The organism is Microcystis aeruginosa NIES-2549, from assembly GCF_000981785.2.
Taxonomy (GTDB): domain Bacteria; phylum Cyanobacteriota; class Cyanobacteriia; order Cyanobacteriales; family Microcystaceae; genus Microcystis; species Microcystis aeruginosa_C.
In genome coordinates, this window is sequence record NZ_CP011304.1 from 3167710 (window position 1) to 3225380 (window position 57671).

Consider the following 57671-nt stretch of genomic DNA (forward strand, 5'->3'; position numbering starts at 1 on the left):
AACCAATCCAAGCATTCCCCGGAGTTAGGGAAAGACTGGCACTAATCATCAACCAAAGAGTGACGATACCGAGACCTTGATTGAGACGTGACTGGATAATTGCCCGAAAATTGCCAGTAAAAACCCTAATTAACACGATAATAATGCCGATACCCGCTAACTCTGGCAGGATCATGGCGATAAAAACTGAAAAAAGTATTAAATTCCACTCCCACCCTTGACAAAAAATCTTTTTCATGTTAAGCGGGTTGCCAACAATCGTCACGAGTCAGACGAATTTGGGCAAGGGCAAAAATAGTCGGGATAATCCGGCCGTAGTCAGTGGCGATCGCCTTCCAACCGAGATCAGCAATAAACCAACCCCATAAAGCCGGTCCGACTAAACTTAACACGGTTCTGACCGCTCCGTAGCGGGCCGCCGCCCGAGTCATGCCCTGTTTAGCCGTTTGTAGGGCGATTTGATTAGCAATTGCCCCACCCTGGACTAGGGCAGTCTTTGCCCCTTGATAGCGGGCAAAATGGAGAGCGAACTGCCCGGCGATATGTTTAAGCAGAATCGGTTTCAGGATAGAATTAATGGCGATGACGCTGCCGCCTTTGAAGACTATATCGAGGGGATTATGTTGTAGGTGAACGGGTAAGGGTTGGAGAGTGTGGGAATCCGCGAGCGCCTTTTGAATTTGAATCGAGAGGGATTTTTGTTCCGATGGGGGGAGACGTTTCCAAGCTTTGTTAACGAGGTGAAGATAGATTTCCGCTTCAATTTCCGTTGTCGGCATTTTTTGGGAGTAGGGAACCTTGAGGAAATGACAGACACGGACGAGAATTTGACGATAACTAACTTTTTCGGTTTGACCTTTTAATACTGTCACACCATCGGCAGCCAAATAACGAAAACGATCCTCGACGCTATCTAACCAACTATCCCAATCTTGACTTTGAACGGCGATTGCGTCCGGCGCTCGTAGATAATCGAGAGGGTTAAAACGACGGCAAAAGAGGATGTTAGTGATTTGCTGCAGTTCCTCCTCGGTGGCTAACTCCAAAGCTGTGCGTAGTTCGTCCAATGTGGTTTCTCCTCCTCAGCCCCAATAATTAAATCAGTTTCGCTAGTGCTGATTACTACTAATAGTGAACTACTCTCAAGGTCATTGAGAGCTTCCTGCTTCAATGAGATGCGCTTTCTACCTCGAAAGATAGCAAGTCTTACCTTCCCTCAACAGGCAGGAGTCCTAGTTCCTAAGACCCATACTTTTTCTTGCAACACGACCCGCCGAAGCTCGCTTATCGCAGAAGGAATAGCGCTCAAGATGTATTCATTTATAGCACAGTTTTTGAGAATTGCCTATATACTGGTCAGCATTCATGAGGGGAACCCTGGGACGAATTACTTCGCCCCTTTAAAAGCCCCTTACCACCGCACTAAGCGCGAGGGACGAATGCTGACACTAAATTAACTCAAGGGTTCACAGGATTAGGAAGGCTAGTGACAAATTTTTCGATTAATGTTGGGATCATTGGCGCGGGTTTAGCCGGGTTAACCTGCGCTCGTCAGTTGTGCGATCGAGGTTATACTGTTAAGCTATTTGATAAGTCTAGAGGCATTGGTGGTCGTTTAGCCACGCGACGGGTTAATCGAGCTAATCAAGAGATGGCTGTGGATCATGGCTTGCCTTTTTTGACTATTCAGGGCGAAAAAACGGCGGCTTTAATTGATAATCTCCTGAGAGAGAATATAGTTACTTCTTGGTTTGATTCTAGCTATGTTGCTCCTTCTGGCATCAATAGCGTGGCGAAATTTTTAGCTAAAGGTTTAGAAATTGAACGAGATTTTCTGGTTACTCGTCTGGAAAATCATCAAGAAAAATGGTTTTTAAACAATAACGGTCAAATTCGGGGAGAGTTTTCGGTGATTGTCCTGGCTATTCCCGCCCCGCAAGCGGCGTTATTGTTAGAAAACTCTCCCATAACTACTATGCCAGAATTGCGATCGATCGTTTACGATCCCTGTTTAACGGTAATGGCGGGTTATGGCGATTCTTTACCCGCAGTTGCTCCCTCCACCGATATCGCTTGGTTAGGACTTGATAGCAGTAAACGGCAATCATCCCCTGATTATGTCTTTGTTGTGCATAGTAGTGCCGATTTTGCGGTTAAATATCTCGATAGCGAGGATTTGGAAGCAGTTAAGCTAGATTTGCTCTCTCGAGCTTCTTTGCCTCTCCCGGATTGGTCACAGATTCACCGTTGGCGTTATGCTTTAGTCCGTCAGGGTTTAGCTGTACCCTGTTTAAGTGTTAATAGTCCTTTACCTCTAGTTGCCTGTGGTGATTGGTGTCAAGGAGGAGATTTATCGAGAAATTCTTCCCTAGAAACGGCCTTAACTTCTGGGATAGCGGCGGCTAATCAAGTTGAGCAGCTACTCTCTTAAGAATCTAGAGACAGGTTTAAATTCTTAGGTTAAGCTTGGGTTAACAAAAGGTTAAATATATAATAATGTAGATATCCTATACTGGGGGGTTGGTCACAATGGAAAAATTCAATTCTAAAGATAACTTTCTCTACCCTAAAACCAGCTACAGGGGTTTATTCACGCCACAAAATCTGGTTTTTAACGCTAACTTGCAGGAATTCGCCCTGAGAGTCTCTTTTATCGCCGGTTTACACAGTGGAGGAAAACTTACCTCTACGGAAGCTTACGAGAAAATTAACCAGCTTTGGCAAGAGTTGAATACCAGTCGAAAATTCCTACTAGCTAATCATTTTGAGGATCACGGAGATTGAGAGATGGGGGTTTTTCAGTGACCAGTAATCAGTATCTAAAGTGGCACAGTAACAAAAGTGGGTCAAGTAGTTATTAGTTATCTCAGAGCTTTCTCGCCATAGTTGGCAGTATTCTGAGAGACTGGGACTGGGTAAGTAGCGACTAATTCCGGTTTAGTCGTCAGAATCGAATATTCACAAGACTGCGGATTGTCCATCCGCTCCTGAGCATTTCGGCACATGACTTAAGGTGATTTTGAGAGCATCAACGACCGGATCATCGGTCACTTTCGTCTTCGAGATAAAAATGTTACCAAAAGACAAAAACGGGTAATTCTCCCGCTACAATGTAGTATTGAGTTGTCAAGAGAACAGTAAAAGAACTGCCAATTGCATCTAGATGCCCCAAGATACTACTAAACAAGCAACGGAAAACCCTGTTGTGTCCGACCAGTCCTCCAAGAATCCCTTTTCACTATTTGGTCAATTTTGGGAAAGCCTAAAAATTGTGGCTCAACCCTATTGGTATCCAACGGAGTTAAATGGACGTGCCTTTGGAGATGTACTCATTTCTTGGGGGATGTCAGCTTTGGTTTTTTTAAGTATCTTGGCAACGGTGGGGGTAGAAGCTTTTAGTAGTTACTGGAATCGTTATGTACTCGATATTATTATTGAAGATAGAGACCTTTCTAAATATCTAAATACGTTGTGGTTATCCAGTTTTTTGATTATCGTGGCAACGGGTTTATTTGCTTTTTCTCAATTTATTCGTCGCAAAGTAGCCTTAGATTGGTATCAATGGTTAACGAAACAAACCGTTAAAAAGTATCTCAATTATCGCGCTTATTATAATATTGATTTTACCTCGGACTTAAAAAATCCCGATCAAAGACTATCTCAAGAAATTGAACCAATTACGACCATGACCCTAAGGTTGTTAATTACCTTCGTGGAAAAAGGGTTACAAATGATTACTTTTGCGATTATTCTTTGGACAATTTCTCGGCAAATTGCGGTTTATCTGATCATTTATACGATCACAGGAAATTTAATAGCAATTTATCTAACTCAAGAATTAAACAAAATTAATCAATCTGAACTTAATAATAAAGCTGATTATAATTATGCTTTAACCCATGTGCGTAACCACGCCGAATCCATTGCTTTTTTTCAGGGAGAAGAGCAGGAAGAAAAAATCATTGAAGGCCGTTTTGAACGGGTTATTCAAAGCTCGGAAAAACTGATCAATTGGGAACGGTTTAATAATCTTTTTAATCGAGGTTATCAGTCAGCGATTAGTGTATTTTCAATGTTTATTTTGACCCCGATGTTTATTAAAAACGAAATCGATTATGGGGAAATTAGTCAAGCGAGTTTATGCTGTTTCCTTTTTTCTAATGCCTTGGGACAATTAATTACTGAATGGGGAACATCGGGTAAAGTTTCAAGTTATATTGAACGGTTAGCTACCTTGACAGATGCCTTAAAAGTTGCCAGTGAAGAGCCGAAAAACTTAAGTCGTATTATCACCCTGGAAGATAATCGTCTAGCTTTTGAAAATTTTACCCTACAAACTCCCGATTATGAAAAGGTAATTGTGGAGAATTTATCGGTTTCTGTTCCTTTGGGAGAAAGCCTACTGATTATTGGCCCCAGTGGTCGAGGAAAAAGTTCCTTGTTACGAGCAATCGCCGGTTTATGGAAAGCAGGTAGCGGCCGTTTAGTGCGTCCTCCTTTAGCTAAAATGTTATTTTTACCCCAACGTCCTTATATTATCCTTGGCACTTTACGCCAGCAATTACTTTATCCCCATACCAATGAGCAGGTGAGCGATGAAGAATTAGAAAACATCTTAAAAAAAGTCAACCTGCAACATTTATTAACTGACAAAAATACCTTAGATAAACAAGTCAATTGGGAACAAATTTTATCTCTGGGAGAACAGCAAAGACTAGCTTTTGCTCGACTATTAATCACTAAACCCACTTTTACTATCTTAGATGAAGCAACCAGCGCTTTAGATTTGGCCAATGAAGCCAGCTTATATCAGCAATTACAGGAAAGTGAAACCACTTTTATTAGTGTTGGTCATCGGGAAAGTTTATTTAATTATCATCGATGGGTCTTAGAGTTAACAGAAAATTCCCATTGGCAGCTGTCAACTGTAGAAGATTATCAGCGCAAAAAAGTTAATAACCTAGTGATGACATCAAAAAAATCAGAAAATTTCTCGGCGGTAAAAATAGAGACTTTGTCTGAGGTTAAAACTGAGCATGATGCGGAAATTGCCGGAGTTTCTGAAATAGCCGAAGGTTTGTCCCATCAACAAATGCAGTCTCTAACTGATTATTCTTTAAGTAACGTCCGGAGTCGTGCCAGTTTAGGTAAAATTATTACTGCCAAAGATGGTTTTAATTATCGTTACGATAAAGACCCAAAAACCTTAAAATGGGTGAGAATATAGCTAATGGGGTGACAAACAGATTGAAAGTGAGACAGAGTATTCAGACTTCCCCCTCTCAGGAGAACTAGAGAATGAGGTTTTTGCTGGGTAAGTTGATTAACAAGCTACTAACTGATAACTGATAACTGATAACTGGTATAGGAGTTTTATCAAATGAAAGCACTGGAAAAACTGGTGACGGAACGATTATATTTAGTCCCCTTCAAGCTTGAACTTCTCAAGGCCGCAATTATAGGTATCGATGAATTAGCAACAATTTTGGGGGTAAAAGTTGCAGCTGACTGGGCCGAACAAGAGTTGATTCAAGCTTTCCCTGATATTGCCAATATTTTGCTGCAATTCCCCTTACAAAATGAGTGGGGGTGGGGGAGTTTAATTATTCATCAAGCAGAAAATACCCTTATTGGTCATGTGATGATCAAAATTATTCCTGATGTCACAGGTTTACCCACAGATGCTGTAGAAATTGGCTATCAAGTAGCGCCGTTATATCGACGACAAGGCTACGCATCCGAGGCGACAAAAGCAATGATGGACTGGACACTTTCTCAACCTGGTATGCAAACAGTGACCGCCGGCTGCGCTCCCGATAATATAGCTTCAAAGCGAGTTTTAGAAAAAATAGGCATGGATCTGATAGAAGCACGAGAGAAAGTCTTGGTCTGGAAATTAAGTAGGGTTTGCTGAAAAAGTTTGTTGGTGGGGTTAGGAGTCAGTTATCAGTTATCAGTTATCAGTTATCAGTTCACTGAGAAAACTCCCCACTTCCCCACTTCCCACACCCTACACCCTCTTTCAAGTCAGGAGTCGGGGGGAATCGGGAGTCAGAGCCTCGTCGATGCGATAAAATACTCTGGCTCTGTCTTTGCCAGTTTATGAGTTGACAAGGATTTCAGCGATTGCCTGGGAGATAGGAAAATAAGGAGGATAAAGTTCTAGCCAGAAAAACTCGCCAACGGGATTAATTTCTAAAAAGATATAACGTTCATCTGGTGTGACAATCATATCAATTGCACCATAATTAAGACCGAAATATTTCATTAATTCTAGTAGTTGCTTTTCAATAGTTTTCGGTAAATCGTAGGGTTGCCATTGTTGATGGAGCGCTCTTCCCTCTTTTCGCCAATCGTAGATAGCGCCGTCTAATTGTTGGGAATTAATCGCCGCCGTAAATATTTGTTCACCGACGATAGTGATGCGTAATTCCAAAGCTTTAGGAATGTTTTCCTGAAAAGTCATGGGACAAAATTGCAAACCTTCCAAATTATCTAGGTCTTCCTTAGTAACAGGACTTGTAAAAACAACCATTTCCTCTTGCTTGTCTCCATAAATAGCAAATTGAGAAAGCATTTTAGTCACAATTCCTGTCGCTTCAAACTCCTGAGCAAATTGCTTGACAGCTTCAGGATTATTAGAAGTTAAAGTCCCAGGAATTAATAAACCTAATTGTTGCGCTACTTGTAACTGCAATTGTTTATGATTGGCATGATCTACCTTAGCAATTGGGTCAAGATGAAAACCAGATAAACTAGCAATCATTCCTCGAATACTTAACCGACATTCCTTAAGAGAAGCTTCGCGAAATTGACTATCCATCCCATCGGGTAATTTTAGTCCGTATCTCATGCGTCGATACCAGACAGAAGAAACTTCTTTTAGCTCTAATTTTTGTTCTCCATCGGTAATAATTCCGCCTTTTTTATCGTCTGAGTAAAGATCAACTTTCACCTCTGTAGGGAAGCGATCAGTATCAAAACGGAAGGCTTTTTTCCCCATCGTTTCTATGGCTTTGATTACCAGAGGAATACTTTCATTATCGTGGCTAAAAGTAACAATTAAAACGGTCATAGATTTCCTTGAAAACTTAGGATTAACAATTTTTTGAGCGCCAGCTTTGCCGATCAACCGAAGACTAAAAAATCAGCGATTGCATTAGAAATAGGTAAATCTAAATCCCGTTCTAACATTCCCCACTCACCACCCGGATTAACTTCTAAAAAAACGTATTCTCCCCCAGGAGTTAAGATAAAATCAAACGCCCCAAAATTCAACCCTAAATTAGCCATAAAAATCTGAAGTTGCTGCAATAGTGAATCGGGTAAAGTATGATGTTGCCAAGCACCAGGATCAATACCAGGTCTTCGCCAATCTACGGCAGAATTATTATACTGAGAAGATTCTAAAGCTCCCACAAATGTCTGTCCATTAACCACGACAACTCTCAATTCTAATTGTTTGGGAATTTCCGCTTGAAAAACCATGGGACAATAGCGTAAAGATTCCGCTTCCTCAAGGTCTTCTGCTTTCACCCTACTGGTATAAAGAAAAAATTCCGGCGATTCCATGCTGTGGGCGATCGCAGTTAACAATTTACTCACCATTCTTCCCTGAACCTGGGAAAAAAACTCCCGGGCAGCATCAGGATTATTGGTAACTAAGGTAGGGGGAATAATTAAGCCAACTTCTGAGGCCAAACGAAGTTGTAATAACTTATTTTTAGCCTTCTCAATTTGCGCTAAATTATCTAACCAACGCGCTGACCTTAAACTATCCCAAAAACCAGCCAAAGTCGTCTGGGATTCTCGCACACAAACCTCCCGAAACTGAGGATCTAAATCTCCTGTTAGTTCAGGTTGCCAAATACGTCTTGTCCAAACAGATTGCACCTGTTGACTATCAATAGATTGATGGTTATAGGTTAATTGATAAAAACTTTTTTTACCATTAAATTGGGCTGCTAATTGAACCTCTAAGGGAAATTTATCGGTATCTAAGCGAAAAGGTGTGACTCCTTTTTTTTCTATCGCCTCAGCCACGCGGTCAATCGTGAAAAAATCGCCGCTATGGGTCAACAATAAAACAACTTTAGGCGATTCTTTCATATCAGTTGCAAGTCCTTACATTTTAACCCATCTTAAGGCTTTTGGGTCGGTCTTTATTGATCCTAATCTCAAGAAAATGCTGCAAAAAGTCTTGCTTTTGCTTGACTTATTGCAGTATTGGTTTTTTCTTGAGTAATTACTAAAGTTACTTTACAGCACTTCTCAGGATCTCAACGTGCAGTTTTTTTGGCTGCGAGCCTTGTTAGTGGAGCCTTTAGCTTTTTGTCTGTACGGTGTAATCAAGAAAAGTGCTGTAATTACTCAAGTGATCTGAGTTTAATACTCTTCCCAGTCAGAAGGGTATTTCAAGGTGGTCCCGAAGGTAGGCTCAGGGGAAGGAGACTTGATGGAAGATTCCTCTTTGCTTACGGACAAGAAACGAGCAAAGAAAGGAAGTGCTTTACCTTGTTGATCGTTGGGATATGCCATAGTTATTCCTCTGGTAATTTCGAGTGAATAGGTTTAATCACTCAGACAAAACTAACAACCTGTACTAACCCTTGAAAGCTTTGCTGTGCATGGCTTTCAGAATTGGGATTGTGCAAATAATTTGCCTTTGTTTGGGTGATGGGAAACATAATAAGCACTAATCTGGCCAATGTCAAGCACTTAAGAACAATTTCTGCTAAATCCGACATTCAGCATATCTTCATATACTTGTATATGTTTTTACATTCCCCAAGATGTTTTAACGAAAAACCTTGATTATAGAAACTACTATTGAGAACATTGTCAATAATTGATTTTTTCTGAGAAAAAAATTTACAATTCTTCACCTTGATCAAAATCCATGATTGTAGCTATAATCCTTACTGGACAAGGATTGTAAGCAATATATTGGTAAAAATTATTAATTGAATGTTAAGAAGTGCGGAAAGTGGGATTTAATACTCCACACTTAAAACTCAAATCTGATAACTGATCACTGATAACTGATCACTGATAACTGATAGCTGTACAACTACTTAGTACAAACGCTTACGGGGGCGATAATTAGCCACGGATTCCACTAAACCCAAGGCGATAAAATTGGTTAATAAAGATGAACGTCCATAACTTAACCAGGGTAAAGGAATCCCTGTAATCGGGGCTAATCCCACGGTCATGCTAATATTAAGAATTGCCTGAAAAGCGATCATCGAGAGAACACCGATCGCTATTAAAGAACCGAAGTTTTCTTTAGCAGTATTAGCAATAACTAACAAACGCCAACAGATTAACCAGAAAGCTATTAAAACTAGAATACTGCCGACAAAACCGAGTTCTTCCCCGACTACAGAGAAGATAAAATCGGTGTGTTGTTCGGGAATAAAATTTAATTGGGTTTGGGTGCCTTGGTGTAATCCCCTTCCCAATAATTCTCCCGATCCGATGGCAATGCGGGATTGAATTAATTGATAACCTCCCCCCAAAGGATTCTTTTCTGGGTCAAGAAATAGGGTTAAACGATCTTTTTGATATTCTTTTAATAAACCCCAAAAAACCTCGCCTAATTTACCCACTGCCAAATTAGTTGCCACCACGAGGAAAGTAGATAAAAAACGGTAGGGAAGGGTAAACCAAGCAAGCACAGCGATGATAATTGCTAAAACAATCCAAGCAGGAAAAAGTAAATTAAACAGAAAAACCGATGCGAGGGGAGATAAGAGGATAATCATCCAAGGTAGTTTCGCATTAGCCCAGTAAATCATGCCTAGGGTAATTGCACCAAAGACTAATCCTGTCCCCAAGTCCGGCTGCGCCATAATTAACACCCAGGGGATGGCAGTGACGGCAAAAACACGAGCGATCGCAAAAAGATTATCGGCGGGACGATGATGTAGGAGGGCTGCTAGGGTGATAATTAAACCTACCTTGGCAAATTCCGACGGTTGCACGTTAAAACTGCCGATATTAATCCAACTTTGCGCCCCATTCGCCGTCACCCCTAGGACAATTACCGCAATTAGGGAGAGATTGGTAAGAAGATAGGTTAACCAGTGCCATTTGAGCAGACTTTCGTAACGACAACGGGCCAGAAATAAAGCGATCGCCACTCCCACGGATCCGAATAACCAGTGTTGCCACCAGTCGAGAGCGGTGGTGTTCCTTTCGGCACTACGAATCATTAAACCACCGAAAACGGTTAAACCCGTCACCAAAACGAACAAAAGCCAATCAATTTGGGCTAGATCCCGGAAAATAAAGCTAAACTGCTCACCAAAACCGCTTAGTTTCCTACTAATAAGGGACTGTCTTCTCACCATTTCTCTCCCCAAATTTACTAACTAACTAGGGTTTGCTCAATAAATCTAAAAACATTGTTCGATAAGACTTTTAGACCTTTTTGAAATCCAAAAGCACCGGACATTGGAGTGATTGGGGGGAAAATTTAGGGACTTTTTCCCTGAAAATGGGTAAAATCCTACACCCTACACCCTACACCCTACACCCTGCCCCCACCGAAAAACTTTTTGCCGCAAACCCTAACTATAGGCTGCTACGGATACTTTCGCCGCCACCTGACGAGCGATCGCTATCAGGGCTTTAGCTGAGGCCGATTCTGGTTGCCCCAAGACCACTGGTACACCAGTATCACCGCCCTCCCGGAGGGATATCTCCAGAGGTACACATCCCAGTAAAGGAATGCCCAATTCTTGCGAGGTTTTTTCCCCACCACCGGACCCAAATAGATCATAGGAGCGATCGGGCTGATCTGGAGGGATAAAATAACTCATATTTTCCACGATACCCAAAACCCGCGCCCCTAGCTGTTGGAACATTTTTAAACCCCGACGCGCATCAATTAAAGAAACCGTCTGGGGAGTGGTGACAATCACCGCACCGGCTAGGGGGACCGATTGAATTAAAGTTAATTGTGCATCCCCGGTACCGGGAGGCATATCGACGATTAAATAGTCTAAATCGCCCCAATTGACTTGATAGAGAAACTGACGGATAATGCCGTTTAACATCGGACCGCGCCAGATTACCGGTTGATCGGGGTTGATCAAAAAGCCCATGGAAACCATTTTGATGCCATGGTTAAAAGCGGGTTCCAATATCTCGCCATTTGCGCCCTGTACGGTCACTTGTGCGTCATTTAAGCCCAACATTGTCGGGGCGTTGGGGCCGTAGATGTCCGCGTCTAATAGCCCCACTTTTGCCCCTAAATGAGCTAAGGCGACGGCGATATTGACAGCCACGGTACTTTTCCCGACACCGCCCTTACCACTGGAAACGGCGATAATATTTTTAACCCCCTCCACGCCTTGGCGATCGGGTAAAGCTTTTTGTTGCGGGGTTTCGGCAGTTACCTCCACGGCGACACTTTCCACCCCGGGCAGCTGTTTAACGGCTTTTTGGCAGTCTTCCACGATAAATTCGCGCAAAGGACAGGCAGGAGTGGTCAAAACTAGGGTAAAGCTAACTTTTCCGCCATCGATCGCCACATTGCGGATCATGTTCAATTCCACTAGGCTTTTTTGCAGTTCTGGATCTTGAACGGGACGTAATACTTCTAAAATCGATGCGGTATCAAGGGGCATGGTTTCAGTGTCTCTAATCAAGTATTGTTCTTATGGTTATTTATCTTAACCTTGATGCCCGCACAGTTATCAGTGGGGAGTGGGGAGTTTTTTGCTGTGAACAGTGAACAGTAAGTAGTCGTGCAAAATTAATTTCCTAGTGAAGATAGGCAAGAGGCACTCATGCAATAGGCAAGAGCGGGGTTAGATATGTGTAATTAATTTTGCTTAGGTACTTAATCAGTGAACTGAAAACTCACATCTGATAACTGATAACCTCTATCCCCCTAGATCTCTAGATCTCTAGATTACGGTAATAGGATCGCCGACTCTAATTGTACCTGTCTTTTCGGGGATGACATTTTCTCCGAACATGATGCCTCCGGGGAAACTGCGAAAAGTGCTTAAGGTTTTTAAAGGTTCTTGCTGGGGATTTCTTCTACCTGTTTCTTGATCGGTGGTGGTGATAATACAGCGACTACAGGGTTTAACTAGAGCATAGGTGATCTCGGCAATTTTGATCTTTTGCCAACTACTTTCGCTAAAAGCTCGATCGCTACTAATAACAATATTAGGACGAAAACGATTCATCGGCACCGGTGTGACTAAACGCCGATTTAAGTCCTCTAAAGAAGCAGTATTAGTCAATAAAATTGGATAACCATCGGCAAAGCTGACGGGAGTATGATCGTTCCCTGCATAGCGATGATTCGCGGGACGTGGATAATCGGGAGATTGTCGCACTAAACGACAGGAAATGTCGAGAATTTTCTGGAACCATTCGGCGATTTCATCCCCTTGATCCATGGCTATGGTTTGAGATTCCCAGATTTGAACCGCTCTTTTTTCTCCTGTGAAATTAGGACAAAAAGTTAGGGAATCTTGAGATGTTTTCAGAGAAAAGTTATCTCCTGTCATCCTGATAGAAACCCTGGCTAATTGCGGATATTCTCTTTGAGTGATAAATTTACCCTTAGCATCCACCAACATCATTTCCCGATCCCAGAGTAAACCTTTAGGAGTCACTTCAGCTTGGGATAATTGAATACCTCGACAGGATTTAATCGGGTAGATATAGAGATCAGTAACCTGCATTTTCTTTCAGTATTTCTACATATTTTTTTGCCACATCTTCCCAAGTCCAGAGATTAACTCTATTGGGGATATCTTCGGGTAACAAGCGAGGAATTGGATTGAGGATAAATTGTTCTAAACAATTGGCTAAACTGTCCGCATCTCCCCTAGGATAGAATTGCACTCTTTCGGGACAATTATATAATTCTACCTGTTCTTGAAACACTTCTAAATCGGAAGCGATAACGGGAATACCTTGTAAAATTGCTTCTGCTATTGCTAATCCAAAACCTTCGTATTTTGAGGGAAATACCACACAGGAACAGGTTTGATAATAAAATTGCAAGGTTTCATAGTCTTGATAACCTAATCCCTTGATATGACTCTCGAAAATTTCTTGATTTTCCCGATAAAGTCGGGTACATTCTTTGAGATAATCTTGATATTCTTGAGTTTGGGACTGTTGAGACAATTGCAGATTTCCACTAACTAGATTATCGGTTTCTTTGCCGATAAAAACTATTTGAAATTTTAAACCTTTTTTAGCTAGTGTCATGGCTGCTTTGAGTAAAGTCAGATGATCTTTGTAGATACCAAAAGAGGAGGGAAAATAAAAAGTAACTAGCTCACTTTTGACTAGATCACTCTTGGGATGAGACTGCTCGATAAATCCTGCTAAGGGTACAGCTTTTAATTTACTGGCATAGGTAGCATTGGGAAAAACTTTTAAAACATCGTCTTTAGTTTTTTGGGAAATTGTGAAGAGTAGATCGGCCTTATCTAACCATTCTTTTAACGCTTCATTGTAGGGTTCTTGATAGGATTCTGAGTAAGTTAAGGGAGCAAATTGCCAAAACACATCATAAATAATGCCACTTAAAGTAACCTTGACATTGGGGGGAGAAATCCGATTAGTCATCCCATACAAACAGTGATCAGCTTGGTAACGATTGATAATCTGATTGATTCTTGCTTCGCTGCGTAAAAGCTCAATTCTACGAGAGAAAAGACGATGAATATAATTCAGTCTTAGGGTTTTGTAAAAATTGGCTATAAGACCATAAAAATAGATTAATTTTGTCTCAAAACTCTGGGGATAAAAATCAAAATTTTCGTAGATAAGTTTATCGGAATCGGGCATTAAAGACTTAAAATATTCAATGTCATGACGAGGGAGGACGATAATAATTTGTTCGACGTATTCTAATAAGCTAGGTATTAAAGAGATAATGACTCTTTCTACTCCTCCTTTGCGATAAAACACGATCGGGATGACAATTTTCATAGATTTACTTACAGATAGATGGCAATAAAAAGATTGATTTTTGACTTGAACCTATTATATGATAGGCTCGAATTGTTCTACTGAGTCGAGAAATCGAGTTAAATTCAAGGAACTAAGACTCTATCACCCATCGCCCCTATTTTCCCTCGATCTTGGAGAAAAAGAGTGTCACAAGCTACTCCATCCCTACAATCTAATCTCAAACAATGGCTACGAGCCAGCGCACCTTCTCTATTTCAAATTAAACAACGTTTGAGCGCCCGTCGTTGGCCGAAAAAATCGATCGTTATTTACACAGAAAAATATCGTCCCATGCTTCCGGCGGAAATTTGGCAACGGGGGGCCAGTGGTACACAGGCATCGGTGGCTTTTTTAGCGCAAGAATGGACGAAACGCGGCTATAAAGTGACGATTTTTGGCAATTGTGAGGGTATGGAAGGGGAACAGGACGGGATTCGCTATGTTAATTATTACCAGATGAATTGGCAGGATCGCTTTGAGACATTGGTGATCTCTCGTCATCCCACCTATTGCCGTCCTGGTACCAAGGCAGAACGAATTTTTTTTGATTGGCAAGATATTAAAGTGCCAGCAGCCTCCTATACCCCCGAAATTTTGGCTAGATATGACAAAATTTTCTGTAAAAGCCAATATCAACGGGATTTACTGGATTTCTGTCCCGATAATCAATGTCCGATTGTTCCTAATGGTATTGATGCTTCCCTTTTGGCTGTAAGTGAGACGGTGCCGGAAAGTGAGTATCTTCCCTATCGTCTAGTCTATGCCTCTCGTTATTATCGCGGCTTAGAGTCAATGTTAAAGCATGGCTGGCCGATGATCAAGGCGGCAATTCCCGCAGCCGAGTTACATCTCTACTATGGTTTTACTAAACGGGATGACTATGGCGATCGCAAGGAATGGCGGGATAATTTAATGGCTTTGATTAAAGCTAGTCCGGGGGTAGTTGATCGCGGAATGATCGGTTATCGTCAACTCATCGAGGAAAAAGCTCGCTCTGCTATTCATTACTACGGTTGCACCTATCGTGAGATCGATTGTATTTCCGTGCGCGAGTCAGCAGTGGTAGGCTGTCTGCCAGTGGTGACGGATTTTGCCGTTTTTCGAGAAAAGGACTACTGTGTGAAAGTGCCGGGGGAAGTAACCGATCCGGCTACTCAGGAAGCTATAGCCCGGAAAATCGTCGAATTACTGAAAAATCCCCAGCTTTTAGCCCAAGAGCGCGAAAGATGTCGTCAAATTGCCCTAACTGACACTTGGGAGCGATCGGCCGCCGCTTGGTTAGATGTGATTGAAAAGGAGTCTCCCAGTCAGTAGATTGTTTACTTAGACTGGAAAAATGACCTTTTCGTTTAATAAGTGCCTAAATTAGGGATTTTAAGGGGAAGTAAGCCCTTGAAATCTCACTGGTGCGGGATATCTATCAGCATTTCCTCTAAAACCATGGCTACGCTTAGGATTAAGTCTTCGCGATCAGGAGCGGCGATGATTTGTAAACCTAAAGGTAGCTGGGATGAACGTTTAATCGGCAAAGAAAGGGCAGGTAAACCGATAAAAGAAAAAGGTTGGGTGAATCTGCCTAAATTAGGTCTAATTAATAGCTCTTGCCCGTCAATAATCATTTTTTCTACTCCTAACGGCGGCGCAATACAGGGAATCGTCGGGGTGAGGATAATATCGACTTCGGTGAAAATCTCTCGCAGACGATCGCGATACCAACGGCGAAAACGTTGAGCCTGTAAATACCAGCTAGAGGGAATTAATGCCCCTGCCAAGAAGCGATCCCGGGTTGCGGGGTCAAAATCCTCTAATCTGGTCTGTAAACGCGGTAAATGCCAATTTGCCCCCTCAGAAGCGGTAATTATATAGGCGGCTGCTCTGGCGCGGGTGGTTTCGGGAATGGTGATTTTTTGGCTCACTCCCAAACGTTCGGCGATCGCTGTCACCGCCTCGATTACTTCCAGTTCGGCTCCCTGCTGAAAATAATCGTCGGCAAGGGCTATTTTTACCCCCTCTAAGCCATTTAAAGGAGCTTTAAGGTTATTTTTGGCAAAAAGACTCCAAATAGCCGTCATATCCGCCACATTGGCGGTAAAAAATCCCGGATGATCCAAACTACTAACGAACAAAAATAGACCCTGACGGGATACGCGCCCAAAGGTGGGTTTTAGCCCCACCACGCCACAGCAAGCGGCGGGAACCCTCACCGAACCATTAGTATCGGAACCGAGGGCGAGAGGCACTAAATTAGCGGCAACGGCAGCGGCGGAACCGCCGGAGGATCCCCCCGAGACGCGACTGGGATCGAGGGGGTTGGCAGTGGCCCCATAATGGGCATTTTCGGTGACAAAACCGTAGGCGTACTCATCCATATTGGTCGCCCCCACCAAAACTGCCCCAGCCGCTTCTAGGGTTTGAATAGCGATCGCATCTTGTCCGGCGGCAGGGTGATCTCGATTGATTTTGGAACCAGCAAGGGTGACAATACCCTCGATATCAAAGAGATTTTTGACGGCGAAGGGGACTCCTGCTAAGACACCGACGGGTTCCCCATTGGCGATCGCTTGATCGATTTTTTGGGCTTGAGCGAGCGCCCTAGGGTGTAAAATGTCGGTAAAGCAATTTAAATGGGTATTTTTTGCCTCTATCTCCGCCAAAGTCTGGCTAATAACTTCTAAGGCGCTAGTTTGACGATTTTGGATCGATCGAGCTAAATTGCTCACAGAAATAGTCATGGTTCAAAGCTGAGGGCGCTTTCCCCGTCATCCTCTAAGGGAAATTCTGTCACTAAACTGGCGATTTCTTGCAAGCGTTGCCAGTTTTCAACCACAGAATTTAAATAGCGATCGGGAATGGTTAAATCTAGGATTTTCGCCATGATTATAACGTATTCTTCTGGGTTATTCATAGATTTCATTCTGGCTGGGGTGAAGGGGATCAATCGACACCTAGTTAAGCTGTGAAAATTGCTAGGATATAAGAGAAAATATCCTGTAAATACAATAGCTATGCCTAGGCAGGAAGTATAACTTAAATTTGTTCTTGACCACCGAATCCCTAGGATCATAACCTGAGATAGTATCCTAGAACTGTATATTGAGATATTTTCCCCTCCTTCACCCCCCGATTAAATTAAACTTATATATGACCAAAAACAAGAGGTAACAAGTCTCCCCTTTCAAGAGAATGAAAATTAAAAGCTACTGAAGACTACTGGTAGTCACTGATAACTGATAACTGATAACTGAAATGACCATCTTACAAGACGAAAAACTACTCTTTACTCCCGCAATACCCCACAGTGATGCCCTTAGAACTATTTTTGCCTTTCCTAATCAGTATTCTGTGGGTATAACCAGTTTAGGTTATCAAATTGTTTGGGCAACTTTAGCCCTGCGATCGGATATACAAGTTAGTCGTTTATTTACGGATTTTCAAGAATGTTTACCCCGTTATCCCGAATTAGTCGGCTTTTCCTTTTCCTGGGAATTGGACTATGTTAATATCCTCTCGCTGTTAGAATCTTTAGACATTCCTTGCCACAGTCATCAACGGCAAGATCAGCAAGCGATAATTTTTGGAGGTGGACCGGTTTTAACCGCTAATCCCGAACCTTTTGCCGCTTTTTTTGATGTAATTTTATTGGGAGATGGTGAAAATTTAATTGCTGATTTTATTAATGCCTATCAAGAGGTTAGAAACGCCGATCGCCCGACAAAACTCCGTCATTTAGCCCAGGTTCCGGGGGTGTATGTTCCTAGTTTATACACCGTTAATTATGATAGTCCTGATGGCGAAATTACGGCAATTCTACCCATAGATAATAATATTCCCGCCTTTGTTAGTAAACAAACCTATCGCAGTAATACCCTTTCAGCTTCTACGGTGGTGACAAAACAAGCGGCATGGGAGAATATTTATATGGTAGAGGTGGTGCGAAGTTGTCCAGAAATGTGCCGTTTTTGTTTAGCTAGTTATCTAACTTTACCCTTTCGTACTGCTAGTTTAGAATCTTTAATTCCCGCCATTGAAAAAGGTTTAAAAGTGACCGATCGCCTGGGTTTATTAGGTGCTTCCGTCAGCCAACATCCTGAATTTGAAACCTTACTTGATTATCTTTTTCAACCAAAATTTGAGGGAGTTAGACTCTCGATCGCTTCAGTTAGAACTAATACTGTCACGGAAAAATTAGCTAGAATTTTATCCCTAAGAGACAGCAAATCAATTACTATTGCCGTAGAAAGTGGTTCTGATCGCTTGCGGGAAATTATCAACAAAAAGTTAGCCAATGATGAAATTATTCAGGCTGCCATTAATGCTAAAGCGGGCGGTTTAAAAGGTATAAAACTCTATGGTATGGTGGGAATACCGGGAGAAGAAACCGAAGATATTGGCGCAACTGTGGAAATGTTAATAGCCTTAAAAAAAGCCGCCTCTGGACTGCGAATTTCTTTCGGTTGCAGCACCTTTGTGCCTAAATCTCATACTCCTTTTCAGTGGTTTGGAGTTAATAAAATGGCCGAAAAAAGATTAAAATATCTAGAGAAACAATTAGGTAAACAGGGCATAGAATTTCGTCCAGAAAGTTATAATTGGTCGGTGATTCAAGCCCTATTGTCTAGAGGAGATCGCCGCTTAAATTCCCTGTTAGAATTAACCCGTGGCTACGGAGATTCTTTAGGCAGTTATAAACGGGCTTTTAAGGAACTAAAAGGACAAATTCCCCCTCTAGATTATTATGTTCATCAACAATGGCGTTTAGAACAGGTTTTACCCTGGAGTCATTTACACGGTCCTTTATCCTCCAATGTTTTAATAAAACATTTAGAAGATTCCCAAACAAAAAGGTAAAGTATCGCTAATAAGCTAAGACGCATTTAAACAATGTCTTGACTATCAAACCCCAAATGAGGTATTCTATCAAGGTAGGCTGGGTATTGGTGCCATTCAGACTTGAATTAGCCCTATTAAAAAACCAAAAATGTTACTTTTATTAACATAAATCTCGATTAAACCATTAATTTAATCTTAGTTGATCAGCCCATGAGCCAGAAAAATGAGACCGTTACCCTGCTTTTAGCCCTGCTGATTACCCTAATATTTTTTGGGGCTGGTAGTTGGTGGTTATACATTCTTTTTCAAGAAAGAAAGAACCCAAACAATCTTTCTAACATCGAGAAAATATCACCCGGGCAAAAATCGATATCGGCACAAGCAAGATTTAGTCAAGGGGAAAACTTATTAGTAGTTGAAGGGGCTTCTTCTGACAAACAAGCCGCCATACAGGCACTCGGAAAAGGAGACTTTCAGCAAGCAGTTTACCTCCTAGAAAGATCCCTGCAAACTAATCGAAATGATCCCGAAGCTCTCATCTACTTAAATAACGCCCGTATTGGTGAAGCTAAGTCCTATAGTATCGCCGTTTCCGTGCCAATTGGGGGCAGTGTCAACACCTCCCTAGAAATTTTACGAGGAGTTGCCCAATCTCAAAATCAAATCAATCAAGCCGGGGGAATTAATGGCACTCCTTTAAAAGTTCTCATTGCTGATGATGCTTATAATCCCGAAATTGCCGTTCAAATTGCCCAAAAATTAGCGGCTGACAACAGTATTTTAGGAGTAGTAGGACACACTAGCAGTGACACCTCTTTAGCGGCGGCGGCTATCTATCAAAAAGCAGGATTAGTAATGATTTCCCCCGTCAGTACCTCAGTTAAACTCTCCAATTTTGGTGACTATATCTTTCGTTCTGTTCCCAGTGATTTTGTGGCGGCACGGGCATTAGCCGAATCTAGCTTGCAAAAAAATCCTAACGTCAAGGCAGTGGTATTTTTTAACTCCCAAAGTAATTATAGTCAATCCCTAAAATCTGAATTTATCACCGCTTTAGGATTAGGAGGAGGTCAAGTGGTGAGTGAATTTGATCTATCTTCCCTGACTTTTTCCCCGTCTAAAAGCCTCCAACAAGCTCAACAGGAGGGAGCAAATCTAATCGCCCTTCTTGGGGATAGTGGTACCCTAGATAAGGCTTTGCAGGTGGTTCACATCAATGGTCAAAAATTACCGATTGTGGCGGGTGATGTCGTTTATAGCCCCAAAACTCTGGATGTAGGCGGAAAAAATGCCCTGGACATGGTTGTGGCTGTCGCTTGGCATTTGGCGGCTAATCCGAACAGTCCTTTTGTGAATAATTCCCGCCAATTGTGGCAAGGAGACGTAAATTGGCGCACTGCCACCGCCTATGACGCTACCCAGGCTTTAATCGCTGGCATTAAGGCAGAATCTAGCCGAGAGGGAGTTAAACAGGCGTTAAGAAGCAGTGATTTTTCTGTGCCTGGGGCGACTAATCCAGTGCGATTTTTACCGTCTGGCGATCGCAATCAATCCGTGCAATTAGTGGTAGTTAAACCCGGTTCTCGTTCTAGTTTTGGGGTGGATTTTGTGCCAATTTCTCGATAAAATAAAAACTAAATCAAGATGAATTATATGTTAGAAACTCCCCCCAAATATTCTGTTCTTGGTTTACCGGTTCATCTCCTCGATAACTACAGTCGTTGGTTAATCGATCGCCTCTATCAAGGTTTTGGTTCCCACGTTGTCACTCTCAATGCAGAAATGGCAATGTTAGGAGAAAATGATGCTAAAGTAGCCCAAGTTATTCGGGAAGCAGATTTAGTTATTCCCGACGGCGCGGGGATTGTTATTTACTTAAAATTAAGGGGCAGAAAACAAACCCGCTGCCCCGGTATTGAATTATCAGAATCCTTAATTACTGAGTTAGGAATGCAGGGAGAAAGTTCTCCTATTGCTTTTTTTGGTGGTAAACCGGGGATTACGGAAAAAGCGGCAAGTAATTGGCAGAAAAAGATACCTAATATCCGTATTCTGGCTAACCACGGTTATCTATCTTCCGAGGAAATGTCCGATTGGATCGAGGTGTTAAAAGATCAACAACCTCGGTTAATTTTAGTTGGTTTGGGAGTACCCCGACAAGAATATTGGATTAGGGAACATCGCCATCTCTGTCCCCAAGCTATCTGGGTAGGTGTGGGGGGCAGTTTTGATATCTGGTCCGGGATAAAAATCCGCGCCCCTCGCTTTTTCTGTGACAATAATTTAGAGTGGTTGTATCGACTATATCAGGAACCTTGGCGCTGGAAAAGAATGTTAGCTTTACCTAAATTTTTCTGGCGCTCTCTTTTTTATTCCTAGCAATAGTTATTATAAATTCTTTTCGATAAAGGCAATCACTCGCTCTAATCCTTCCCGTGTTTTCAAGTTGGTGAAGATAAAGGGTTTATCCCCGCGCATCTTTTTGGCATCTCTATCCATGACCCCTAAATCTGCCCCCACCATCGGGGCTAAATCTATTTTATTGATTACCAATAAATCTGATTTGGTGATACCAGGTCCTCCCTTGCGAGGGATTTTATCTCCGGCTGCCACGTCAATCACATAGATGGTTAAATCTACTAATTCGGGGCTAAAGGTTGCCGCTAAGTTGTCACCACCACTTTCCAGAAAAATTAGCTTTAAGTTAGCAAATTTTCTCTCTAACTGTTCAATGGCAACTAAGTTAATTGAGGCATCCTCGCGAATAGCTGTATGGGGACATCCTCCCGTTTCTACTCCTAAAATTCTTTCCGGGGCTAAAGCTTGCGATCGCACTAAAAATTGGGCATCTTCTTGAGTATAAATGTCATTGGTGACTACGGCGATCGGATATTGATCCCGCAAATTTTTACACAGAGCATCGAGAAGGGCTGTTTTTCCTGAACCCACCGGACCGGCAATTCCCACGCGCAAGCAAGACATAGTTTTTTCGGGAAAAAGTGAAAAGGAAAGGGTTAAAAATTTTGGGGCTATCCGATAGAAAAAAGAGGGGTTCGCAGGGCGACACGGATTCCCATTATAATAAAAGGTTAACACAAATCTGAGAATTTGTCAAGCCCTTTTGTCAATAAATTTGGGAAAATTATCAGCCAAAAGATCACCAAAAGTCAGTGATTTGGTAGCCAAAATCCGTTAACATCTGCCTAAATAGGGGTAAACTTAAACCGATAACATTACTGTGACATCCCTCCAATCTTTCTATGAATAAACCCCCCTTTCCTTCTAAGGCAAAACAGCCGGCACATTTGAGGGGTTCTTCGGTGTCAACGTAGGCAATAATTGTTTCATCGCTGATATTGGCAAAGTGAACTTTAGTAATCCCACAACGAGTCAAAGTTTGATGATTAACTCGATCGATTAAAGCATGACCTGTATAGAGTGTACCCACCTGACCACGCATTTTTTGCCAACGCTCGATCGCTTCTGATTTATCCTTGGGTTTGCCATAGACTTCCCCCGCTACTTCTAAGACGGAATCACAACCAAGAATTAATCCTAAATCAAATTGGGGGGCGATCGTTTGCGCTTTACATTGGGCTAAAGTTTGGACAAGATGGAGAGTATCATCGGCATTAATTGTCGATTCATCAAAGTTACTCACTCGCACAATCGGATCGATTCCTACCATTTGTAATAGTTTTTTACGCGCGGGAGAAGCGGAAGCAAGAATCAAGGGAATAGACATAAGTTTTAAAGGAAAAAGTAAAAAAGTTAGGTAGGGTGGGTTAGGCAATGACAAATTATTAGAATTAATTATTAATTGATCTATTGGCCGTAACCCACCATCAGTTATCAGTTTTTTAGCTATTTATGCTAAGAATTGGCAGGATTTTCGGGGGGAAAATAACGATCTAAAATCTCAACCATGCGGGATTGTCTTCCTTCATTGTCAAATCGATTGTAAAAATCTGACTGAACCTCATAAAAATCCGACATCGATCGAGTTAATTGTCCTAGCAGTTGATCAAGTCCCTGTCTGTCTTTTTCCCATTCTTTTTTAGACTGAGCAAGACTATTAGTTAACGCTTCGATCGATTTGGCGTTAGAATTAGCGATCGCTCTAGTTTCTTTTAATCCCTGATTGGTTTCCTGTAGTCCTAATTTAATCTCCTGTAATCCTAATCTAATCTCCTGTAATCCTGATTTAATCTCCTGTAGTTCTGTTAGGGTATTTTCAGCAAGAGATTCGAGTCTATCTAGTCTATTTTCTTCCGAGTTACTCATATTCAGTTATCAGTTATCAGTTATCAGTTACCAGTTATCAGTTACCAGTTATCAGTTACCAGTTACCACTTCCCCACTGATTACTGACTCAGTAAGTAATCTCAATTAATTGTTAGATAGTGGGACAGGCTTCTGGTTCTTTGTATGTTATCTTTAATTGTAACCGGCTACCTAGTTGATGATAGGTGGTGCGTTACGACGGATTTTTACCTTTAAGTCAAAGCGGTGATTTTTGCCGTCTAACGCACCCTACATTTTACTATTGCCTGTTGCCAGTTTCCCTAACTAACCGAGAAAGAATCAACGATAGTTTCAAAGAGTTCTTGAATTTGCGTCCAACGTTTTTGGGAAGTGGAAAGATTAAAAGAATAGAGTTTATTATTATTAACCGTGACGCTGGCCAGATTATGACGTTCTTGGCCGTTGGCTAATTTAACTTGATATTCGAGGATATAATAATCTTGACCGTCGATTTGATGAGATTCTGAGCGAATTAATTCTACTTCCTTATCGAGATTGGGGTTAAGACTGTTATTTTTCAGGAGACGATAGCCAACTTCCGAGGGTGTCCCTAAATCTGTTAAGGTTTTATTGTCGGGAACGGGGTTGATAATAACGCTTAAATTTTCGCTCGTTTCGATCAGATCATGAAAAACCACATCTACTCCCGCAACTTTTTTCACCTCCACCTGCGTCCAACCCTTAGGATATAAAAATTGATAGCCTTGGCTGCCACTGGTGTATCCTTGCAGTCCAGCGATGGGAGTTGTACAACCGGTGAAGAGGAGGGTGGTAATTAGGAGGAAAGTCGCCAAAAGAGATTTAATCATGATATTTTGACCTGTAAGTAGGGCTGTTTAATTTTACCTTGAATTGTTTAGGTGAACGGATTATGAAAATTAAGAAAAAATTGACAATTATTATGGCTATAGCGACTTTTTTACTGACTATCTCTCCCCTAAGCGCTCAAACTACCGCTAACCCCGTCAAGGCTGTAGAATTTTATAATCGGGGGGTGGATCGTTTAACCGCAGGGGATTACTCAGGGGCGATCGCAGATTTTACTCAAGCTCTACAATTAGAACCGAAGGATGCCGATGCTTACTATAATCGCGGCTATGCGGAATTAGTTCTCGGCCAGTACGAGCGAGCGATCGCAGATTATACCCAGACCTTGACAATCAACCCCAATTATGTTAATGCTCTCGGTAATCGTTGTTATGCCTATTATCTGACGAAAAAATACGAGGCAGCGGTGGAAGATTGCACAAAAGCGATCGCTTTAAACGGAAATTTTGCTGATTTCTTTATTTATCGCGGTAATGCTAAGGATGACTTGGGAAGACACGCAGAAGCGATCGAGGATTACACAAAAGCTTTGAGTTTACAGGGAACCAGAGGACAGGATCGCATTTTCTATAATCGCGCTCTAGCCTATAACCGAGCCGGACAGCAGGAAATGGCTTTAAGGGACTATGATGAGAGTCTGAAAATCAATGCTAATTTTGCCGAAGCGTACCACAATCGGGGTTTAACCCATTATAAATTGGGAAACAGGGAAAAAGCGATCGCTGATTTAGAGGCGGCGGCTCGTCTAGCGTTATCTCAGGGTAAACAGGGGACTGCGGCTAAGTCTCAGTCAGCAGTGGCATTAATTCAGGGTCAAAAGCCTTAAAATCGGGAGTAGTTGTGATATTAGCACTAAATAGGAGTGAAAGAGGCTAAATCGCAACTACGAGGGACTAAATTTTAGCCAGCTTGGGATGCGTAAAAAGCGACGGCTAACAGTCCACCCACAAGTGTGATCGCAGCAACACCCCAGAAAATATAATTACGTTGTTGCGATTTAGTCGGGGGATCCGCTTGATAAACTTTCGGTTCGGCGGCGAAATTATTTAAGCGTCCACCTTCTTCGTTTGTATAAGGCATAATCAAAACCTCAAATATGACAATTTTTCAGGAAAAAGATCCTCTTATTACAATAGTACAACATATTAGTAACCGAGTCGGAGATGTGGGAAATTCTCACGGGGATAACAATTCTTAGTCTTGGGGTAACTGCCGGACTCTGCTACTTTTATTTGCGATCGCAATTTCAAGGATTGAAACTGCGAAAACAACTTAAAAAAGGCTAATCATACTAAATCCGTTTTTAATACTATGATTAACTCCCAAGTTATGGATTGTTTTTCCCTGCTCCCTGATCCAGCGTTCCCCACTCTCCTATACCTTTTAAACAGAATTTAGTATTAGGTGTTGGGATAGGGGGAGGTGGTTGCGTTAATATTAGTTACTGTATCTAATAACGCCGGAAAAAAACTATAGATGAATTCTCCCTATGCAGATGTCTCTCCTAGTAATTGGTTATCTATCACCCAACGACTTGTGGAAAGACATCCCCTATCTACCGATGCAATTGTTGATGTTGTTTTAACATCTTGGCAATCAATTTTTAATTCTCAGTTAGGTACAAAAGGTTTTAGAATTGGTAGGGATATCTTCCCTAAACCTCAAATTATGGGTTTTCTACTTCATGAATTAATTCCTTTAGAACTAAAAGCAAAATATCCCGATTTCTGGAGAGGAGATATCAGTATATCTGATAAAGATATTGTCTATATACCTGATGACTTTTTTTCAATTGAAGTCAAAACCTCCTCTGATCCTAGACATATATATGGCAATAGAAGCTATGCTCAAAATTCTAATAACAGCAAAAAAGGTAAGTCTGGATACTATTTAGCAGTTAACTTTGAGAAGTTTTCTAATACTACTAATCCTCAGATTAAACTAATTCGTTTCGGTTGGATTGATTCTGGGGATTGGATTGGGCAAAAGGCAGCTACAGGTCAACAATCGCGTCTTTCCTCTGACGTAGAAAATTATAAATTGCTCCAATTGTATCGAAAAATCTAGAATAACGAGCCTTGAATATAAGTATTGCTTCTTTCTTTTTTAAATCTTTTAAATCTCTCTGCAGCTATCTCGCAATAGTCTGGTCGAATTTCAAAACCCACAAAAATTCTTCCTAATCCCAAGGCCGCTATTCCTGTAGAACAAGAACCAGCAAAGGGATCAAGAATTATTTCTACCGGATTAGATGAAGCTTGTATAATTCTCTCGACAATTGCTAAAGGAAATTGTGCGGGATGTCCGGTTCTTTCCTTAGAACTGCGCTTTTCTCCTGTAGTGACTTTAGGAACTTCCCACACATCAGAAGGATTTTTACCGAGGGGATTACAACGATATTTACCATTTTTCTTTTGATTGGGATACTTAACGTTAGGGTCACGAATATTATCTAAGTTAAAAGTATATTCTTGGCAATTTTTGAGATAAAAAAGCCATTTTTCATTGCGAGGACTAAGACGATTTTTTGTAGAAACACCTGCCCCATATTTCCAGACAATTTCTTGTAAAAGATAAAAGGGAGACTTATCCCAAAGAAGATAGGGAATCGGAACACATAATCCCTTTTCTGGTACTTCTAAATAACCAACATTTAGCCACAAAGCACCGTTATCTTGAGTAATCTGATAAATTTGCCGCAGCCAATTAGCACACCAATCAACATAGTCATTGATTGAAAGAACTCGTTCATATTCTTTGCCAATATTATAAGGTGGTGATGTAACAGTGAGGTCAATTTTTATGTCACTATGAGATAGTTTAGACAAAAAGTCTGTGGCATCTCCTTGATAAAGAATAAAGCCGTTGTCCGAGTAAAAAGGTTGACCAAGATGACTAACCAGAATTTCTTTAAGAAAATTAAATTTGTTGGCTCTATCTTTTTCTAACTCTGGAGAAAATGGCTGTAGTAAGGAGGAAGGAGCAATCTGAGTTGATTGATGATCAACAATTCCCTCTGCTAGATAAGAGTTTTGTTCCTTGCTGGCAATTGGACGAGACTCATCTTCCCTAGACGATAGTTTTTTTTGTTTCCGCTGGGACTCTACAACCATAATCTCAAAGGACAGGTAAGTATTTTGATAGTTTTAATTATGCCCTTATTTTAGCAAAATATCACTGGAGTTGTGCTTAATTTAATAACTTTTGTAATCATTCTCCTTCCCTTACCCTGGATGGGGGGGGTAAAACCCCACCAAGAGTTAAAGATTGACTGATAAAGCAGCGAGTTTTCCTTGAAAAATCTCAACTGAGTAGATTGATAATTAGGGTATGCACCCGAAAATTATCCCTAAAATGGTGGTAAATAACCCATGGCATTTTTGACTCGATCGAGAGTTTGATTGGCCACCGCTTCTGCTTTGAGACGACCTTGCCGCAAAACCGTGGCTAAATAATCTTTATCCTCTCTAATTTGAGCGTATTTTTCCTGAATAGGTTTCAGAGATTCTATGGTAACTTCTGTTAACATCGGTTTAAATTGTCCCCAACCTAAATCGGCACATTCTCCCGCGACCACCTCTTTACTTTTTGCCGATAAAATGCTATAGAGAGTTAATAAATTATGGCATTCGGGACGCTCCGGATCATCGAAACTTAAACCCTTAACTAGATCGGTTTTACAGCGTTTAATTTTCTTGGCAATGACATCGGGACTATCGAGAATATTAATCCGACTCATCTCGGAAGGATCGGATTTAGACATTTTATTCCGGCCATCGGTTAAACTCATCACCCGCGCTCCTTCCTTGCGGATCATCGGATCAGGAAGTTTTAAAATTGGTTGTTTCGGTTGTCCAAAAAGATGATTAATTCTAACGGCTATATCGCGGGTTAATTCTAAATGTTGTTTTTGATCTTCTCCCACGGGTACTTTATCGGCATCGTAGAGTAGGATATCGGCAGCCATCAGTACGGGATAATCGAGTAAACCTGTGCCAACATTTTCCCCCTGTTTAATCGCTTTTTCTTTAAATTGAATCATATCGGTTAACCAATTTAAAGGGGTGATACAATTCAATAACCAAGTTAATTCCGTATGGGCCTTAACGTGGGATTGGACAAAGATAGTCGCATATTCTAAATCAATTCCGCAGGCTAAATATAAAGCGGCAATTGCTAAAGTATCCTCCGCAAGAGTGGCGGGATTATGGGGAACGGTGATCGCGTGTAAATCGACCACACAAAAGAAATTATCGTAGTCTTTTTGTCCCTCCACCCAATTGCGGATCGCACCGAGATAATTGCCTAAATGTAAATTGCCGGTTGGTTGCACACCAGATAAGATTCTTTGTTTACCCATAACTCCTGCGATCGCTTTTTTCATGATTTTATTGTATCAGTTTTTGCCGCTAATTTCATCCTAAATCCAATTGGGAAAAATCATTCTCAGATAATAATCCAGCACTGACAGGGGAATGCCTAAATAAATTGGTAGCCAATGGATAAAAGCAAAAATTATCAAAATTATCAGCAAGCGCGAGACATTTTTATAAATAGGAGTGGAACTTTCTAAACCATCGGCTAACAGCCAAGCTAGAGCAATCCAAGTGAAGCTATAGGCAGCCATATAATGATAGAGAAAGGTACAGCGACCAATTTTTAACCAGGGCAGCAGATTGGCAATATAGTTACAGATAAGATAGGCGGAAATTACTCGCTCTTTTCGGTTAAATAATCGACTAAAAACCACTAGAATCGCTCCCGTAGAAAACCACCACAAAAACGGATTTCCCATAGCGTGAACATCATAAATTTTATCACCTAATCTCTCAAAATAATAAGCCACAGGTCGCCCCATTACTAACCAACTATACCAGGGAGAACAATAGGGATGAACATCAGATTGATTACCTTTTATTCTCTGATGAAATGACCAAATTTCCTGATGTACTTGCCAAAAATTATATTGATGGTTGACGAGAAGATGCGGTATCCACAGCAAACTATAGGTGACTAGGGGAAAGACAATTAAGGCGATAAAAATGTCCTCTAATCTCAGGTTAGTTGCCTTTGTCCAAAGATTATCTTTTGACTGCTCTTGATTCAATAATTTTATTAACCAAGCAATACCGATAAAAATAAATATTCCTAGTAAAAATCCTAAGCCATTCCATTTAATATTTGCCGCTAAACCGAAAGAAACTCCTGATAATAATAGCCAATTGAGTTTCTGATTTTTCTGGAGTGCTAATAAAAAAAATAATTGTCCAGACAAACCGAATAAAATTAAGTAAATATTATTGAGAGCATAGCGGGATTCCACCAGAAATAATCCGTCTAAACTAGCGAGGAAAGTTGTGATTAAAAATACAGTTTTTCTCTGGGTTAATTGATAAGCAATTCCCCCAATAATTAGGGGAATAAAAGAACCAGTCAAAGCATTTAACCAGCGATAACTAAAAGTTGAGCGCAGGGAACCTGTTAAATTATTAATGGTTTCAGGATCGGCAGGAAAATGGGAACCAATCCAGATACTAATAGCAATTAAATATTGACTTAACGGTGGATGAGACTGGAAAAAATCTTTACCGATTAGATATTCATTGCCGTATTTAGCATAATAAACTTCATCGAAAACAAGTGTATTAAATTGACTGAGATTCCAGAATCTTATTGCCAGAGAAAATAAAAATATCCCTAGGATAGATAGGTTAAATTTTACTTGAGAATTCATGGAAAAATAATAGTTATTATAACTGGGAATTTTCTGTTAAACGCGAGCGAAATTCTTTGACGGCAAGACGGGGATTAGGATGGTTAACATATTCGGCTAATAATTCTAAATTTAAATCTGGTAATAAAGCACTTTTAGGGATTAAAATATATTCGCCATTCTCTTGCAAAGAATAGATTTTTAACTGATTATCTTGCCAAAACCAAACCTCTTGAGTTCCCAATCTTTTATAAACTTCTAAAACTTTCAGGCTGCCACTGGTTAAGATTATTTCTATCGCCAAATCAGGAAACTCTTTTTCTGTAAATAAACAAAAACATTCATCTGGTTCTTTTCCCGCTTCTTTTTCCTGTTTTCGCAAAGTGGTGGAACCTAATCCCCAGAAATCAATTTCAGCATATTCTAAATAAACTTCTACCAATCTACCGATATTTTTTTTGCTAACTTCGTGACGACGACTAGGAGCCATAATTTCTACCATTCCATCTAAGTAAGTAATGCGATAACTGGAACTATCTTCTAAATGTTTTAAGAGGGTTTCGTACTGTTGCCAATTAACCCCAGAAATTAACATTCTTTGTTCAGGATCATTAGCTTTTAACTCGAAATCTTCTAATCCTTGTAACAGAATCGTAGTCATCATACAATTAATTACCTCATCTATCTTACTTAATTACTCAGGAAGACTTATTTTGATTTCTTCTGGCGTTAATTTTAGCGCGTAAAATCCTCACTTTATAGGGATCAGCATCTTTTCGCCACAGTATCTGATAGCCTTTGATTGTAGCACAATTCTCCTCTAAACATTTTTGCCAACCCTGTAAACGTTCGATCGCTTTTCTATCCTCTAACAATCCCCAATCCTTTTCTAATTGAGTTAAGCGAACCAATTTATCATAGTTAGGATAATCCGCCGTTACTAAAAGCTCTTTTTCGTGTAGAATTGGCGGATTAGGACTATCCCGATAATCGCGAAAACTAAAATCAGCCGAACCTAAATATACATCCATGCTAGTGGCTAAAATCGGATGAATTTCTGTATCAAAATTGGGGTAATAGAGATAGGAAATTTTGGGTTGACGAAAGGATAAACGAATAACGTTAGCATTTTCTAACCGTCCGATAGTTTGACTAGCACAACCTTCATATAAGCGTAATAACATCGGTAATTTTTCCAGAATGCTAATATGAATAGTTAGGGAATAACGGGAAAGTTTGCCTAGAGAACTATTTTCACAAGTACGAGCGATTGCTGGCAAATTTCCCGCACTTATTAACACTTCTTCTGCTAAAGCGCAAGCATTGCGATAACTGCCAAATAAAGCTTTAAAATCGGCACGGGTAGCGGGGGATAATTCCCGTACTTTCGGACATTGGCTAAATTGACTTAAAGCTAAATAAAGTAAAAGATCTGCGCGTCTTTTATCGGCAATTATCTCCCATTCTTCCCCTTCTGTTACTTGTAAAATCACTTGAAAAGCTCGTCTAAAAGTCCCAAATTCTGCCTTAATTTCTTCCTCTTGTAATAATTCTCCTGCAACGGGTAAACGTCCTTGTTGGGTGTAAAATTCCATCAGGGGAGTTAATAAATCTTCGTAATCTTCAAAGCGTTTGAGATGGGTTTTAATTTTAGGAGTGGCAGTGCGGGAACGACATCTCGATAAACGAAAAGTTTCGGCTTTTTCTTCCTCTCGAAAAACTAGATAAATTCCCAAAGTTATTGGAATAGAATCAACTCCTAAACTGCTATCAATATACTGTTTTAGCTCTTCCTGTTGATAGTATTTTTGAAAGGTATTGCGACGGGTTATAATTCCATCTTCATAAGCCATTAAACCCCGTTCGCTATCATCAATTAAAATCTGTGCCGAAACAATTAAAACTTGACGGGTTAATTGCCAAGCTTTTAATAAAGCTTCCTGCCGTTCTTCGGCGGATTCAATAACATTAATTACATAGCCTAAATTAACAATATCAGATTCAATTAAAGGACTATCGGGACGATAATAAGGATCCCAACCTTCACTTTGATAACCCTGTTCAGCTATGCGTTCTATATCACCTCCATAACCACAACCGTAATCAAAAAAAGTGGTTTCAGGAAGAAATAATCCCGCCGCTAATGCTAATCTTGTCGGACGAGAAAGGGTTTTGCGAACAAGAGCGGCTTTGTGGCGATCAATTATTATCGATTTTTCCTTTTGTCCCTCTAAATTACAAACTAAATAATCTCCTGCAAAATCAAGGTGATGCTTTCTTAAAAGCCGTTGCCATTCCTGTTTAGTACCGATGGGATAAGAACTATTTAAAAGTCCTAAAGCACTCTCGATTTTTGTGAGATGATCGAATTGTTCATAAAGAGGATAGTCCCTAGTAACAAAAGTTTCTTTTCGGTGTAAAATGGGCGGATTATCAGCATTTTGATAATTCCATTCACTTAAGATTAATGTCCCCAAATCTACCACTAAACTTTTAGTTAAAACTGGGTGAGGTTCCCGATCAAAATCGGGATAAAAAAGATAGGATATTTTCGGTTTATCGGTGCTAAATTTAATTATTGTTGCCTCAGATAAATGCTGATTAATTCTTGCTTGTTGTTCGTAATTCTGGAGAATAGGATCAAGTTGATGTAATGCTTCTCGATGAACATAAAGCGCCCCCGGTAATAGTTTACCGATGGGACTAACTTGACACAGTTGCACGATTAAGGTGAAATTATCAGCCATGGCAATTAATCTGTCTAATGACAAATTCTAGAGACAGAAAAAACTAAATAAATCTAGTTAAATGAACCCGATAGCGCTCTTTTTTTGTCACAGTCACCTCACCCACTTCTAAACGACCTTTTCCCCGAAAAGAAATCAAATCACCGGTTTTAACGTTATAACTAGATTGACTGATATCTTTCCAGTTAACTCGCACATCCCCAGCACTAATTGCCTCGGCCATTTTACTGCGAGAAATGCCAAAACCCGCCGAGGCAATCGCATCCAAACGTAAGGAAGCTTCCACAGTATTAATTTCTTTTTTTTGCGGTGGTCTAACTTTTAATTCCGTCAAAGGAATCGGGCTAGTTTTCACGGGAACCGAACGCACTTGTAGTAAATTAGCACATAAAAAATCTGCCAATTCAGGCACTACAATCGCCTGCGCTCCTCGCTCACCTAAAACGATTATATCGCCGACTTTTTCCCGGACGATCCCTGTCCCCAACATTGCCCCTAAAAAATCCCGGTGGTTAGCGGTATCAAAAAGAAAATTACCGGCAATATCAAGGGCAGATAGGGGAATATCTGTTTCTGCCAAAGGTAAATCAACTCTAGCAATACCGATGCGCTGTCTTTCTGCTTGGGGATAACCGCCCCATTTCTGCATTGACACATCGGTTAAACGCTGAAAAACCCGTTCTACTTCCGCCAAAACCGCAGGAGAAAGAAAGTCTGTCACCGTCACTTCCCAAGTCTTAATCGCTTGTTCGGCTTTATCAATAACTTTCGCTATGTCCTCGCGGTTTTCAACACCCTTTAGTAATTCTTCTCTTGGTAACATTGTTTTCTGGTAATTAATCAAAACTTCTTAGGAAAAAATCAGATGAACCATAACTTATTCCCGATAACCGTTCACCGTTCTAGGGCGTATCCTTGCAGATTTTCGGGGTTAAATTGACGGAGGATAAGAGTCGCTTGATTTTTCAGGTTTTCCGAACCCTGCACGATAATAATATATTTTCCGGCACCGAGACGATTGCGATAGGGAAGTGCATCACCACTGCCGGACGATAAACCCACACCACCACCGACGAAAATACTGCCCATCGCCCCCCCAATCGCCCCGGCAATACCGCCGACGATATGATTGCCCGGTTCTCCGGCCCAATCAAAGGTATGCAACCCCGTAATCAGGTTAAAAAGGTAGCCACCGGCAAAACCGAAGGGAATTAGCCAAAAAGCCATGAGAGTGGCCCGTTTTTTGGCCTGTTGAAAGGGATCGATCAAACCGAACTCATCGGCACTTTTATAGCCGCGACCGAGAATGGTCACTTGAGATTGGGGAATTCCCGCCTTTTCCAGGGCAACGGAAGCTTCTTCTGCTTGTATGCGATCAGCTAACACGGCAATGAGATAATTCATATTCTCCAACTTTTTAGGCTATCTTCATCTCCTATTGTAAGGATTTTGGGGACTGAAAAGCCGCTCGATCGAGAAAATATTCAAGGGGATGCGTTAGTCAATCTTAGATAGGATTGATTAATGTGGAATTATTAGCAATTCAAGAAATTGCTCTATCTTAGTTATTTCTGGTACTACTTGACCATAAAGATCGAGGAAGATAGTCGAATTATCATTATTAACAAGAAGTTTTTCGGGATTATTACCATTGGGATTAGACTGTAAAGTTTGACTCACTCCTGTCATTATTTGAATGTTTTTATCGGCTACATCTGAGTTAAAAACTAAAAAATAGATTAGATTTTTGTTAATAATAGCTAGTCTTAATAAATCCACTTGTCCGCCAATTAAATTTATGAGAAAAAAGAGAAATAAATACCGCAGTTCTAGCCTTCTCTTATCGACCTATACCAATTTAGATGCGCGGCAGCTTATTAGTTAAAACCGACTTGACTGCTGAAATAAGGAATTGATTCCCTGACTGAAGATTGACTTCTCTCTTGTGTTTAGTTGTGGCGCTGGGATCCCTAACCATTGTATCATGGAAAAATGCGAAGACTCACAATCACTCGACCCGACGACTGGCACCTTCATCTCCGCGACGGTGCGGCACTGAAAGCGGTTCTACCCCATACGGTGCGTCAGTTTGCCCGTGCCATTATCATGCCAAATTTAAAGCCCCCAGTGCGCTCGGTGGCCGATGCCGCCTCCTACCGCGAGCGCATTCTGGCAGCAGTTCCAGAGGGTCAACAGTTCGAGCCACTGATGACACTATATCTCACCGATAATACCAGTCCCGAAGAAATCATGGCGGCGAAAGCCTCCCAGTTTGTCAAAGCGGTGAAATACTACCCAGCCGGTGCCACCACTAATTCCGACTTGGGGGTGACGGACCTTCGTCGGTGCGATCGCGTTTTGGCAGCGATGGAGCAGGTAGATATGCCGCTACTACTGCACGGAGAAGTCACCGATGGTGATATTGATGTGTTCGATCGAGAGAAAGTGTTCATTGAGAAGCACTTGCTCCCACTGATAACAAGATTTCCGAAACTGCGCGTCGTCTTTGAACACATTACCACTGCCGATGCGGTCAACTTTGTTCTATCTGCTAACAACAACGTCGCCGCCACAATTACGCCCCAACATTTATTGTTTAGCCGAAACATTCTCTTTACCGGGGGCATTCGTCCCCATTTTTATTGCCTGCCGATTTTGAAACGAGAGGATCATCGTTTGGCACTTTTGCAAGCGGCAACATCGGGCAATCCCAAGTTTTTTCTAGGGACCGATAGTGCGCCCCATTCTCGCTACAGCAAGGAAAGTTCCTGTGGCTGCGCGGGTTGTTATTCGGCTCTGCACGCCCTAGAGTTGTACGCAGAAGCTTTTGAGAGTGTCGATGCAATTGAGCAACTGGAAGGGTTCGCCAGCTTCCACGGTCCAGATTTCTATCAACTCCCCCGAAATACGGAACAAATCACCTTAACCAAAACCCCTTGGCGCATTCCCGATGAATTGCCATTTCCCGAATCCGGACTGGTGCCGTTACGAGCGGGTGAAGAGATAAGCTGGCAATTAGGGTAATAAAAACCGCCAGTCTTAGCTTACCTAAAATGTTTGTGGTTTTTATGCTCCCGTCTTATTTTGATAATAATCGCGGGTTCCCTTGGCATCTAGGGCCTCACCGAGACGAGTAATAGCCTGGGCGTAGGCGGCGTTACGCAGAGATATATCGAACTCCTGGGCGAAAGACCAGACTTTTTCCGCTTCTGTCACCATTCTTTCTTTTAAGCGCTCATTGATCTCGTTTAATCGCCAATAAAGACCGCTGCGATTTTGCACCCATTCAAAATAACTCACCGTTACCCCACCGGCGTTAACTAGAATATCGGGGAAAACGAGAATCCCTTTTGATTCTAAAATGCGATCGGCTTCTGAGGTAGTCGGACCATTGGCCACTTCAAAGATATATTTTGCCCGCACGCGATCGGCATTTTCGGCGGTAATTTGGTTTTCTAGGGCGGCTGGAATCAAAATATCTACATCTAGGGCTAATAATTCTTCATTACTAATCGCCTCGTGTTCTACGATATTACACACAGTACCCTCACAGTAAATAGCAGTAATTCCGCGATGTTCCTGTTTATAATCACGAATGCTGGCAATATCTAGGCCTTTTTCCCGATAAATGCCGCCCTGGGAATCACTTACCGCCACCACTTGATAACCGGCTTTGGCGAGGAGATCCGCCACTACGGCCCCAGCGTTACCGAATCCTTGGACGGCTACGGTAGTATTAGCGGGTTTTTTGTCTAATTTCGGCAAAAGAGAATGGATGACATGAAAAGCACCCGTTCCCGTCGCCGTATCGCGGCCGCGACTGCCTCCCATGGTTAAAGGTTTCCCCGTCACCACCGCCGGACTAATTTTACGCTGAATGATGCTGTACTGGTCCATCATCCAACCCATGATCATCTCGTTGGTATAGACATCGGGGGCAAGAATATCGACATCGGGACCGATAAAGTCGGCTATACCCTCGATATAACCCCGGCTAAGGCGTTCTAACTCGGCTTTTGACAATTCTTTCGGATTGAGGGTAATGCCGCCCTTAGCCCCACCAAAGGGCAAATCCAGCAGGGCGCATTTAAAGGTCATCCAAAAGGCTAGGGACTGCACCTCATCGATGTTGACGTTGGGATGATAGCGCACACCTCCCTTGCCAGGGCCACGGGTGTCATCGTAGCGGACGCGGTAGCCTTGGAAGATTCTTAAAGTGCCGTTGTCCATACGGACGGGTATGGAGACGCTGAGACTAGCTTTGGGATATTTTAACCGCTCGATCGCATCATCGGAAATGGAGACATACTTAAGGGCCCGTTCTAGGCGACTGCTGGCATCGGTAAAGAGTGATTTCGACATGATTTTTTTTCCTCTATCTATCCCCATTAGAACAGGTCAAAACCGTATATTTTGCTACAGTTTATTTTTCTTAATTAACCATAGACAAGAATTGCCGACAAGTGTTCTCAAACAAGGTTACTGTCGGGGTTAACTTCAGTTGCGAGAAAAGAGGCTTGACCCGGGAGGATAGCATCGGCTTTCCGAGTTATATTCTAGATTAAGAGGCAAATAAACGGTAAAAGTTGTGCCTTGATCTAGCTGAGAATCGACAGTAATTTTTCCTCGATGTTTTTCAATAATTTGACGGGAAAGATATAATCCTAAACCGCTGCTAACGCAACGTTGGTGGTTAGTCGGAAAGATATCAAATAGGCAAATTTTTTCTTCTTCAGTAATACCGATTCCCGTATCAGTAACGGTAAAAATTAACTGTTTTAATTCCCGATCATCTATACTCAAACTAACATTGACTGAGCCACTATCGGTAAATTTAATCGCATTAGTGATCAGATTCGTGGCCATGCGTCGCAATTCTAATTTATCTCCCATGAGAGTATATTTTGCCTTGGCAGCCCAGAGAAAATCAAGGGGTAAATGTTTCTCGTCCGCTAGGGGTTGCAATTCCCGAATCACTTCCAGAATAATTGCCGGTAAATCCACTTCTGTGTAATCAAGGGTTTTGCGATCGGCTTCGTAGAGATAAACTTCCAGTAAATTATTAACCATCTGCAATAAATTGCGATTATTGCGGGTCATGGCATCGATAACTTCTAGCAAGTTTTCCGATAATTCTCCTAAGACACCCTGCTGCATTAAGCTAAACATTCTTTCGGCCGCCACTAGCGGTGTTCTTAAATCGTGGGTGAGACGGGAGACAAAATCCTCACGAATGCGAACCATCTGTTCCCGTTCATCGATACTATGTTTTAACTGGAGCAGCGATCGCACTCTGGCGATTAATTCACCGATATGGAGGGGTTTACGGATAAAATCATCGACTCCTAGCGCTAAACCCTTGATCACACTAGCTTGATCGTCGGTTGAAATTAACAGGATCGGGATATAAGGTAAGTTGCTATCTTGACGGATTTTTTGGGTGAGTTGGTACCCATCGATCTCCGGCATCATCACATCGAGTAAAATCAGGTGAGGAGGGGAAATTCTGATTTTTTCCAGAGCTAACACCCCATTATTGGCTTTAATGATCTCAAATCCCTGACTTTGTAAAATGGCATCGATGAGTGAGAGATTTTCTGGCACATCATCCACCACGAGGACGCGAGCGCTTAATTCCATTTAATTTTAATGCCAACGATACTATGACGGCATTTCTCGTCAAGATAAAGTGTAACCTAAAAAGTGCAAGGGTTTTCAGACTTGCGGTAGTTATAACCTTGCACTTGTTTGGGAAAAAAGGGCTTAAAACCGTTAACCGCACTGAATTCTACTTTTATTCAGCCAACCCTAAATAGGGTTGGCGGCAAAAAGTAGGGGCGAAGCATTCGGATAGAAAATCTACGGTTTCACCGATAGGTTATGCCCGAATGCTTCGCCCCTACAGGACGTGAGCCGATGAAGATGCAAGATTTTGAACCAAGATTCTCTCAAAATCTTGCACCTGTTTCGCCAGAAAAGCCACAAAACCCCTATCCTGCCTACATTTCACATTTATTCAGCCAACCCTAAATAAATCACAGAACCGATGATCCTATCATCGGTTCTGTGAACTCGTTGACGGAAAATGGAAATCAGGCATCAGCGAAAAGCTGATGCCTGAAGATAAGATATCTGAGTCCGAAAAACAGCTAAGTTTTAGGCGACATTACCAGCTGTGTCCGTAATAATTTGACGTACTTGAGCATCGGTCAGATTCGGATTGGCACTCAACATTAAGGCTACCACTCCAGCCACATGGGGTGCTGCCATGGAGGTTCCACTCAAGAAACCATAGCCACCATTAGGGAGAGTAGAATACACTTGTACGCCTGGAGCGGTGACATACCGCATCGAAGAATTGGAGCCAGCACGATTGGAGAAGGAAGCCATCTGGTTAGAACTATCAACGGCACCTACGGCAAGACCCCAAGAGGTGGCACTGGAAGCGGGATAACCGGGTTGAGCTGCCCCCTCATTACCGGCGGCCATAACTACGATAACACCGCTACTGCTGGCATACTGGAGGGCCGATTGAACTGCACTGTCAGTGCTACCACCACCCAAACTCATATTAATCACATCGGCACCGTTGTCCACGGCGTAGCGAATTCCTTGGGCAACGCCACTATAGCTGCCACTACCAGAATCGTCCAAAACTTTCACTGGCATAATTCTGGAATTGTAGGCCACACCAGTGGCCCCGAAACCATTATTACCGGCAGCAATAGTTCCCGCCACATGAGTACCATGGCTGTTGCCATCTAAAGTGTTATTATTGCCATTGGCAAAGTTCCAGCCATAAACGTCATCAACGTAACCGTTGCCATCGTTATCAAGACCATCATTGGCAATTTCGCCCGCATTCGTCCAAATATTGCCCGCTAAGTCGGCATGATTGCGGTCAACTCCTGTATCTAGTACAGCAACGACTACTCCTTGTCCTGTATAACCTCTTGCCCAAGCTTCCGGAGCATTAACTAAGTTAACCCCCCAGTCATTAGCACCACCAAAAGTGGGAACATCGGCAAAAGGACTTTCATTCAAGGCTCCGGCGACGGCTGCTGCGGCATTAACTAAACCGTATCCTGAAATGGCACTATATCCGGGTGCAACTGTGGCTGTGGTCGCCGACAGGGCTAAGTTATAGTTAGTGCTGCCACTGTAGGGATATACCTGGACAAAGTAAGTACCCGCACTGAGTTGACGAGTAATACTCTCACTGCTGTTACTGCTATTAGTTGAGCTAGTAATCACACTGCCATTACTATCTAATAAGGACACATCGGCATCGTCACTTAATCCCGTTAAATTCAGGCTAAAGTCGCTAGTGGTTCCTAAACTAAAACGATAGTAATCATTGGTGTCTGTAGAACCAACAAAATCACTGTAGCTGGTGGGAGTTGCTCCAATGGTGATATCACGGGCCGTTGCTAAGGTATTGCCGGCGTTGTCAGGAATCGCTAGAGGAGCGGCAGCTAAACTTAAGTTATAGTTAGTGCTGCCTCTGTAAGGATAAACCCGGACATAGTAAGTACCCGCATTGAGTTGACGAGTAATACTCTCACTGCTGTTATTGTTATTAGTCGATTTAGTAATCACACGGCCATTACTATTTAACAAGGACACATCAGCATCGGCACTTAATCCCGTTAAATTCAGGCTAAAGTTGCTGGTGTCTCCTAAACTAAAACGATAGTAATCATTGGTGTCTGTAGAACCAACGAAATCGCTGTAGGTGGTGGGAGTCGCTCCAATGGTGATATCACGGGCCGTTGTTAAGGTATTGCCAGCGTTATCTAAGGTAGTAAGATCAAGGCTCGCTACTTCTTCTTTGAAAAGAGACGTGGCTCGATTAGTGGCTATGGTGGGAAAAATTGATGAGTTATTCCCCGCTAAAAATTTCTCAAAACCTGAGGAATCTAGACCATCTATATAGTTATAGATGTCGTTGGCGGCAAAGTTATCTATCATGGTGTTCCGGTCGTTTTTTAGTGGTTAGATGGCTGAGAAAACAATCAAGAATATCTGATCACAAAGGCAATATTGGCCAGCTTTTGGGTAAGCATCCAAAAGGTTAGCGCAATTTAAATCTGGATTCCACCACACTCTGATCCTATTCCAGAGAATACCTTGAATGGGGTTCGATAGTCAAGATATTTTCGGGGACGTATGAATTACAAATTCTGAATTAGGAAGTGGGTAGTGGGGTGATAAAATTATGAATCATAAGTTATAATGGACATTCCGCACATCTTCCTATACTTTTATATATTTTTACATTACCCAAGATATTTTGACGAAAAACCTTGATTGTAGAAACCACTATTGAGAACATTTTCAATAATTGATTTTTTCTCTCAGAAAAAATCAATTATTCACCTTGATAAAAATCCGTCATTGTAGCTATAGTCCCTACGGGCAAGGGATTGTCAGCAATATATTAGTAAAAATTATCAATTGAATGTTAAGAAGTGCGGAAAGTGGGATAAATTATGAATTACAAATTATGAATCATGAATTATGAAGTGGGCAGATGGGGAGAAGGGAGCAGGGAGAAAAAAGCGTTCGTGTTAGTGAGCTTGTCGAACTACTGAGCTTGTGCCGAAGTCTGACAGCTAACGAATGTTACGATTGTTACAACATCTTGACATTAATTCTGATACCCTGACAATGTGTCAATCTGTGCAGTAATGGGGCGGAAACTCAGGTGGTATCGATCCTTATTTCTATTGTTGAGGGCAACCCGCACTTGCGATCGCTATTAGCTTGGCATCTGCAACAGGCTGGTTATTTGGTCAATCAATCGGCAACCCTGCAAAGTGCGCGTCAAACTTTCCTTCATCGTCAACCAACCTTAGCAATTATCGATTCCGACTTGCCAGATGGGGATGGAATCGAACTGTGCCGTTGGCTTTATCAACAAAAACAGTCTTTAATACTGATTCTCTCGGCCCGCAATAGCGAAAAAGATGTGGTCAATGGTTTAAAAGCAGGGGCCGACGACTACCTGAGAAAGCCCTTTGGAATGCAAGAATTTATGGCTAGGGTAGAAGTGTTAACCCGTCGTTTAGGCAGTAGGGCTGCTCCTCTACACTTGGATTATGGAGAATTAAAAATAGATTTAGCCCAACGACGGGTACAATTTCGCGGGGAATATATCGAATTAACCCCCCAAGAATTTAGCCTACTCTACGTTTTAGCCCAAGCGGAGGGAACACCCCTATCAAGAGCCGATTTACTGCGTCGCGCTTGGCCCGAGGAAATCGATAATCCCCGGACAATAGATACTCATGTTCTCTCTCTGCGGAAAAAAATCGAAACCGATCCCAGGCAACCTAATTTAATTCAAACCGTCCGCAACGTCGGCTATCGTTTCAATTTAGAAATGTTGGCCGAGATCAATTCAGCTTTAGAAGCTAATATTATTGCCTCCACCAAAGGCAATCATAACGGCCATTCCATGAGTAAAATCCCCGCTCACAATGTTAGTCGTTAATTCTGGCTTTGTCCGACCGATTAGCAGATTTTTGGCTGAAATCGTCTCCTAACCACTGAATCGAAGCGAGGAGACGAAGGGCAAGTTAAACCGTAGTCACCATTGACCGAGCCGCTTGTCGCTGAAATTCCGTCAATAAACGCCGGAATTCGTCACCGTCAATGGTTTCCTGTTCAATCAGTATATCCACCAAGCGATCGATCGCCACACGATTGTCAAGGATAAGTTTTGTTGCTAAATCGTGGCATTGCTTGACAAGTTCCCGCACTTGTGCATCAATTTTCGCCATCATCGCGAAAGAATGGTCGGCATGATAACCAGCGCCAGCACCACCGAGATAGGAATTACCATCCTCCTCTAGGGCAATCAATCCCAATTCCGACATTCCCAGACGCGTTACCATCTGTCGGGCCAGATAGGTAATTTTTTCAATATCATTACCAGCACCGGTGGTCACTTCATCCTCACCGAAGACACATTCCTCCGCCACCCGTCCCCCTAATAATCCCGCAATTCGGGCCAATAACTGGGAACGACTGGTTAAACCCTGTTCCTCATCGGGAGTGAACCAAGTTAACCCCTGCGCTTGACCTCGGGGAATCAGGGTAACTTTTTCCACTTGATCGTGACCGGGACAGAGAGTACCGACAATCGCATGGCCGACTTCATGATAGGCGATCAAACGCTTGGCTTTACTATCAACTAAAGCGCGCCCTTCCATACCGGCCACAATCCGATCAATCGCATCGTTGACTTCCTCCATGGTAATCGCCTCTTTCCGTCTTCTAGCGGTAAAAATCGCTGCTTCGTTGAGCATATTAGCCAAATCTGCCCCAGTAAAACCGGGGGTGCGACGGGCGATCGCCTCCAAAGCCACATCGGCAGCCACCTTTTTATCGCGAGAATGGACCTCTAAAATGCCCAAACGTCCCTTAAAATCTGGATAATCCACCACCACCTGTCGGTCAAAACGACCCGGACGCAGCAAGGCCGAATCCAAAACATCAGGCCTGTTGGTGGCGGCAATGACGATAATGCCAGTATTTCCCTCAAAACCGTCCATTTCCGTCAATAATTGGTTCAGGGTTTGTTCCCGTTCATCATTACCTCCCCCATAACCGATCCCTCTTTGACGACCAACGGCATCAATTTCATCGATAAAAACCAAACAAGGGGCATTTTCCTGGGCTTTTCGGAACAAATCTCGCACTCGCGACGCACCAACCCCGACAAACATCTCGACAAATTCCGACCCGGAGATGCTGAAAAAAGGCACTCCCGCCTCTCCTGCGATCGCTTTAGCCAGCAAAGTTTTCCCCGTCCCCGGGGGACCAATTAACAGGACTCCCTTGGGGATTTTTGCGCCAATAGCCGTAAATTTTTCCGGTTGTTTGAGGAATGTTACTACTTCCTGTAGATCTTCCTTGGCCTCATCCACACCCTCCACATCATTGAATTGTATGCCAGTTTTCGCCTCCATCTGAAACCGCGCCCTTGATTTACCGAAGTTCATCGCTTGACCGGAAGCATTGGCAGAACGACGGATAATAAACACCAATAATCCCAAGACGAGAATAATCACTAACAGGTTAGTGAGAACATTGATCAAGGCCGAATTGTCAGTGCTGGGGAGAATGCCGTACTCAATTTTTTCAGCATCGAGTTTCTTGATTAATTCGGGATTTTGGTCAAATAAATTGACTTCTTTCGGGGGATCCTTATCCGTTTGACCGACGAGGGTAACTGCTGCCTGCTGCAAAGAAGGATTGATTTCCACCTTTTTTACCTTGCCTTGGTCAATCTTCTCTAACAATTCACCGTAGGTGAGGGTATTTGGGTTTTTTTGACTCCAAGCAGGAGTGACATGGCCAAAGGTTTGCAGAATCATCCAAGTGCTGACAATCCCTTTCCATACTTGCCGATTACCACGATTCTTAGCTGACTTGGCTCTAACTACGATGAGCGGAGATTTTTGATCCATAATTGACTCTATATCTAGTTACCCTGTATTCATTGTGACAGATCGACTCGATCGTGACCACTGTTCTGTTTTTGCCCCGGCACGACCCTGAGGGCAAATAGTGATGACGGTTTTTTGCTATACTGTATTCAGCTAGGTGGTCTAACCACTGCCTATCCCAATCACTAACAGTTTAGGGAAGTGGGTTTCGCCCGCTTTTTTTATTGTCCAAATCATGACCCATCCGCTCATTCCCGACCTGCTGCACCTAGCCACCCCTATCGCTGAAAACTTGGGGCTAGAAGTGGTCGATATCGTTTTTCAAACCAATAAAAGGCCTCCCGTCCTGCGCGTCGATATTCGCAATCTTGCGGGAGATACTGGTTTAGAGGACTGTGAGCAGATGAGTCGGGCCCTAGAAACCGCCCTCGACAGTCAAGAAATCTTACCCGGGGCCTACGTTTTAGAAATATCTAGCCCTGGCATTTCTCGACAACTGAGCAGCGAGCGCGAATTTCAGTCTTTTAAAGGTTTTCCCGTCATCGTTACTGGCCAGGATAGCCAGGGAAAATCGCAAGAATGGCGCGGAAAACTGCAAGGTAGAGATGAGCAATCTATTTATCTTAACCAAAAAGGTCGCTCCCTGACCATCGATCGCACTACCGTCATCAGCGTCCGTTTAGATGAGCAGCGCAATAATCAGTAAACAGTAATCAGTGATCAGTAAACAGTGATCAGGGATAAGGATGAAGATAAATAACTCACTAACTGATTAACTTAAAACTTACATCTGATAACTGATAACTGATAACTGATAACTGATAACTGATAAGCTGACGGCTAAAAAAACTAATAACTCAAAAGTAAGGAGAAAAAATAACTATGGCTACTGTTAATTTGCCTGGGTTAAAAATAATGCTCGAAGAAATTAGCCAACGACATAATCTGCCCAAAAATGCCGTACAGGAAGCCTTGCGTGAGGCACTTCTCAAGGGTTATGAACGTTATCGACGCGCCCAAAGTTTAGAAAAAGCCGCTCAATTCCATGAAGATTATTTCAATAACTTTGATGTGGAATTAGACGTAGAAGAAGAAGGCTTTCGCATCCTTTCTACAAAAACTATTGTCGAAGAAGTGACTAATCCCGACCATCACATCGGTCTCAAAGAAGTGCAAGAAGTGGCCGATGAGGCCCAATTAGGGGATGAAGTAGTTCTGGATGTCACCCCCGACCAAAAAGAATTTGGTCGCATGGCGGCGATTCAAACTAAACAGGTTTTACTGCAAAAACTGCGGGATAACCAACGTAAATTGATTCAAGAGGAGTTCCAAGATCTGGAAGGAACCGTTTTACAGGCCCGGGTCGTCCGTTTTGAAAGACAGGCCGCTATTGTCATGGTACAAAGCACCTACGGTCAACCGGAAGTGGAAGCAGAACTACCCAAACGGGAACAACTGCCCAACGATAACTATCGCGCCAACGCCACCTTTAAAGTGCTGCTCAAAAAAGTCCTGGAAGGTTCTCACCGCGGCCCGCAATTAATCGTTTCCAGAGCGGCGGCGGGTTTGGTAGTATATCTGTTCGCTAACGAAGTTCCCGAAATCGAGGAGGAAATCGTGCGGATTGTCGCCGTCGCTCGAGAAGCCAATCCCCCCTCCCGTCACGTTGGTTCGCGCACAAAAATCGCCGTCGATACCTTAGAGAGAGACGTGGATCCGGTTGGGGCTTGTATTGGGGCTAGAGGTTCGCGGATTCAAGCCGTGGTGAACGAATTGCGGGGCGAAAAAATCGACGTGATTCGCTGGTCTCCAGATCCCGCCACCTACATCGCCAATGCCCTTAGTCCCGCCCGTATTGACCAAGTTTTGTTCACTAATGCCGAAGAAAGACAAGCACTGGTACTGGTTGCCCAGGATCAATTAAGTTTAGCGATTGGTAAAGAAGGACAGAACGTGCGTTTAGCCGCCCGTCTGACGGGCTGGAAAATCGATATTAAGGATATAGCCCTCTATAAAGGCGAACAAGAGGTAAAAACCGATGAAAACGACTCAGAATATCAGGATTTAGACCGAGAATGAATCCCTTCGTCAATTATCGACGCTGTATTAGCTGCCGTCTCTTCGCCCCAAAAGAATCTTTTTGGCGAATTGTCCGACTACACCCGTCCGGACAGATACAATTAGATCAAGGCATGGGCAGGGCCGCCTATATCTGTCCGCAGCCCCACTGTCTGCAACTAGCTCGGCAAAAAAATCGTCTCGGACGCGCCCTAAAAGCCAATATTCCCGAAAAGATCTATGAGTCCTTGCAAGAGCGACTCGGGCCCGCCGGGCAATTCAGACCAAATCAGGATTAAAATTGACGATCATAGCCACAAAATCGTTAGCATAGGAATGGGGCAGTCTTGACAGGATAAAAAAATCAGCCAACTTATTAGGATCACTAACACTTTAGCCGGGGGATAATGGATGAGTAACACGAAAGTCAGAATTTACGATTTATCAAAAGAATTGAATCTAGACAACAAAGACATTTTGGACATCTGTGACCAGTTGAACATCGAGTACAAGAGCCACAGTAGCACGATCAGCGAAGAGGAAGCCCAACGCATCAAGGCGATCGCCGCGAAGGGAGTTACCTCGGGTATCAGTAAAAATAGCACGGGTCAGCGAGAATCGGCTAGTCCTGCCGAAGAAAAAAAACAAAAGATTTTAGCCCTGCATAAACACAACCGCCCCGAAACCGGCGAAGATGGGCTAACCTATCCCGGTTCGGTCGGTTCCTCGGCCAAACCGACTTTAATCAGTCCCCCTCGTCCCCCGGTTAAACCCCTTGTCGCTCCCCCGGGGCGCGACGCTGTGGCCGAAAAAACTCCCCCCACCGCTGCGGAGATGCCATCTCAGGCCCCCAGTGTTAAAGAAACCCCGACCGAAACCCCGCTAGTGCCAGAAGTATCCCCCACCTTAATCGCGCCCCCTAATCGACCCTCCCTCACCCCGAAACCACGCCCGGGCAGCGCCTCGGACCGGCCAGAACCCCGACCTAAAAATGCCCCTGGCAGTAACGACAGGCCTCCTTGCCCTGAGCCAAGTCGAAGGGGGGGAGAAAAACGCGAGCGCGGCGAGAGCGAAAACGCCCCTAGTCCTGAGCGCAGGGTTAGCTTGGCTAAACCAGAAAAACCGACCCTCAACCGCAAACCCGACGGAAAAAGCCCGAAACTGGCGGAACCAGCTAGAGAAGTGCGGGAGACGGCGGAATTGAAGCGCCCGGTTCGCCCTGGTATGCCCGCTAAAATCTCGGCTACTGGCGAGGAAGAAACCGACACCACCAAGAAATCCGGTGTTGATGGCACAGAAATCGATACAGATACCGGATTGCTCGGAGCAGACGGACCCAAAAAACTCAAACGACCGACCATGCCCCCTCGCATGGCCAAAAAATCTACCTGGGAAGAAGAAGAAGAAGAAGAGAAAAAAGCGGCCAAAACTGCCAAAACTGCCGGCAAAAACAAACGCCGCACCCAAGCCCTCTTTGAAGATGATGATGATCTAGAATCGGAACTATCCGGGTTAATTAATACCCCCAGTTTTACCCTTTCCACCGCTCGTCCCCCCAAACCGCCCAGCGCTAAAGCAACCACCCCCGGCACCCCAACAGCAGTCAAAGTTAAGCGCCCCAGTAAACCAACCGCCCACACCGGCAGCCCGAAAAGCGAGCGCCAAGAACCCCAAGAGGAAAAACGCCCGGAAAGCATCATCATCACTGGTAGTCTAACCGTGCGCGACCTCTCGGAATTGATGAAAGTCCCCGAAACCGAGATCATCAGAACCCTATTTTTTAAAGGGATGGCGGTTAATATCACCCAAACTCTCGACGTGGACACGATCGAAATGATCGCCAGGGACTTCGAGATGACCGTGGAAACCCCCAGCACCCAGTCGGCGGCGATCAAAACCACGGAAATGATCGATGTCTCCGACTGGGAAAGTCTCCAGCGTCGTCCCCCCGTCGTCACCATTATGGGTCACGTTGACCACGGTAAAACCACTCTCCTCGACTCGATCCGCAAAACCAAAGTCGCCCAGGGGGAAGCCGGCGGCATCACCCAGCATATCGGTGCTTACCACGTCGATGTGGAACATAACGGCAAACCGGAACAGATTGTCTTTTTGGATACCCCCGGCCACGAAGCTTTTACCGCCATGCGGGCCCGCGGGGCGAGAGTCACCGATATAGCGGTGCTGGTGGTGGCCGCCGATGATGGCGTACAACCCCAAACGAAAGAGGCAATCAGTCACGCCAGGGCCGCCGAAGTCCCCATCGTGGTGGCGATTAACAAAGTCGATAAACCCTCGGCTAACCCCGACCGGATTAAACAGGAATTGACCGAACAGGGACTGGTGGCCGAAGATTGGGGCGGTGAGACGATCATGGTTCCCGTTAGCGCCCTGCGGGGTGAAAATCTCGATAATCTGCTGGAAATGATCCTCTTGGTGGCAGAAGTAGAGGAATTGGTCGCTAACCCCGATCGCCTGGCCAAGGGAACCGTCATCGAAGCTAACCTCGATCGCACCAAAGGTCCCGTGGCTACCCTGCTCGTCCAGAATGGCACTCTCCGCGTCGGTGATAGCATCGTCGCTGGTTCCGTTTTCGGCAAAATTCGGGCCATGATCGATGATCGCGGTCAAAAAGTCGAAGCGGCCACCCCCTCCTTCGCCGTGGAAATCCTCGGTCTTAGTGATGTCCCGGCCGCCGGCGATGAATTCGATGTCTACGAAAGTGAGAAAGAGGCCCGGTCGATCGCTGATCAACGGGCGATCGAACAACGCAACACCCGTTTACAACAGGCCCTCTCCTCCCGTCGCGTTAGCCTTAGCACCCTCTCTATCCAAGCTCAAGAAGGACAACTCAAGGAACTTAATCTCATCCTCAAGGCAGATGTGCAAGGTTCCGTCGAGGCCATCCTCGGTGCGCTTAAACAGTTACCCCAAAACGAAGTGCAGATTCGCGTTCTCCTCGCCTCTCCGGGGGAAATCACCGAAACCGATGTGGATCTGGCCGCCGCTAGTGGTGCGGTGGTGGTGGGCTTTAATACCACCCTGGCCAGTGGGGCCAGGGCTGCCGCCGATCGGGAAGGAGTAGATATCCGCGATTACAATATCATCTACAAGCTCCTCGATGATATTCAAGGGGCGATGGAAGGTCTTCTCGACCCCGAAGAAGTGGAAGAACACCTCGGTTTCGCCGAAGTGCGTGCCGTCTTCACCGTCGGCCGGGGAGCCGTGGCGGGCTGTTATGTCCAATCTGGTAAACTGGTGCGGAATCGCTTCCTGCGCGTGCGTCGCGGCAAGGAAATTGTTTATCAGGGAGTTCTCGATTCCCTCAAACGGATGAAGGAAGATGCCCGGGAAGTAGCCACCGGTTTCGAGTGCGGTGTCGGTGTTTCTAAATTCAATGACTGGAAAGAAGGCGACATTATCGAAGCCTACGAAATGGTCATGAAACGCCGCACTTTATCCAGTTAATTACACTTGAACCGTCGGGAGTCGGGAGTCAGCCTTAAATCAGTTATCAGTTATCAGTTATCAGTCATAATTCCCCCACTCCCCCACTCCCCCATCTCCCCACTTCATAATTCATAATTCATAATTTATAATTCTCATTTCCCTCTATGAAATCAGAACCTTTTTTGTGGATTCATCTGGCAGGGTTAGCGGCTTTGCCAATCTTTTTACAAATCGCTTGGATTGGTTTAGCTGTGGGTGATCCCTTGCCTTTTCTTTGGCTAGAATGGCTATTTCTGGGAGCGATCGCCATCGTCCCCGTTTTTTGGATGCAGTGGACAAAACCTTTTGATATCTTTAGTCTTTTGTTGGTCGCTCTGAAACCGAGTCAACTCACCCCCGAACAGTTAAAAATTCTCTCTCTTTTTCAACGTCCTCGCCATCGTCTTCTTACTCTTTTGGGAGTCCTCCTCCTAATTCTCATCGCTTGGCCCATCTATAATTTTGCCCCTCTAGCGGCTGCCGTGGCCGCCTATCTCCCCCAATGGCGGCTTTTAGGTTTAGCAATCGCTGGGATCGCTCTCCTCTTAAGTCACCTATTTCTACAGGTTCCTCTGAGTGTTCTGGGGGTTTTAGCCACGAAGGAAAGTGACTGGACAGCCACCGAAGCTTTAGTTATTGAGCGCATTCCTGAGTTATTTACCATTGTTGGTCTAAAAGTTAATAAAATTATCTAAATTAGCCAAAATGCCGACAATTTCGCCTAGGAATGCCAGATTGATCGCCCGTTTAAGGGTTGAATATTCCTCGCATTACTCGGAAAAATCACGGCCAATTGTTGCAGTTGTTGGGGAGAAATTTCGATCGCATTTTGCCAGACTAACCAGAGAACATCCTCGCTACAGGGGGGAGTGGACAAAGACCCCCGATATTCATAAAAACCGCTATTTTCCGGCAGTAAAAGCCCAGCATTGACCCAAGTATCGGGGATAATCATTTCAGGAGAAGGTTCTTGGGGCAAATAATCCCAAATGGTTTGTAAATAGGGATTAAAAGCGCCGATTTCGGCTAAAATGCCCACAACTGCTAAATTTCCCCTCTCATTCCCATGCACTAAATGAATTTCCAGAGGGAAAGACTGACCTTTAATCCGATGTTCGCTGGGGTGATGAAAATGGAACTGCAATAAATGCCAGTTTTCGCCGTGAAAACTCATGTTTCCACCTTTTTCGGTCTGAACTAAGATTGTACGACCGTTATGGCGAATTTTTAGGGGTACAGGACGATAATTAAAGGTGGGGTGGTATAGCTCTTTTTCAGACACTATACTCAGATCGATCGGTGTTTGTTGCTTTCCCGTAGTGCAGAGGCGATAATTCCTTGATAATTCGCCCCAATGGTCAATATTTTGATAATTCCAAGCAAATTCTGGATTAATAGCCCCAAAAAGAGCCTGAGAGCCTATAAATTGCAGTAATTCTCGTCTATACATGGGATTAAATCTAGCAATTATCAGATAATCAGAAATTTTCTTGGGGATTTATGCCCAATTCCCGCAGTTTAGCCGCTAATTTTGCGGCTTTCTGCCTTTCCTGTTGGACTTGATTTTCTGCTTCTACAGCCCGATTTTCTGCCTGTTGTGCCGCTTCTGCGGGAGTGGGTACTAATTCGCCTTCGGGGGTAAAATAGCGCAATTTATTGGCAGCTAAACCCAAATATAAGCCTAATTGTTGACTCCAGAGCCATCCCTGCGGATTGGGAGCAATCGGTTGATATTGACCGCTAATTAGGGTAAATCCTTGAAATTCTAAGCTTTCTGGGTCAAACCAAAAATAATCGGGAGTGCGAAATATATCTTGATAAATTTGTTTTTTCTCCTCTCGGTCAACTTTGGCGGTACTATCGGAGAGAATTTCGATAATTAAATTGGGATATTTACCCTCTTCTTGCCAAACTACCCAACTTCTGCGGTTGGGATTGGGATTTGTCCCCAAAACGACGAAAAAATCGGGACCACGGCAGAATTCTGGCTTTTTCTGGTTGGGACTGTAATAAATGGTTAAATTGCCGGCGGCAAAATAATCTTCTCGCTCGCGCCACCACCATTCTAAACACTGAATTAATAAAATAATTTGTTGTAGATGTAGGTTACTTTCCAAAGGGGGTTCATCACTCCAAAATTCCCCTTCTGGGAAGATTATCTCAGGGTTTACATGAGACTCGACTAGGGGTAAGCTTTGAGCGATAGTCATGGTTTTCCAACAGAGATAGGTTGATAATTAATTATAAACTAAATTTGTTACAGCAGTTAGCAATCAGTCCTCAGCCCTTAACTATTTCACTGTAGATTTATCAATGTTTTAACCTTGCGAATCAGTGCTATTTTTGGGAAGTTGTTGATATTTTTTCTATTCGATTTGACTAAACTAGAGCTACCTTTTCTCTAAAATTAGTAAATATTCGGATTTCATGCCATCAGGATTTTTATTCTTGCGAGATTTGAATAACTGTCTGGTTTTAATTCTATCCTCAAAGACGGTATCAAAAACAAAGCCATTTTCCTGAAAATATTCCTTTAATATTCGCCAAGTTTCTACTTCCACTCCATCCACTTTTGGATTACCGACAAAAATGCAAGCTTTGCCAGCTTGTTTTAATTTTCTGGTGGCATTTTCTAAAGCGTTGATAGTGTGACAAAAATAGGAATCGAGTATTTTATGTAAATTCTCTTTCTCTAAACTTGATCTCACTCGATTTAAGGTTTCAGTTTCGATTAATCTGGTAGCCTGTCGGTAGGGAATTTCTAGCTTAGAGATTTTTTGCACTTCTTTTTCTGTATATCCTAACCAATATAAATCTAGTTTTGCTGTTCTGATATATTCTTGTGCTTGCAGATAGGGGGGTGAACTAATTAAACAATCTAACTCTAGATTTTGATCGATCTCAAAAGTGGCACTATCTACTCCTCCATAAAAAAGCACTTGATTACAATTATGCCAAGTTACGGTAATATATTGATTGACGCTGGTTAAAGTTTCAAAACTCATATCTTTAATCGTTCGTTTTAATTCCTCTTGCCAATCTCTTTGTAATAGTTCTTGTATATCTGATTTTTTGTATTTCGATTGAAATAATTTTGGTTTCGTATGTTCTGCATAGGAAAACTGTTTACTAACTTTCACTAAAACCGCTTGAATGATCTGGGAATACAAATCAGGTTCTAGACTTTTTTGACCTGCCCAAAGTTTCTGTAAAACTACTAAAATCTCCTCTGGATACCAATAGTTTAAATTTGACCACTGAGGGATAAATTTATCCTTGCTGGCAAAAACTTCTAAGATTTTTTTATCTAACTCTGAGTAACTCAATGGTTCTTGGTGTTCTGTGATCTTAATCGGTATAATATGGTTTAAAAGATAATTCAGGTCAGTTAAAACCGCATTTCTTTGACAAAGTTTAGCCTCTAAACCCACCGTACCCGAACCCGCAAAAGGATCGATAATCCAATCATCCTTTTTACTGTAATTATCAAGGCAAAATCTCACCACTTGGGGAATAAATTTAGCAGGATAATAATAGATGCCATGGGTTAGATAACTGGTGCTGGTGATTTCTGGTACTAAATCTCGAAAAGAAACTAATCGCGGGGTTCCCCGATTAAATTCTTCTAAATTATTAGAATCGAAAAGTTCTAGCTGCATGATTCGGCTATCAATTCTCCCTAGGGTGGATCGGCCAATTAAAATAAAGATTAAAACCGTAGTCGATCAATATTCTAACTTATCGTCCCCTAACCTAACCGACAACTCAGCTTTTTTGCTTTTTACTTTTTACTTAACGTGATATACTGCCAAAGGAAAAAATGACGTTTTAATTAGTCTGCGTGAATAGCCAATCCTCGACAATTATAGAACAGGTTAGAGTCCTTGACCCCCTGACACAAACCGATCGCATTGCCGATGTCTGGATTGAGGAGGGGGTAATTAAAGCGATCGAATCTCAGCTTCCCCCAAGAGAAAATAGTAACTATATTTCCGGTCAAAACTGTATTTTTGCCCCCGGATTAGTCGATCTCTACAGTCATTCCGGGGAACCCGGCCACGAGGACCGAGAAACCCTCGCATCTCTGATCGAAGCTGCCACGGCCGGAGGCTGCACCCGGGTGGCAATTCTCCCCAATACTCTCCCACCCCTCGATCACCCCGCACTTCTTAGCACATTACAGCAAAAAAGTCAAGGGTTTTTTGACTCAAAATCGACTCGTCTGCATTTTTGGGCAAGTCTCACCCTAGGAAGACAAGGGCAAAAAATGACGGAATTAGCCGATTTAATGCCTGTAGCGGTGGGTTTTACCGATAATCGCAGCCTGGAAGATTTGGGACTGTTGCGGCGCTTATTGGAATACCTAAAACCCTTCGGCAAAAATATCGCCCTTTCCCCGGTAAATCAGCAATTAAAGGGTAATGGAGTCATGCGTGAGGGAGAAACCTCGATTCGCCTAGGTTTACCGGGGGATCCTGCTATTTCCGAAACCACTGCTTTAGCCACAATTTTAGAAATCGTCGGCGAAATTAATACACCTGTTCACCTAATGCGAATTTCCACCCGTCGGGGAGTGGAATTAATTCGCGAGGCAAAAATGCGGGGATTGCCGATAACCGCTAGTGTGACGTGGTTGCATCTGCTCTTAAATACAGGATCGATCGCCAGCTATCATCCCAGTTTACACCTCGCTCCACCCTTAGGCCACGAAAGCGATCGCAAGGCGTTAATTGCGGCAATTAAGGAGGGAATTATCGATGCAATCGCGATCGATCATCGTCCCTATACCTACGAAGAAAAAACCGTCTCTTTTGCAGAAGCACCCCCCGGCGCGATCGGGTTAGAATTAGCTTTACCGCTACTCTGGGAAAAATTAGTAATAACTGGGCAATTATCAGCTTTACAATTGTGGCAAGCGCTTAGTCTCAATCCCTGTCATTGTTTACAACAAAAACCGGCATCTCTCAACCCCGGTAATCCCGCAGAAGCAATTCTTTTTCATCCCCAAGCAAGCTGGAAAGTAACGGCAAATAATCTTCACTCTCTCAGTCATAATACTTTCTGGTTAAATCAAACAATTACGGGAAAAGTCTTAGAAATGTGGAATTTTTAAAGGGTGGCCGATTTCTATCTTGAGACTCTCCTAGTTTTTTGGATAATGATCGGCTAGAATTCTAGAGAGAACTAGAGTAATGACATGGAAAAAGAACTGGTATCGGACAAGCGCGGTTATCTGCTTCGCACGGTGGCAGAAGCTAAAGAAATTGTCCTTAATTGGTTGCGGGAAATAAATTTAGTTAATGCGATTAAATTAGGTTTACCAGAAGTGGATGACAGATATCATATTTGGCGAGTTCCTTTATGTAATGAACAGAAAAAAACCGTTGGGGAAGTGGTGATCGATGCCTACACCAACGAAATTTTAGCCGATAGGACAACCCGGACTGAAATTATTATCGCTCGTCTGTTAAAACAGGATGAATCTAAATTAGAAAACTGCAAGAAACCCAAAAAAGAATATAAGCTTTCCTCTCTGAGAAATACCATCGGATTTGGTGATTGTAGCGAACTTTTGGAGGAAATGCCCGCAGAAAGTGTTGATTTAATCTTTACCTCACCACCCTATTTTAATGCTCGTCCGGAATATTCGGAATTTGAAGAATACGAAAGCTATCTATTGAAGCTGCGACAGGTGATCAGAAAATGTCATCGAGTTTTGAGTGAAGGACGTTTTTTTGTCATTAATATTTCTCCCGTGCTGTTGCGTCGCGCTTCGCGTAATCAAGCTTCTAAACGTATTGCTGTTCCCTTTGATTTGCATCGAATTTTTATTGAAGAAGGTTACGACTTTATTGATGATATTATTTGGCTAAAACCAGAGGGAGCAGGGTGGGCAACTGGTAGAGGGCGCAGATTTGCCGCCGATCGAAACCCTCTCCAATACAAAACCGTGCCAGTGACTGAATACGTTTTAGTCTATCGTAAACACACGGATTTACTCATCGATTGGCATATTCGCAATCATCCCGATCAAGAAGTAGTAAAAGCCTCAAAAATTGCCGATGGTTATGAACACACTAATGTTTGGAAGATTAACCCAGTCACCAACTCAAAACATCCCGCCGCTTTTCCCGTAGAATTGGCAGAAAAAGTGATTAATTATTACTCTTTTAAAGGTGATGTGGTTTTAGATCCCTTTGCTGGTTCAGGAACCGTGGGACTAGCGGCCGCTTCTTTAGATAGACGTTTTGTTTTATTCGAGAGTAATTTTAATTATATTGAAATGATACGAAAGCTAATTACTGAAGGCAATCAGACTGATTTAGACTCAATTATTTGGCTTAATTGTCCGTTATAACACTAACAATAAGCAAGATAAACCCCATGACAGCCAGTAAAAGTCACGCTTATTTTACTCCAAAAGACTATCTAGAAATAGAGAAAATTAGCCCCATTAAACCTGAATATATGCGAGGGCAAATCTTGGCAATGGCTGGGACAAGTAAAGCCCATGTTATCATCACGGGTAATCTTTCAGCCCAACTAATTAACCGTAACCTTTCAGGGGTGAACAGAAGCACTGTATTGGCTAAAAAAAGAAAAAGCTCCCACCATGAAAGTGACAGCTAACTTGATTCTCTATTTGCACTGAATACAATTTAATTTGCTATCAGAATCCTAATGTCTTGGAATTCATGACCGACGCAATAGTTACCGACAGTTTATTTATGGAATTGGTGAAGTAGATCGCGAAATTCCGGAAAACTAATCTGATTATCGCGACTTGTATCGGCCTGTTGTAACATAGCTTCGATTTCCTTGTCTGTCACCCCCGGTTCGATCGCCTGAAGACAAGCTTTCAACTCCTCAAGGCTAATTTGTCCAGAGCCATCACTATCGAATAGCTGGAATCTTTCCAATAAAATCCTTTCCTGTTGATCACGATCGCTGTCACTACTAAAAGATAGACGATCGAAGACCTGAAAAGCGCGGGCGATATTTTGCCATAATTGATGGGCCAAAGGACGATGGAGAATCGTTTCTTCCTCCTGACCAGTAACTCCGTACTGGCGACGCAAAGACTCGACAGTTTCCGTTTCTGCAGCCGGCAATTCCGTCAATAAATGCTCGATCGCCTCCCTGGAACTCTTACCGGTTAACACTTCCAGCAATTCCGACCCCACTTTGCGATCGGGGTCTTTTTTCCAAGTCACCAAGAGACTTTCTAACAAAGCATCGCGATAACTCTGCAAACGTAACCAATCCTCGCGACTATACTGCTTTTCCGGATCGAGAAGTTCGGCCGATTCCACACCCAACTCTGTGAGAATTGCCTGATGTTCTGCCTCGGTAATCGTCAACTCTAGGCGCATTTGTTGCAGGATTTCGAGGCTGTGGCCGAAGTCAGTATATCCCTCCTCCAAAGCCTCTTTTAACACGGCTTTATAGGCTTTTAAACGCTTCTGGTGGGTGAAATCCGGCAGTATCTTGGCTAATACATACACCTCATCCGCCTGCAAAGCTTCCAGCGATCGCCCATCGAGATATTTAGCTGTATCGAGACCCAGTTTACCCAACTGTTTACGCAATCTTCCCGCTAGTCCTTCCCGTTGGTAAAGACCCGGATTCCTTGTCCAGGTGCGATATAACCATAAACTACTCAAAACCGCCAGTAAAATACTAGCGAAATAATGCCAAAATTTTGGCAAAAGATTAATAAAAGGACGACCACCGAAAATAAAGAAGAAATTGAAAATCAGAAAAGTTCCGACAGTAAAGACGCGGTGACGGATAATTTCGGTCGGTAAGGGCGACTTTTTGCGAATTCTATAGACTTTATAGGCATTTTCCACTTTTTTACCGAGAAAGTAACCCAAAAAAGTGCAGATTGCCAAAGTTAAGGGAACAGCTACCAACTTCGGAATCGCAATTGCCTGACCGGCAAGATAAAAACCCGGTTTAAAGAGGGATTCTAGTTGATTTTCGTCGTGCGCCCAAGCTCCAGAGAAATAATAGTCCCAATTGCCAGCATAAAGATAATAATAGATAAAATAGCCAAAAACTAAACCAAAATAACCGTAATAAAGCCATTGGCGATCGCTGTTAGTTATCCCGTCCCAATAGGATCTTTCCGCATCGATATCGATACAGGGACTCTGACAGGCAACACAGGCACTTTGTTCGCTACCATCTTCATGGACAATGCGACACATGGATTGAGTAATGCCACCGCGACTGTCTTCGTGAGCG

52 protein-coding genes (2 of these 52 only partly in view) are annotated in these 57671 nt (G+C 42.9%); 20 read left to right on the forward strand and 32 right to left on the reverse strand.

The features are described from left to right. Together myaer_RS15565 and myaer_RS15570 are read right to left on the reverse strand one after the other, a co-directional pair. Positions 1 to 238, reverse strand: partial view of an O-antigen ligase family protein gene (locus tag myaer_RS15565; RefSeq protein ID WP_046662766.1) — the 5' end (the start) only. 1037 nt of this gene lie to the left of the window's left edge; the window shows 238 of its 1275 coding nt (coding positions 1-238); its start codon is at positions 236 to 238; its stop codon lies off the left edge, out of view. Position 239: 1 nt separating this feature from the next. Next, complete coding sequence (locus myaer_RS15570) at positions 240 to 1067, reverse strand: YaaW family protein (protein WP_046662767.1); 828 nt, start codon at positions 1065 to 1067, stop codon at positions 240 to 242. Positions 1068 to 1486: 419 nt separating this feature from the next. On the opposite strand from myaer_RS15570, the gene myaer_RS15575 reads away from it, so the two are divergent. The 4 genes from myaer_RS15575 (at position 1487) to myaer_RS15590 (ending at position 5914) form a co-directional block, all read left to right on the forward strand. Next, positions 1487 to 2431 carry an NAD(P)/FAD-dependent oxidoreductase gene (locus myaer_RS15575; RefSeq protein WP_046662768.1) on the forward strand — a complete coding sequence of 315 codons (945 nt, stop codon included), beginning with the start codon at positions 1487 to 1489 and terminating at the stop codon, positions 2429 to 2431. A gap of 98 nt (positions 2432 to 2529) precedes the next feature. After that, complete coding sequence (locus myaer_RS15580) at positions 2530 to 2784, forward strand: DUF7219 family protein (RefSeq protein WP_002783089.1); 255 nt, start codon at positions 2530 to 2532, stop codon at positions 2782 to 2784. 379 nt (positions 2785 to 3163) lie between these two features. Then, entirely contained in the window at positions 3164 to 5227 is a 2064-nt protein-coding gene (locus tag myaer_RS15585) for an ABC transporter ATP-binding protein/permease (protein WP_046662769.1), read from the forward strand. Positions 5228 to 5380: 153 nt separating this feature from the next. After that, the gene (locus myaer_RS15590; RefSeq protein WP_046662770.1) at positions 5381 to 5914 is read left to right on the forward strand and encodes a GNAT family N-acetyltransferase; all 534 of its coding nucleotides are present in this window, start codon (positions 5381 to 5383) and stop codon (positions 5912 to 5914) included. A gap of 186 nt (positions 5915 to 6100) precedes the next feature. Here the strand turns inward: myaer_RS15590 and myaer_RS15595 are convergent, their stop codons facing one another. From myaer_RS15595 to myaer_RS15630, 7 genes are all read right to left on the reverse strand, one after another. Continuing rightward, on the reverse strand, positions 6101 to 7075 hold the full coding sequence (locus myaer_RS15595) for an MvdD family ATP-grasp ribosomal peptide maturase (RefSeq protein ID WP_046662771.1): 975 nt from the start codon (positions 7073 to 7075) through the stop codon (positions 6101 to 6103). A 53-nt stretch (positions 7076 to 7128) separates the two neighbouring features. Further along, on the reverse strand, positions 7129 to 8109 hold the full coding sequence (locus tag myaer_RS15600) for an MvdC family ATP-grasp ribosomal peptide maturase (RefSeq protein WP_046662772.1): 981 nt from the start codon (positions 8107 to 8109) through the stop codon (positions 7129 to 7131). Between the two features lie 276 nt (positions 8110 to 8385). Continuing rightward, positions 8386 to 8538 (reverse strand): microviridin/marinostatin family tricyclic proteinase inhibitor, encoded by a 153-nt coding sequence (locus myaer_RS15605; protein WP_071846476.1) that lies wholly within the window; start codon positions 8536 to 8538, stop codon positions 8386 to 8388. Between the two features lie 536 nt (positions 8539 to 9074). Then, positions 9075 to 10355, reverse strand: coding sequence for a rod shape-determining protein RodA (rodA, locus tag myaer_RS15610; RefSeq protein ID WP_080949773.1), 1281 nt, complete (start codon positions 10353 to 10355; stop codon positions 9075 to 9077). Positions 10356 to 10574: 219 nt separating this feature from the next. After that, positions 10575 to 11636, reverse strand: coding sequence for an Mrp/NBP35 family ATP-binding protein (locus tag myaer_RS15620; RefSeq protein WP_002796707.1), 1062 nt, complete (start codon positions 11634 to 11636; stop codon positions 10575 to 10577). 282 nt (positions 11637 to 11918) lie between these two features. Then, positions 11919 to 12710, reverse strand: coding sequence for an MOSC domain-containing protein (locus myaer_RS15625; RefSeq protein ID WP_046662773.1), 792 nt, complete (start codon positions 12708 to 12710; stop codon positions 11919 to 11921). Further along, positions 12697 to 13974, reverse strand: a complete 1278-nt coding sequence (locus myaer_RS15630; protein ID WP_046662774.1) for a glycosyltransferase — start codon at positions 13972 to 13974, stop codon at positions 12697 to 12699. Before myaer_RS15630 ends, myaer_RS15625 begins: the two co-directional genes overlap by 14 nt. 165 nt (positions 13975 to 14139) lie before the next feature. Between myaer_RS15630 and myaer_RS15635 the strand changes: the two genes are divergently transcribed. Then, positions 14140 to 15309: a glycosyltransferase gene (locus tag myaer_RS15635; protein WP_046662775.1), complete on the forward strand. Its 1170-nt coding sequence runs from the start codon at positions 14140 to 14142 to the stop codon at positions 15307 to 15309. An 86-nt stretch (positions 15310 to 15395) separates the two neighbouring features. Here myaer_RS15635 and myaer_RS15640 read toward each other — a convergent pair whose 3' ends face one another. Continuing rightward, a complete protein-coding gene (locus myaer_RS15640) occupies positions 15396 to 16727 on the reverse strand; it encodes an AtzE family amidohydrolase (protein ID WP_046662776.1) in 1332 nt (443 codons plus the stop codon). Further along, positions 16724 to 16900, reverse strand: coding sequence for a DUF4089 domain-containing protein (locus myaer_RS15645; RefSeq protein WP_002740449.1), 177 nt, complete (start codon positions 16898 to 16900; stop codon positions 16724 to 16726). The genes myaer_RS15640 and myaer_RS15645 overlap by 4 nt, the downstream gene beginning before the upstream one ends. A 341-nt stretch (positions 16901 to 17241) precedes the next feature. On the opposite strand from myaer_RS15645, the gene myaer_RS15650 reads away from it, so the two are divergent. From myaer_RS15650 to myaer_RS15660, 3 genes are all read left to right on the forward strand, one after another. After that, positions 17242 to 18843, forward strand: a complete 1602-nt coding sequence (locus myaer_RS15650) for a B12-binding domain-containing radical SAM protein (protein ID WP_046662777.1) — start codon at positions 17242 to 17244, stop codon at positions 18841 to 18843. 192 nt (positions 18844 to 19035) lie between these two features. After that, positions 19036 to 20451, forward strand: coding sequence for an ABC transporter substrate-binding protein (locus myaer_RS15655; protein WP_046662778.1), 1416 nt, complete (start codon positions 19036 to 19038; stop codon positions 20449 to 20451). A 27-nt stretch (positions 20452 to 20478) separates the two neighbouring features. Continuing rightward, the gene (locus myaer_RS15660) at positions 20479 to 21204 is read left to right on the forward strand and encodes a WecB/TagA/CpsF family glycosyltransferase (protein ID WP_046662779.1); all 726 of its coding nucleotides are present in this window, start codon (positions 20479 to 20481) and stop codon (positions 21202 to 21204) included. 9 nt (positions 21205 to 21213) lie between these two features. Here myaer_RS15660 and ureG read toward each other — a convergent pair whose 3' ends face one another. From ureG to psbP, 4 genes are all read right to left on the reverse strand, one after another. After that, complete coding sequence (ureG, locus tag myaer_RS15665) at positions 21214 to 21807, reverse strand: urease accessory protein UreG (RefSeq protein WP_002792251.1); 594 nt, start codon at positions 21805 to 21807, stop codon at positions 21214 to 21216. A 175-nt stretch (positions 21808 to 21982) separates the two neighbouring features. Then, positions 21983 to 22570 (reverse strand): Maf family protein, encoded by a 588-nt coding sequence (locus tag myaer_RS15670; RefSeq protein ID WP_046663808.1) that lies wholly within the window; start codon positions 22568 to 22570, stop codon positions 21983 to 21985. Positions 22571 to 22698: 128 nt separating this feature from the next. Continuing rightward, a complete protein-coding gene (locus myaer_RS15675) occupies positions 22699 to 23109 on the reverse strand; it encodes a hypothetical protein (RefSeq protein ID WP_046662780.1) in 411 nt (136 codons plus the stop codon). 281 nt (positions 23110 to 23390) lie between these two features. After that, positions 23391 to 23939 carry a photosystem II reaction center PsbP gene (gene psbP, locus myaer_RS15680; protein ID WP_046662781.1) on the reverse strand — a complete coding sequence of 183 codons (549 nt, stop codon included), beginning with the start codon at positions 23937 to 23939 and terminating at the stop codon, positions 23391 to 23393. Positions 23940 to 24001: 62 nt separating this feature from the next. On the opposite strand from psbP, the gene myaer_RS15685 reads away from it, so the two are divergent. Beyond that, positions 24002 to 24784 carry a tetratricopeptide repeat protein gene (locus myaer_RS15685; protein WP_046662782.1) on the forward strand — a complete coding sequence of 261 codons (783 nt, stop codon included), beginning with the start codon at positions 24002 to 24004 and terminating at the stop codon, positions 24782 to 24784. Positions 24785 to 24858: 74 nt separating this feature from the next. On the opposite strand, the gene psb34 is transcribed toward myaer_RS15685, so the two are convergent. Next, complete coding sequence (gene psb34 / locus myaer_RS15690) at positions 24859 to 25038, reverse strand: photosystem II assembly protein Psb34 (RefSeq protein WP_002740432.1); 180 nt, start codon at positions 25036 to 25038, stop codon at positions 24859 to 24861. A 396-nt stretch (positions 25039 to 25434) separates the two neighbouring features. Here psb34 and myaer_RS15695 point away from each other — a divergent pair, with 396 nt between their 5' ends. Continuing rightward, positions 25435 to 26025, forward strand: coding sequence for a ScaI family restriction endonuclease (locus myaer_RS15695; RefSeq protein WP_002759004.1), 591 nt, complete (start codon positions 25435 to 25437; stop codon positions 26023 to 26025). On the opposite strand, the gene myaer_RS15700 is transcribed toward myaer_RS15695, so the two are convergent. The 8 genes from myaer_RS15700 to myaer_RS21710 all read right to left on the reverse strand — a co-directional run bounded on the left by myaer_RS15700 (position 26022) and on the right by myaer_RS21710 (position 34107). Beyond that, positions 26022 to 27071 (reverse strand): DNA-methyltransferase, encoded by a 1050-nt coding sequence (locus myaer_RS15700; protein WP_012265570.1) that lies wholly within the window; start codon positions 27069 to 27071, stop codon positions 26022 to 26024. The genes myaer_RS15695 and myaer_RS15700 overlap by 4 nt on opposite strands. A 236-nt stretch (positions 27072 to 27307) precedes the next feature. Next, a complete protein-coding gene (trpS, locus tag myaer_RS15705) occupies positions 27308 to 28318 on the reverse strand; it encodes a tryptophan--tRNA ligase (protein WP_046663809.1) in 1011 nt (336 codons plus the stop codon). Between the two features lie 60 nt (positions 28319 to 28378). Continuing rightward, the gene (locus tag myaer_RS15710) at positions 28379 to 29692 is read right to left on the reverse strand and encodes a dolichyl-phosphate-mannose--protein mannosyltransferase (protein WP_046662783.1); all 1314 of its coding nucleotides are present in this window, start codon (positions 29690 to 29692) and stop codon (positions 28379 to 28381) included. Between the two features lie 16 nt (positions 29693 to 29708). Further along, the gene (locus myaer_RS15715) at positions 29709 to 30335 is read right to left on the reverse strand and encodes a Uma2 family endonuclease (protein ID WP_046662784.1); all 627 of its coding nucleotides are present in this window, start codon (positions 30333 to 30335) and stop codon (positions 29709 to 29711) included. A gap of 34 nt (positions 30336 to 30369) precedes the next feature. Beyond that, positions 30370 to 32418: a DNA phosphorothioation-associated putative methyltransferase gene (locus myaer_RS15720; RefSeq protein WP_046662785.1), complete on the reverse strand. Its 2049-nt coding sequence runs from the start codon at positions 32416 to 32418 to the stop codon at positions 30370 to 30372. 43 nt (positions 32419 to 32461) lie between these two features. Beyond that, positions 32462 to 33241, reverse strand: a complete 780-nt coding sequence (locus tag myaer_RS15725) for a photosystem II S4 domain protein (RefSeq protein ID WP_046662786.1) — start codon at positions 33239 to 33241, stop codon at positions 32462 to 32464. A gap of 71 nt (positions 33242 to 33312) precedes the next feature. Beyond that, positions 33313 to 33822 (reverse strand): hypothetical protein, encoded by a 510-nt coding sequence (locus myaer_RS15730; RefSeq protein WP_002789175.1) that lies wholly within the window; start codon positions 33820 to 33822, stop codon positions 33313 to 33315. 117 nt (positions 33823 to 33939) lie between these two features. After that, positions 33940 to 34107 carry a hypothetical protein gene (locus myaer_RS21710; protein WP_201262024.1) on the reverse strand — a complete coding sequence of 56 codons (168 nt, stop codon included), beginning with the start codon at positions 34105 to 34107 and terminating at the stop codon, positions 33940 to 33942. A 303-nt stretch (positions 34108 to 34410) separates the two neighbouring features. Between myaer_RS21710 and pyrC the strand changes: the two genes are divergently transcribed. Then, positions 34411 to 35442, forward strand: coding sequence for a dihydroorotase (pyrC, locus tag myaer_RS15740; protein ID WP_046662788.1), 1032 nt, complete (start codon positions 34411 to 34413; stop codon positions 35440 to 35442). Between the two features lie 42 nt (positions 35443 to 35484). Here the strand turns inward: pyrC and myaer_RS15745 are convergent, their stop codons facing one another. The 3 genes from myaer_RS15745 to myaer_RS15755 form a co-directional block, all read right to left on the reverse strand. Then, complete coding sequence (locus tag myaer_RS15745; RefSeq protein WP_201261997.1) at positions 35485 to 36780, reverse strand: Glu/Leu/Phe/Val family dehydrogenase; 1296 nt, start codon at positions 36778 to 36780, stop codon at positions 35485 to 35487. 135 nt (positions 36781 to 36915) lie between these two features. Beyond that, positions 36916 to 38058: a hybrid sensor histidine kinase/response regulator gene (locus myaer_RS15750; RefSeq protein WP_046662790.1), complete on the reverse strand. Its 1143-nt coding sequence runs from the start codon at positions 38056 to 38058 to the stop codon at positions 36916 to 36918. A 516-nt stretch (positions 38059 to 38574) separates the two neighbouring features. Then, positions 38575 to 40389: a S8 family serine peptidase gene (locus myaer_RS15755; RefSeq protein ID WP_080949774.1), complete on the reverse strand. Its 1815-nt coding sequence runs from the start codon at positions 40387 to 40389 to the stop codon at positions 38575 to 38577. A 736-nt stretch (positions 40390 to 41125) separates the two neighbouring features. Here myaer_RS15755 and myaer_RS15760 point away from each other — a divergent pair. Next, positions 41126 to 41914, forward strand: a complete 789-nt coding sequence (locus myaer_RS15760; protein WP_046662791.1) for a response regulator transcription factor — start codon at positions 41126 to 41128, stop codon at positions 41912 to 41914. A gap of 85 nt (positions 41915 to 41999) precedes the next feature. Here myaer_RS15760 and ftsH read toward each other — a convergent pair whose 3' ends face one another. Continuing rightward, positions 42000 to 43895, reverse strand: a complete 1896-nt coding sequence (ftsH, locus tag myaer_RS15765; RefSeq protein ID WP_046662792.1) for an ATP-dependent zinc metalloprotease FtsH — start codon at positions 43893 to 43895, stop codon at positions 42000 to 42002. A gap of 214 nt (positions 43896 to 44109) precedes the next feature. Here ftsH and rimP point away from each other — a divergent pair, with 214 nt between their 5' ends. The 5 genes from rimP to myaer_RS15790 all read left to right on the forward strand — a co-directional run bounded on the left by rimP (position 44110) and on the right by myaer_RS15790 (position 50116). After that, a complete protein-coding gene (gene rimP / locus myaer_RS15770) occupies positions 44110 to 44580 on the forward strand; it encodes a ribosome maturation factor RimP (protein WP_046662793.1) in 471 nt (156 codons plus the stop codon). Between the two features lie 176 nt (positions 44581 to 44756). Next, positions 44757 to 45953 carry a transcription termination factor NusA gene (gene nusA, locus myaer_RS15775; protein WP_046662794.1) on the forward strand — a complete coding sequence of 399 codons (1197 nt, stop codon included), beginning with the start codon at positions 44757 to 44759 and terminating at the stop codon, positions 45951 to 45953. Then, complete coding sequence (locus myaer_RS15780) at positions 45950 to 46231, forward strand: YlxR family protein (RefSeq protein ID WP_046662795.1); 282 nt, start codon at positions 45950 to 45952, stop codon at positions 46229 to 46231. The genes nusA and myaer_RS15780 overlap by 4 nt, the downstream gene beginning before the upstream one ends. 112 nt (positions 46232 to 46343) lie before the next feature. Further along, positions 46344 to 49400 carry a translation initiation factor IF-2 gene (gene infB / locus myaer_RS15785; protein WP_046662796.1) on the forward strand — a complete coding sequence of 1019 codons (3057 nt, stop codon included), beginning with the start codon at positions 46344 to 46346 and terminating at the stop codon, positions 49398 to 49400. Positions 49401 to 49546: 146 nt separating this feature from the next. After that, positions 49547 to 50116 (forward strand): low-complexity tail membrane protein, encoded by a 570-nt coding sequence (locus myaer_RS15790; RefSeq protein WP_046662797.1) that lies wholly within the window; start codon positions 49547 to 49549, stop codon positions 50114 to 50116. A gap of 26 nt (positions 50117 to 50142) precedes the next feature. Here the strand turns inward: myaer_RS15790 and myaer_RS15795 are convergent, their stop codons facing one another. The 3 genes from myaer_RS15795 to myaer_RS15805 all read right to left on the reverse strand — a co-directional run bounded on the left by myaer_RS15795 (position 50143) and on the right by myaer_RS15805 (position 53080). Next, entirely contained in the window at positions 50143 to 50871 is a 729-nt protein-coding gene (locus tag myaer_RS15795; RefSeq protein WP_046662798.1) for a carbonic anhydrase, read from the reverse strand. A 28-nt stretch (positions 50872 to 50899) separates the two neighbouring features. Further along, positions 50900 to 51631 carry a Uma2 family endonuclease gene (locus myaer_RS15800; protein WP_046662799.1) on the reverse strand — a complete coding sequence of 244 codons (732 nt, stop codon included), beginning with the start codon at positions 51629 to 51631 and terminating at the stop codon, positions 50900 to 50902. A gap of 180 nt (positions 51632 to 51811) precedes the next feature. Beyond that, complete coding sequence (locus myaer_RS15805; protein ID WP_046662800.1) at positions 51812 to 53080, reverse strand: DNA methyltransferase; 1269 nt, start codon at positions 53078 to 53080, stop codon at positions 51812 to 51814. Positions 53081 to 53262: 182 nt separating this feature from the next. On the opposite strand from myaer_RS15805, the gene myaer_RS15810 reads away from it, so the two are divergent. The 3 genes from myaer_RS15810 to myaer_RS15820 all read left to right on the forward strand — a co-directional run bounded on the left by myaer_RS15810 (position 53263) and on the right by myaer_RS15820 (position 56051). After that, entirely contained in the window at positions 53263 to 54534 is a 1272-nt protein-coding gene (locus myaer_RS15810; protein WP_046662801.1) for a dihydroorotase, read from the forward strand. Positions 54535 to 54618: 84 nt separating this feature from the next. Next, entirely contained in the window at positions 54619 to 55779 is a 1161-nt protein-coding gene (locus myaer_RS15815; RefSeq protein ID WP_046662802.1) for a DNA-methyltransferase, read from the forward strand. Between the two features lie 26 nt (positions 55780 to 55805). Continuing rightward, positions 55806 to 56051, forward strand: a complete 246-nt coding sequence (locus tag myaer_RS15820; RefSeq protein ID WP_046662803.1) for a hypothetical protein — start codon at positions 55806 to 55808, stop codon at positions 56049 to 56051. 92 nt (positions 56052 to 56143) lie between these two features. Here the strand turns inward: myaer_RS15820 and myaer_RS15825 are convergent, their stop codons facing one another. Further along, positions 56144 to 57671, reverse strand: the 3' portion of a protein-coding gene (locus myaer_RS15825) for an EF-hand domain-containing protein (protein WP_046662804.1). It continues 644 nt past the right edge of the window; only the last 1528 of its 2172 coding nucleotides appear in the window; the start codon falls outside the window, past its right edge; the stop codon is at positions 56144 to 56146.

What these genes read in the sequence shown, in the direction of transcription:
- myaer_RS15580 (WP_002783089.1), top strand. Translation starts at nt 2,530, where the DNA reads ATGGAAAAATTCAATTCTAAAGATAACTTTCTCTACCCTAAAACCAGC.
- myaer_RS15585 (WP_046662769.1), top strand. Translation starts at nt 3,164, where the DNA reads ATGCCCCAAGATACTACTAAACAAGCAACGGAAAACCCTGTTGTGTCC.
- myaer_RS15590 (WP_046662770.1), top strand. Translation starts at nt 5,381, where the DNA reads ATGAAAGCACTGGAAAAACTGGTGACGGAACGATTATATTTAGTCCCC.
- myaer_RS15595 (WP_046662771.1), bottom strand. Translation starts at nt 7,075, where the DNA reads ATGACCGTTTTAATTGTTACTTTTAGCCACGATAATGAAAGTATTCCT.
- myaer_RS15600 (WP_046662772.1), bottom strand. Translation starts at nt 8,109, where the DNA reads ATGAAAGAATCGCCTAAAGTTGTTTTATTGTTGACCCATAGCGGCGAT.
- myaer_RS15605 (WP_071846476.1), bottom strand. Translation starts at nt 8,538, where the DNA reads ATGGCATATCCCAACGATCAACAAGGTAAAGCACTTCCTTTCTTTGCT.
- rodA (WP_080949773.1), bottom strand. Translation starts at nt 10,355, where the DNA reads ATGGTGAGAAGACAGTCCCTTATTAGTAGGAAACTAAGCGGTTTTGGT.
- myaer_RS15620 (WP_002796707.1), bottom strand. Translation starts at nt 11,636, where the DNA reads ATGCCCCTTGATACCGCATCGATTTTAGAAGTATTACGTCCCGTTCAA.
- myaer_RS15625 (WP_046662773.1), bottom strand. Translation starts at nt 12,710, where the DNA reads ATGCAGGTTACTGATCTCTATATCTACCCGATTAAATCCTGTCGAGGT.
- myaer_RS15630 (WP_046662774.1), bottom strand. Translation starts at nt 13,974, where the DNA reads ATGAAAATTGTCATCCCGATCGTGTTTTATCGCAAAGGAGGAGTAGAA.
- myaer_RS15640 (WP_046662776.1), bottom strand. Translation starts at nt 16,727, where the DNA reads ATGACTATTTCTGTGAGCAATTTAGCTCGATCGATCCAAAATCGTCAA.
- myaer_RS15645 (WP_002740449.1), bottom strand. Translation starts at nt 16,900, where the DNA reads ATGAATAACCCAGAAGAATACGTTATAATCATGGCGAAAATCCTAGAT.
- myaer_RS15650 (WP_046662777.1), top strand. Translation starts at nt 17,242, where the DNA reads ATGACCATCTTACAAGACGAAAAACTACTCTTTACTCCCGCAATACCC.
- myaer_RS15655 (WP_046662778.1), top strand. Translation starts at nt 19,036, where the DNA reads ATGAGCCAGAAAAATGAGACCGTTACCCTGCTTTTAGCCCTGCTGATT.
- myaer_RS15660 (WP_046662779.1), top strand. Translation starts at nt 20,479, where the DNA reads ATGTTAGAAACTCCCCCCAAATATTCTGTTCTTGGTTTACCGGTTCAT.
- ureG (WP_002792251.1), bottom strand. Translation starts at nt 21,807, where the DNA reads ATGTCTTGCTTGCGCGTGGGAATTGCCGGTCCGGTGGGTTCAGGAAAA.
- myaer_RS15670 (WP_046663808.1), bottom strand. Translation starts at nt 22,570, where the DNA reads ATGTCTATTCCCTTGATTCTTGCTTCCGCTTCTCCCGCGCGTAAAAAA.
- myaer_RS15675 (WP_046662780.1), bottom strand. Translation starts at nt 23,109, where the DNA reads ATGAGTAACTCGGAAGAAAATAGACTAGATAGACTCGAATCTCTTGCT.
- psbP (WP_046662781.1), bottom strand. Translation starts at nt 23,939, where the DNA reads ATGATTAAATCTCTTTTGGCGACTTTCCTCCTAATTACCACCCTCCTC.
- myaer_RS15685 (WP_046662782.1), top strand. Translation starts at nt 24,002, where the DNA reads ATGAAAATTAAGAAAAAATTGACAATTATTATGGCTATAGCGACTTTT.
- psb34 (WP_002740432.1), bottom strand. Translation starts at nt 25,038, where the DNA reads ATGCCTTATACAAACGAAGAAGGTGGACGCTTAAATAATTTCGCCGCC.
- myaer_RS15695 (WP_002759004.1), top strand. Translation starts at nt 25,435, where the DNA reads ATGAATTCTCCCTATGCAGATGTCTCTCCTAGTAATTGGTTATCTATC.
- myaer_RS15700 (WP_012265570.1), bottom strand. Translation starts at nt 27,071, where the DNA reads ATGGTTGTAGAGTCCCAGCGGAAACAAAAAAAACTATCGTCTAGGGAA.
- trpS (WP_046663809.1), bottom strand. Translation starts at nt 28,318, where the DNA reads ATGGGTAAACAAAGAATCTTATCTGGTGTGCAACCAACCGGCAATTTA.
- myaer_RS15710 (WP_046662783.1), bottom strand. Translation starts at nt 29,692, where the DNA reads ATGAATTCTCAAGTAAAATTTAACCTATCTATCCTAGGGATATTTTTA.
- myaer_RS15715 (WP_046662784.1), bottom strand. Translation starts at nt 30,335, where the DNA reads ATGATGACTACGATTCTGTTACAAGGATTAGAAGATTTCGAGTTAAAA.
- myaer_RS15720 (WP_046662785.1), bottom strand. Translation starts at nt 32,418, where the DNA reads ATGGCTGATAATTTCACCTTAATCGTGCAACTGTGTCAAGTTAGTCCC.
- myaer_RS15725 (WP_046662786.1), bottom strand. Translation starts at nt 33,241, where the DNA reads ATGTTACCAAGAGAAGAATTACTAAAGGGTGTTGAAAACCGCGAGGAC.
- myaer_RS15730 (WP_002789175.1), bottom strand. Translation starts at nt 33,822, where the DNA reads ATGAATTATCTCATTGCCGTGTTAGCTGATCGCATACAAGCAGAAGAA.
- myaer_RS21710 (WP_201262024.1), bottom strand. Translation starts at nt 34,107, where the DNA reads ATGACAGGAGTGAGTCAAACTTTACAGTCTAATCCCAATGGTAATAAT.
- pyrC (WP_046662788.1), top strand. Translation starts at nt 34,411, where the DNA reads ATGCGAAGACTCACAATCACTCGACCCGACGACTGGCACCTTCATCTC.
- myaer_RS15745 (WP_201261997.1), bottom strand. Translation starts at nt 36,780, where the DNA reads ATGTCGAAATCACTCTTTACCGATGCCAGCAGTCGCCTAGAACGGGCC.
- myaer_RS15750 (WP_046662790.1), bottom strand. Translation starts at nt 38,058, where the DNA reads ATGGAATTAAGCGCTCGCGTCCTCGTGGTGGATGATGTGCCAGAAAAT.
- myaer_RS15755 (WP_080949774.1), bottom strand. Translation starts at nt 40,389, where the DNA reads ATGATAGATAACTTTGCCGCCAACGACATCTATAACTATATAGATGGT.
- ftsH (WP_046662792.1), bottom strand. Translation starts at nt 43,895, where the DNA reads ATGGATCAAAAATCTCCGCTCATCGTAGTTAGAGCCAAGTCAGCTAAG.
- rimP (WP_046662793.1), top strand. Translation starts at nt 44,110, where the DNA reads ATGACCCATCCGCTCATTCCCGACCTGCTGCACCTAGCCACCCCTATC.
- nusA (WP_046662794.1), top strand. Translation starts at nt 44,757, where the DNA reads ATGGCTACTGTTAATTTGCCTGGGTTAAAAATAATGCTCGAAGAAATT.
- myaer_RS15780 (WP_046662795.1), top strand. Translation starts at nt 45,950, where the DNA reads ATGAATCCCTTCGTCAATTATCGACGCTGTATTAGCTGCCGTCTCTTC.
- infB (WP_046662796.1), top strand. Translation starts at nt 46,344, where the DNA reads ATGAGTAACACGAAAGTCAGAATTTACGATTTATCAAAAGAATTGAAT.
- myaer_RS15790 (WP_046662797.1), top strand. Translation starts at nt 49,547, where the DNA reads ATGAAATCAGAACCTTTTTTGTGGATTCATCTGGCAGGGTTAGCGGCT.
- myaer_RS15795 (WP_046662798.1), bottom strand. Translation starts at nt 50,871, where the DNA reads ATGTATAGACGAGAATTACTGCAATTTATAGGCTCTCAGGCTCTTTTT.
- myaer_RS15800 (WP_046662799.1), bottom strand. Translation starts at nt 51,631, where the DNA reads ATGACTATCGCTCAAAGCTTACCCCTAGTCGAGTCTCATGTAAACCCT.
- myaer_RS15805 (WP_046662800.1), bottom strand. Translation starts at nt 53,080, where the DNA reads ATGCAGCTAGAACTTTTCGATTCTAATAATTTAGAAGAATTTAATCGG.
- myaer_RS15815 (WP_046662802.1), top strand. Translation starts at nt 54,619, where the DNA reads ATGGAAAAAGAACTGGTATCGGACAAGCGCGGTTATCTGCTTCGCACG.
- myaer_RS15820 (WP_046662803.1), top strand. Translation starts at nt 55,806, where the DNA reads ATGACAGCCAGTAAAAGTCACGCTTATTTTACTCCAAAAGACTATCTA.